Annotated in this window: 47 protein-coding genes and 1 tRNA gene; 22 read left to right on the top strand and 26 right to left on the bottom strand. The window is 65.2% G+C overall.

Annotated features, from left to right (window positions below; translation table 11 throughout):
• Positions 1 to 405: 405 nt before the first annotated feature.
• A complete protein-coding gene (locus tag EN853_RS29155) occupies positions 406 to 1,116 on the top strand; it encodes a DUF805 domain-containing protein (protein ID WP_127862458.1) in 711 nt (236 codons plus the stop codon).
• 27 nt (positions 1,117 to 1,143) lie between these two features.
• Here the strand turns inward: EN853_RS29155 and leuB are convergent, their stop codons facing one another.
• From leuB to leuD, 5 genes are all read right to left on the bottom strand, one after another.
• Positions 1,144 to 2,247 carry a 3-isopropylmalate dehydrogenase gene (gene leuB, locus EN853_RS29150; RefSeq protein WP_127862459.1) on the bottom strand — a complete coding sequence of 368 codons (1,104 nt, stop codon included), beginning with the start codon at positions 2,245 to 2,247 and terminating at the stop codon, positions 1,144 to 1,146.
• A 77-nt stretch (positions 2,248 to 2,324) separates the two neighbouring features.
• On the bottom strand, positions 2,325 to 2,675 hold the full coding sequence (locus EN853_RS29145; RefSeq protein WP_127862500.1) for a VOC family protein: 351 nt from the start codon (positions 2,673 to 2,675) through the stop codon (positions 2,325 to 2,327).
• A gap of 62 nt (positions 2,676 to 2,737) precedes the next feature.
• Positions 2,738 to 3,121, bottom strand: coding sequence for a RidA family protein (locus EN853_RS29140; protein WP_127862460.1), 384 nt, complete (start codon positions 3,119 to 3,121; stop codon positions 2,738 to 2,740).
• A gap of 334 nt (positions 3,122 to 3,455) precedes the next feature.
• The gene (locus EN853_RS29135) at positions 3,456 to 4,382 is read right to left on the bottom strand and encodes a hypothetical protein (protein ID WP_127862461.1); all 927 of its coding nucleotides are present in this window, start codon (positions 4,380 to 4,382) and stop codon (positions 3,456 to 3,458) included.
• Positions 4,383 to 4,455: 73 nt separating this feature from the next.
• Positions 4,456 to 5,061, bottom strand: a complete 606-nt coding sequence (leuD, locus tag EN853_RS29130) for a 3-isopropylmalate dehydratase small subunit (RefSeq protein WP_124998368.1) — start codon at positions 5,059 to 5,061, stop codon at positions 4,456 to 4,458.
• 158 nt (positions 5,062 to 5,219) lie between these two features.
• On the opposite strand from leuD, the gene EN853_RS29125 reads away from it, so the two are divergent.
• From EN853_RS29125 to EN853_RS29110, 4 genes are all read left to right on the top strand, one after another.
• Positions 5,220 to 5,645 carry a GNAT family N-acetyltransferase gene (locus EN853_RS29125; protein WP_127862462.1) on the top strand — a complete coding sequence of 142 codons (426 nt, stop codon included), beginning with the start codon at positions 5,220 to 5,222 and terminating at the stop codon, positions 5,643 to 5,645.
• An 82-nt stretch (positions 5,646 to 5,727) separates the two neighbouring features.
• Entirely contained in the window at positions 5,728 to 6,042 is a 315-nt protein-coding gene (locus tag EN853_RS29120) for a metalloregulator ArsR/SmtB family transcription factor (RefSeq protein ID WP_167524644.1), read from the top strand.
• Positions 6,039 to 6,488, top strand: coding sequence for an SRPBCC family protein (locus EN853_RS29115; RefSeq protein WP_127862464.1), 450 nt, complete (start codon positions 6,039 to 6,041; stop codon positions 6,486 to 6,488). The genes EN853_RS29120 and EN853_RS29115 overlap by 4 nt, the downstream gene beginning before the upstream one ends.
• A 40-nt stretch (positions 6,489 to 6,528) precedes the next feature.
• Positions 6,529 to 7,017 carry an SRPBCC domain-containing protein gene (locus EN853_RS29110; RefSeq protein WP_127862465.1) on the top strand — a complete coding sequence of 163 codons (489 nt, stop codon included), beginning with the start codon at positions 6,529 to 6,531 and terminating at the stop codon, positions 7,015 to 7,017.
• 45 nt (positions 7,018 to 7,062) lie between these two features.
• Here the strand turns inward: EN853_RS29110 and EN853_RS29105 are convergent, their stop codons facing one another.
• The 4 genes from EN853_RS29105 to EN853_RS29090 are packed head-to-tail and all read right to left on the bottom strand — an operon-like array spanning position 7,063 to position 12,049.
• Positions 7,063 to 8,229 (bottom strand): FAD-binding oxidoreductase, encoded by a 1,167-nt coding sequence (locus EN853_RS29105; RefSeq protein ID WP_127862466.1) that lies wholly within the window; start codon positions 8,227 to 8,229, stop codon positions 7,063 to 7,065.
• A gap of 23 nt (positions 8,230 to 8,252) precedes the next feature.
• Positions 8,253 to 9,824 carry an ATP-binding protein gene (locus EN853_RS29100; RefSeq protein ID WP_127862467.1) on the bottom strand — a complete coding sequence of 524 codons (1,572 nt, stop codon included), beginning with the start codon at positions 9,822 to 9,824 and terminating at the stop codon, positions 8,253 to 8,255.
• Positions 9,812 to 10,507 (bottom strand): response regulator transcription factor, encoded by a 696-nt coding sequence (locus tag EN853_RS29095; RefSeq protein WP_127862468.1) that lies wholly within the window; start codon positions 10,505 to 10,507, stop codon positions 9,812 to 9,814. Before EN853_RS29095 ends, EN853_RS29100 begins: the two co-directional genes overlap by 13 nt.
• A 3-nt stretch (positions 10,508 to 10,510) precedes the next feature.
• Positions 10,511 to 12,049, bottom strand: a complete 1,539-nt coding sequence (locus EN853_RS29090) for a DUF4173 domain-containing protein (RefSeq protein ID WP_127862469.1) — start codon at positions 12,047 to 12,049, stop codon at positions 10,511 to 10,513.
• A gap of 288 nt (positions 12,050 to 12,337) precedes the next feature.
• On the opposite strand from EN853_RS29090, the gene EN853_RS29085 reads away from it, so the two are divergent.
• Complete coding sequence (locus tag EN853_RS29085) at positions 12,338 to 13,213, top strand: CoA ester lyase (RefSeq protein WP_245517222.1); 876 nt, start codon at positions 12,338 to 12,340, stop codon at positions 13,211 to 13,213.
• 30 nt (positions 13,214 to 13,243) lie between these two features.
• Positions 13,244 to 13,450, top strand: a complete 207-nt coding sequence (locus tag EN853_RS29080) for a DUF1737 domain-containing protein (protein WP_127862471.1) — start codon at positions 13,244 to 13,246, stop codon at positions 13,448 to 13,450.
• A 90-nt stretch (positions 13,451 to 13,540) separates the two neighbouring features.
• On the opposite strand, the gene EN853_RS29075 is transcribed toward EN853_RS29080, so the two are convergent.
• Positions 13,541 to 13,978 carry a metallopeptidase family protein gene (locus EN853_RS29075; protein WP_127862472.1) on the bottom strand — a complete coding sequence of 146 codons (438 nt, stop codon included), beginning with the start codon at positions 13,976 to 13,978 and terminating at the stop codon, positions 13,541 to 13,543.
• A gap of 183 nt (positions 13,979 to 14,161) precedes the next feature.
• On the opposite strand from EN853_RS29075, the gene EN853_RS34825 reads away from it, so the two are divergent.
• The 3 genes from EN853_RS34825 to EN853_RS29065 are packed head-to-tail and all read left to right on the top strand — an operon-like array spanning position 14,162 to position 19,897.
• A complete protein-coding gene (locus EN853_RS34825) occupies positions 14,162 to 15,154 on the top strand; it encodes a hypothetical protein (protein ID WP_245517221.1) in 993 nt (330 codons plus the stop codon).
• Positions 15,087 to 16,574 (top strand): DNA polymerase Y family protein, encoded by a 1,488-nt coding sequence (locus EN853_RS29070; RefSeq protein WP_245517224.1) that lies wholly within the window; start codon positions 15,087 to 15,089, stop codon positions 16,572 to 16,574. The genes EN853_RS34825 and EN853_RS29070 overlap by 68 nt, the downstream gene beginning before the upstream one ends.
• Positions 16,571 to 19,897 (top strand): error-prone DNA polymerase, encoded by a 3,327-nt coding sequence (locus EN853_RS29065; RefSeq protein ID WP_127862474.1) that lies wholly within the window; start codon positions 16,571 to 16,573, stop codon positions 19,895 to 19,897. The genes EN853_RS29070 and EN853_RS29065 overlap by 4 nt, the downstream gene beginning before the upstream one ends.
• Positions 19,898 to 20,170: 273 nt before the next feature.
• On the opposite strand, the gene EN853_RS29055 is transcribed toward EN853_RS29065, so the two are convergent.
• From EN853_RS29055 to EN853_RS29040, 4 genes are all read right to left on the bottom strand, one after another.
• Positions 20,171 to 20,419 (bottom strand): Trm112 family protein, encoded by a 249-nt coding sequence (locus EN853_RS29055; protein WP_127862475.1) that lies wholly within the window; start codon positions 20,417 to 20,419, stop codon positions 20,171 to 20,173.
• A gap of 56 nt (positions 20,420 to 20,475) precedes the next feature.
• The gene (locus tag EN853_RS29050; protein WP_127862476.1) at positions 20,476 to 21,147 is read right to left on the bottom strand and encodes an LON peptidase substrate-binding domain-containing protein; all 672 of its coding nucleotides are present in this window, start codon (positions 21,145 to 21,147) and stop codon (positions 20,476 to 20,478) included.
• Between the two features lie 195 nt (positions 21,148 to 21,342).
• Complete coding sequence (gene trxA / locus EN853_RS29045; RefSeq protein ID WP_127862477.1) at positions 21,343 to 22,341, bottom strand: thioredoxin; 999 nt, start codon at positions 22,339 to 22,341, stop codon at positions 21,343 to 21,345.
• A 99-nt stretch (positions 22,342 to 22,440) separates the two neighbouring features.
• A complete protein-coding gene (locus EN853_RS29040; RefSeq protein WP_127862478.1) occupies positions 22,441 to 22,941 on the bottom strand; it encodes a prolyl-tRNA synthetase associated domain-containing protein in 501 nt (166 codons plus the stop codon).
• A 220-nt stretch (positions 22,942 to 23,161) separates the two neighbouring features.
• Here EN853_RS29040 and EN853_RS29035 point away from each other — a divergent pair.
• Positions 23,162 to 23,236, top strand: a tRNA-Gly gene (locus EN853_RS29035).
• Positions 23,237 to 23,402: 166 nt separating this feature from the next.
• Positions 23,403 to 24,041: a hypothetical protein gene (locus EN853_RS29030; protein ID WP_127862479.1), complete on the top strand. Its 639-nt coding sequence runs from the start codon at positions 23,403 to 23,405 to the stop codon at positions 24,039 to 24,041.
• Positions 24,042 to 24,082: 41 nt separating this feature from the next.
• On the opposite strand, the gene EN853_RS29025 is transcribed toward EN853_RS29030, so the two are convergent.
• Positions 24,083 to 24,523, bottom strand: coding sequence for an Lrp/AsnC family transcriptional regulator (locus EN853_RS29025; RefSeq protein ID WP_126091113.1), 441 nt, complete (start codon positions 24,521 to 24,523; stop codon positions 24,083 to 24,085).
• A 134-nt stretch (positions 24,524 to 24,657) separates the two neighbouring features.
• On the opposite strand from EN853_RS29025, the gene rocF reads away from it, so the two are divergent.
• The gene (gene rocF / locus EN853_RS29020) at positions 24,658 to 25,590 is read left to right on the top strand and encodes an arginase (RefSeq protein ID WP_127862480.1); all 933 of its coding nucleotides are present in this window, start codon (positions 24,658 to 24,660) and stop codon (positions 25,588 to 25,590) included.
• A gap of 2 nt (positions 25,591 to 25,592) precedes the next feature.
• Positions 25,593 to 26,654, top strand: a complete 1,062-nt coding sequence (locus EN853_RS29015) for an ornithine cyclodeaminase (protein WP_127862481.1) — start codon at positions 25,593 to 25,595, stop codon at positions 26,652 to 26,654.
• Positions 26,655 to 26,975: 321 nt separating this feature from the next.
• On the opposite strand, the gene EN853_RS29010 is transcribed toward EN853_RS29015, so the two are convergent.
• The 9 genes from EN853_RS29010 to EN853_RS28975 all read right to left on the bottom strand — a co-directional run bounded on the left by EN853_RS29010 (position 26,976) and on the right by EN853_RS28975 (position 35,934).
• The gene (locus EN853_RS29010; protein WP_127862482.1) at positions 26,976 to 27,977 is read right to left on the bottom strand and encodes a substrate-binding domain-containing protein; all 1,002 of its coding nucleotides are present in this window, start codon (positions 27,975 to 27,977) and stop codon (positions 26,976 to 26,978) included.
• Positions 27,978 to 28,056: 79 nt separating this feature from the next.
• A complete protein-coding gene (locus tag EN853_RS29005; protein WP_245517223.1) occupies positions 28,057 to 29,064 on the bottom strand; it encodes an ABC transporter permease in 1,008 nt (335 codons plus the stop codon).
• A 5-nt stretch (positions 29,065 to 29,069) separates the two neighbouring features.
• Entirely contained in the window at positions 29,070 to 30,572 is a 1,503-nt protein-coding gene (locus EN853_RS29000; RefSeq protein ID WP_127862484.1) for a sugar ABC transporter ATP-binding protein, read from the bottom strand.
• 139 nt (positions 30,573 to 30,711) lie between these two features.
• On the bottom strand, positions 30,712 to 31,683 hold the full coding sequence (locus EN853_RS28995) for a sugar ABC transporter substrate-binding protein (protein WP_127862485.1): 972 nt from the start codon (positions 31,681 to 31,683) through the stop codon (positions 30,712 to 30,714).
• 123 nt (positions 31,684 to 31,806) lie between these two features.
• Positions 31,807 to 31,977, bottom strand: a complete 171-nt coding sequence (locus tag EN853_RS34385; RefSeq protein ID WP_189343920.1) for a hypothetical protein — start codon at positions 31,975 to 31,977, stop codon at positions 31,807 to 31,809.
• Positions 31,978 to 32,069: 92 nt separating this feature from the next.
• Positions 32,070 to 33,089: an LLM class flavin-dependent oxidoreductase gene (locus EN853_RS28990; RefSeq protein ID WP_127862486.1), complete on the bottom strand. Its 1,020-nt coding sequence runs from the start codon at positions 33,087 to 33,089 to the stop codon at positions 32,070 to 32,072.
• A 161-nt stretch (positions 33,090 to 33,250) separates the two neighbouring features.
• The gene (locus EN853_RS28985; protein ID WP_127862487.1) at positions 33,251 to 34,744 is read right to left on the bottom strand and encodes an aldehyde dehydrogenase family protein; all 1,494 of its coding nucleotides are present in this window, start codon (positions 34,742 to 34,744) and stop codon (positions 33,251 to 33,253) included.
• A gap of 131 nt (positions 34,745 to 34,875) precedes the next feature.
• Positions 34,876 to 35,061, bottom strand: a complete 186-nt coding sequence (locus tag EN853_RS28980) for a hypothetical protein (RefSeq protein ID WP_127862488.1) — start codon at positions 35,059 to 35,061, stop codon at positions 34,876 to 34,878.
• A 240-nt stretch (positions 35,062 to 35,301) separates the two neighbouring features.
• The gene (locus EN853_RS28975; protein WP_127862489.1) at positions 35,302 to 35,934 is read right to left on the bottom strand and encodes an isoprenylcysteine carboxylmethyltransferase family protein; all 633 of its coding nucleotides are present in this window, start codon (positions 35,932 to 35,934) and stop codon (positions 35,302 to 35,304) included.
• A 203-nt stretch (positions 35,935 to 36,137) separates the two neighbouring features.
• Here EN853_RS28975 and EN853_RS28970 point away from each other — a divergent pair, with 203 nt between their 5' ends.
• Positions 36,138 to 36,815, top strand: coding sequence for a winged helix-turn-helix domain-containing protein (locus EN853_RS28970; protein ID WP_127862490.1), 678 nt, complete (start codon positions 36,138 to 36,140; stop codon positions 36,813 to 36,815).
• Positions 36,816 to 36,842: 27 nt separating this feature from the next.
• Positions 36,843 to 38,219, top strand: a complete 1,377-nt coding sequence (locus EN853_RS28965; protein ID WP_127862491.1) for a HAMP domain-containing sensor histidine kinase — start codon at positions 36,843 to 36,845, stop codon at positions 38,217 to 38,219.
• A gap of 18 nt (positions 38,220 to 38,237) precedes the next feature.
• On the opposite strand, the gene EN853_RS28960 is transcribed toward EN853_RS28965, so the two are convergent.
• A complete protein-coding gene (locus tag EN853_RS28960; RefSeq protein WP_127862492.1) occupies positions 38,238 to 39,104 on the bottom strand; it encodes a helix-turn-helix domain-containing protein in 867 nt (288 codons plus the stop codon).
• A 106-nt stretch (positions 39,105 to 39,210) separates the two neighbouring features.
• Here EN853_RS28960 and EN853_RS28955 point away from each other — a divergent pair, with 106 nt between their 5' ends.
• From EN853_RS28955 to EN853_RS28935, 5 genes are all read left to right on the top strand, one after another.
• The gene (locus EN853_RS28955; RefSeq protein ID WP_127862493.1) at positions 39,211 to 40,479 is read left to right on the top strand and encodes an ABC transporter substrate-binding protein; all 1,269 of its coding nucleotides are present in this window, start codon (positions 39,211 to 39,213) and stop codon (positions 40,477 to 40,479) included.
• Between the two features lie 145 nt (positions 40,480 to 40,624).
• Positions 40,625 to 41,485, top strand: a complete 861-nt coding sequence (locus EN853_RS28950) for a sugar ABC transporter permease (RefSeq protein ID WP_127862494.1) — start codon at positions 40,625 to 40,627, stop codon at positions 41,483 to 41,485.
• On the top strand, positions 41,482 to 42,318 hold the full coding sequence (locus EN853_RS28945; RefSeq protein WP_127862495.1) for a carbohydrate ABC transporter permease: 837 nt from the start codon (positions 41,482 to 41,484) through the stop codon (positions 42,316 to 42,318). The genes EN853_RS28950 and EN853_RS28945 overlap by 4 nt, the downstream gene beginning before the upstream one ends.
• 12 nt (positions 42,319 to 42,330) lie before the next feature.
• Positions 42,331 to 43,416 carry a sn-glycerol-3-phosphate ABC transporter ATP-binding protein UgpC gene (gene ugpC, locus EN853_RS28940; protein ID WP_127862496.1) on the top strand — a complete coding sequence of 362 codons (1,086 nt, stop codon included), beginning with the start codon at positions 42,331 to 42,333 and terminating at the stop codon, positions 43,414 to 43,416.
• Positions 43,417 to 43,472: 56 nt separating this feature from the next.
• Complete coding sequence (locus EN853_RS28935) at positions 43,473 to 45,500, top strand: aldo/keto reductase (protein WP_127862497.1); 2,028 nt, start codon at positions 43,473 to 43,475, stop codon at positions 45,498 to 45,500.
• 238 nt (positions 45,501 to 45,738) lie between these two features.
• On the opposite strand, the gene EN853_RS28925 is transcribed toward EN853_RS28935, so the two are convergent.
• Positions 45,739 to 46,167, bottom strand: a complete 429-nt coding sequence (locus tag EN853_RS28925; RefSeq protein ID WP_127862498.1) for an Lrp/AsnC family transcriptional regulator — start codon at positions 46,165 to 46,167, stop codon at positions 45,739 to 45,741.
• 122 nt (positions 46,168 to 46,289) lie between these two features.
• Here EN853_RS28925 and EN853_RS28920 point away from each other — a divergent pair, with 122 nt between their 5' ends.
• Entirely contained in the window at positions 46,290 to 47,393 is a 1,104-nt protein-coding gene (locus tag EN853_RS28920; protein ID WP_167524642.1) for a saccharopine dehydrogenase family protein, read from the top strand.
• The last annotated feature ends 156 nt before the right edge of the window (positions 47,394 to 47,549 follow it).

Below are 47,549 nucleotides of genomic sequence, written 5' to 3'. Positions count from 1 at the left end.
CTGCTCTGGGCGCCATTCGCGCCAACGATCGCTTCAAAGCCTTCTACACCGCGCTCGCGGCTCGATCCGGTTCGAAGAAACTCGCAATCGTGGCCGTCGCCAGAAAGCTTCTCGTCACACTCAATGCAATCATCCGCGACAAAACCGCCTTCGCATGAACACAGTTGCCATGCCGTAACCTCGTGCTAAGGGCAAAGGCGGTGCAGAACGCGAGCTTTTCTGCACCGCCGCAACGCTTGTGGGTAACGGCATGGATCCTATGGTCTGCGCTGCGTCGCCCCGCTCCTTGCTCCGCCATAGGATGACGAGAGCGTGGTGCCGCCAGGTCGCGCCTTATCGCATGCCTCTTGCGGTCCGCCGCGACTTTGAACAGTCTGGGTAGGCGCGGCAACGGCGGACAGGGCAATGCGTGGCGAAGTTCTTCACTATGACCAGGAGCAGGGCTTCGGCTTCATCACCGGCGACGACGGCAAGCGCTACACTTTCGCGCGCGAGGATCTGCGCCGCGAGATGGCGCTGGCGAGAGGCGACGCGGTCGAATTCCAGCCAAATGGCGACCGCGCAAGCGGCATCTTTTCGGTCCGCGCCCGCACGGCCGGCCCGGCGGAAAGCGCTGCCGCGGCCGCGGCCGCTGGCCCCCTGCCGGGCAGCGCGCCTGTGTCGACGGCGCATTTCGGCCGGAACGCCGAGAACGGAGGGGCCGAATCCACTGGTCTGTGGAGCTATTTCTGGCGCGGCCTAACGACGAACTACGTCAACTTCTCCGGCCGCGCCCGGCGCAAGGAGTTCTGGGGCTTTTGCCTGTTCTGGATGATCGGGCTGGTTGTCGCCATCGGCGTCGGGCTGTCCGTGGATCTGTCGCGTGGCGATGTCGAGGGCGGCGGCGACGTGCCGGTCGTCATGTTTGGCCTGATCGTCCTCTTCTTCCTGCTGACGTTCCTGCCGTGGGTCGCGCTCATCGTGCGCCGCCTGCACGATCTCGGCCTGACCGGCTGGCTCGCCATCCTCTGTTTCCTGCCCTATGTCGGCGGGCTCGCAGCGCTCGTCTTCGGGTTGATCCCGACCCAGGCCGGCGACAACAAGTGGGGACCGGTGCCGGCCGGCGTCAGGATCTAGGCGCGGGAGCCGTCCGCGCCGAAGCTGTCAGCCCAGGAACTTGGCGATGATGGCGTCGCCCATCGCAACCGTGCCCACCTCGGTCATGCCTTCCGACATGATGTCCTTGGTGCGCAGCCCGTCGTCGAGCACCGCGGCGATCGCCGCTTCGAGCTTGTCGGCCTCGGCCACCATGCCGAAGGAATAGCGCAGGCACATGGCGAAGGAGGCGATCATCGCGATCGGGTTGGCGATGCCCTTGCCGGCGATGTCGGGCGCCGAGCCGTGCACCGGCTCGTAGAGCGCCTTGCGCTTCTTGGTCTTGACGTCCGGCGCGCCGAGCGAGGCCGAAGGCAGCATGCCGATCGAGCCGGTCAGCATGGCGGCGATGTCGGACAACATGTCGCCGAACAGGTTGTCGGTGACGATGACATCGAACTGCTTCGGCCAGCGCACCAGCTGCATGCCGCCGGCATCGGCCAGCATATGGTCGAGCTTGACGTCGCTGTACTTGGCCTTGTGGGTCTGGGCGACCACCTCGTTCCACAGCACGCCCGACTTCATGACGTTGCGCTTTTCCATGGATGTCACATGGTTGCGACGGGTCCGCGCGAGCTCGAATGCGACGCCCGAGATGCGCTCGATCTCGAACGTGTCGTAGACCTGGGTGTCGATGCCGCGCTTCTGGCCGTTGCCGAGATCGATGATCTGCTTCGGCTCGCCGAAATAGACGCCGCCGGTGAGCTCGCGCACGATCAATATGTCGAGGCCTTCGACCACCTCCTGCTTGAGCGAGGAGGAGGCGGCCAGCGCCGGATAGCAGATCGCCGGGCGCAGGTTGGCGAACAGCTCCATATCCTTGCGCAGGCGCAGCAGGCCGGCCTCAGGGCGCACCTCGTAAGGCACCTTGTCCCATTTCGGCCCGCCGACGGCGCCGAACAGCACGGCGTCCGCCGCCATCGCCTTTGCCATGTCGTTGTCCGAGATCGCCGCCCCATGCGCGTCGTAGGCGCAGCCCCCGACCAGACCCTCGTCGGTGGCAAAGCCGCTGCCGAGCTTTTCGTTCATGGCGGCGATCAGCTTCTTCACCTCGGCCATGGCCTCGGGGCCGATGCCGTCGCCGGCGAGCAGGAAGAGATTTTTCGAAGCCATTGAGAACCGTCCCGGGAAAGTTTTTGAACCGCGGCCTTGCTAAACGCCGAGCGCTTGCCGCGCAAGCCTTTGAACCATCAACGGTGCGAGAGAATATTGACCAGCCGGCCGAACGGATCGCGCACATAGAAGCGCCGCACGCCCCAGGGCTCTTCGGCGGGGCCGTATTCGATGGCGAAGCCCGCCTTGCGCATGGCGGCAAGCGCCATATCGACGTCATCGACCTCGATCGAGAGATCCGGCACCGGCGTGCCCGAACCGCCTTCGGCCATGAAGCTCATCTGCACGGTCATCGTCTCGGCCGAGCCGCAAGTGAGGATCCAGCCTTGATCCATCAACACCTCAAGTCCGAGCACGTCCTGATAGAAATGTCTCGCCGCGGCGGTGTCCTGCGTGGCGATGTTGGCGACGATGCGCTTGACCTTCACCATGGGCTGATCCTCGCTTCGCGCAAGCCGTTGCCCCAAAACGCTTTTCGGGGCGACCTGCATCAGGCCGTGCGCTTCAGCGCCGTTACTTCGATCTCGATCTTCATTTCCGGCTTGTTCAGCTGGCACACGATCATCGTCGCCGCCGGCCGGATGTCGCCGAACACCTCGCCGAGGATCGGGAAGACCACGTCAACATGGGCCTGGTCGGTGATGTAGTAGTGGGCCCGTACCACATCGGCCATGTCGAAGCCGCCGTCGGCCAAGGCCTTGGCTATTGTTGCGAGGCAATTGCGCGTCTGCGCCTCGACCGTCTCCGGGATCGTCATGGTGGCATAGTCGTAGCCGGTTGTTCCGGAGACGAAACACCAGTCGCCCTGCACCACCGCGCGCGAATAGCCGGCGGTCTTTTCGAAGGGGGAGCCGGTGGAGATGAGTTTGCGCACTGGGGGACCTCCGCATTTGTTGGCCTCCGTTTAGCAGCGGCAGGCGGACCGGTCATGGGCCAAGCCGAGAGGACTGTTGTCAAGAAGGCCTGCGCGAACCTTGGAGATTGGCCGGAACCTCCCTCTCTTCGTCATTCCAGGGCGGAGCAAGGAGCGAAGCGACGCGCGCAGACCCTGGAATCCATGCCGTTACGCCGAAGCGCCACCCAGCGGTCGGAACTCTGCCCCAATGCGGCAACCGTCACGGCATGGATCCTCGGGTCTGCGCTCCGCTACGCGTCGCTCCGCCCGTGGATGACGAAGCCGCGAGGGGCCTTGCGCCGCGCCGAAACCCCTAGTTCCCCGAGCCTTGCGCCTCGTCCAGCGCTTTCTTGATGTCCGCCGGCCAGTCCTTGACCGGCGGCCAGGCGTCCGTCTCGGGATTGTCGCCGCGGCGGGCGAAGTAGAGCTTGTGCTTCAACGGATCGACCGCCATGAAGCCGTCATTGCCGCCGCAGTCGTGCGGCACGCAGCCGCTGGCATAGAAGGCGCCGGAGGCCGTTTTCTCCGTGCCGCCGCCGACCAGCAGGCTGGTCGCCATGTCGGGCATGTCCTTGCCGAGCAGTGCCTCGGCCGCCTTGTAGACCGCCTCGTTGTGGAAGGCGTCGATGATGTTGTCGTATTTCGACGGATCGATGTCCTTCCAGTCGGTGCCGGGTTCGGGCGTGTAGGTCAGATTGCCGGACGTCGTAAGTCCGGTGGTCGGCGACCACTGCAGCGCCGGCCGCGTCTCGCCCGGCAGCAGATAGGGCACGAAATAGATGGCGGCGTCGGAAACCGCAGCCGGCGGCGCGCCGCATTCGTCCTGCTCGACCGTGGTGGCCTGGATCTCGCCGTCCTTCGGCTTCCAGACGATCACCTTGGCCGGGCCGCACTGGTTGCCGCCGTCGCCGACATCGACCAGCGCCACGTTGACGTCGCCGATCTTGACCACCTTGTCGAAGAAAACGTCGTAGTTGCTGGCGAGCTCTTTGCCGTCATAGGCCAGCACCTTCTCGCCATCCTGCTCCGGCTGCGTGATGGTGAGCTGGCCACCCTCGAACGGGATCGGCGCTTGGCTGTCCTCGTCGGCGGAAGCGGCGTCGGGCGGCGCGCCCTGATCGGTCGTCCCTTGACCGGTGGCGGGCTGGTCGGCCGGCGCGCTGGTCTGCGCATTGGCTCCGCACATGCCGAGAAGGATTGCCATCGAAGCGCAGGCACCGGCCAGAAGCGAGCGTGTCATGACTGTCCCTCCATTCAGCCGCCACGAACCCGGCCGGCAATGGCCGGGGTCTATCGATTTGAAGCCGAGCCGTTCAGGCCCAGGGACGCAGCTCGGCGTTCTTCTTCTCGAAGGACGCGATGGCGCCGGCCTTCTCCATGGTCAGCCCGATGTCGTCGAGGCCGTTCAAGAGGCAGTGGCGCTTGAAGTCGTCGAGGTCGAACGTGACGACGCCGCCGTCCGGTCCGCGGATCTCCTTGGCCTCGAGGTCGATCGACAGCGTCGCGTTGGAGCCGCGCGAGGCGTCGTCCATCAGCTTGTCGAGGTCTTCCGGGCTGACCGTGATCGGCAGGATGCCGTTCTTGAAGCAGTTGTTGTAGAAAATGTCGGCGAACGAGGTCGAGATCACGCAGCGGATGCCGAAATCGAGCAGCGCCCAAGGCGCATGCTCGCGGCTCGAGCCGCAGCCGAAATTGTCGCCGGCGACCAGGATCTGCGCCTTGCGATAGGCCGGCTTGTTGAGGACGAAATCCGGGTTCTCGGAGCCGTCGTCCTTGTAGCGCATCTCAGCGAACAGGCCGGTGCCAAGCCCGGTGCGCTTGATCGTCTTCAGATAATCCTTCGGGATGATCATGTCGGTGTCGACATTGACGATCGGCATGGGCGCGGCGACGCCGGTGAGCTTGGTGAATTTGTCCATGGCCCGTCTTCTTTCGTTGCGGAAGAATTTGCTGGCGCACCGTTTACACAAAGCCGGCGGCAAATGAAAGGCAACTATTGGCAGTTGCCTTGGGCCATCGGACACAAGATCGGGATCGCCTGCTTTCAAAATGCCAGCTAATCGGGCACCTTGGCGGCATGGCGCCTACTTCGAAGATCCTCTACGCAAGCGAGCCCACGCTCGATGTTGCCGAATTCCGCCGCGTGCTGGTGGAGTCCGGGCTCGGCGAAACGCGGCCGGTCGATGACGAGGCCCGTCTGAAGACGATGCTCGCCAACGCCAACCTCGTGCTGACGGCGCGCCTCGATATCGAGAGCAAGCCGCTGATCGGCGTGGCCCGCGCCATCACCGACTTCTCCTGGGTCTGCTATATCTCCGAGCTCGCCGTATCGGCTTCGGCGCAAGGGCTGGGCGTCGGCAGGGGCCTGATGGACGAAGCCCGCCGCCAACTCGGCCCCTCGGTCGCCATCAGCCTGATCTCGATGCCCGACGCCGTCGGCTTCTACGAGCGCATCGGCATGCAGCGCATGACCGACGCCTTCTGGTTCTCCCGCAAGCGCTGACGCCATTCACCGGCAAGTGATTGCCTGGTTCTGCCATACCGCTTGACATGCAACCATTTGGTTGCATATTAGAGTCATGAGCATGGATGCCGTCTTTCGCGCTTTGGCCGACCCGACCCGCCGGCTATTGCTGGACAGCCTCTATGCCAGGAACGGGCAGACGCTGAATGCGCTGTGCGAACGGATGGACATGACGCGCCAGGCGGTGACCAAGCACCTGGCGATCCTGGAAGAAGCAAACCTCGTCACCACCGTGCGCCGCGGCCGGGAGAAGGAGCATTACCTCAACCCCGTTCCGATCAACGAGATCGCCGAGCGCTGGATCGGCAAATTCGAGCGCCATCGGCTGGATGCATTGAGCGACCTGAAGAAACGACTTGAAAGGGAAGAGCCGTGAGCAACAACAGCTTCGTCTATGTCACCTACATCCGCACCACGCCGGAAAAGCTTTGGCAAGCGCTGACCGACCCGGAGTTCAACCGGCAGTTCTTCCTCTGCTCCTATCAGGAGAGCGACTGGAAGGTCGGCTCGAGCTGGAAACTGATGTTTCCCGACGGCCGCGTTGCCGACTCGGGCGAAATCCTCGAAATCGACCCGCCCAGGCGCCTGGTCATCAAATGGCGCAACGAATGGATGCCCGAGGTGAAGGAGGACGGCTACACGCGCTGCACCTTCGCAATAGAGCAGGACGGCGAGCTGATGAAGCTTGCCGTCACCCACGAGGCCGACGGCCCGCACAAGCTGATCGCAAACGTCGCCAAGGGCTGGCCGCTGGTGCTGTCGAGCCTGAAGAGCCTGCTTGAGACCGGCAAGGGTTACGAGCGCCCACCGTCAAAAGGTTGAAGCTTCGTTTCGGTATCGAAACGGTATCGAGGAGGTTAGGATGCTGCCGCATGTTTGGCCGCGGGCAATGGCGAATGGCGAAACCGCGATGGCCGCGGCTGAAATCCTTGCCACTCCCGAGCAGATCTTCACCGCGCTCGTCACGGATGAGGTCGAGCGCTGGTGGGGCTCGGCCGAGACCTACCGGATGACCGGCTGGACCGCCGATCTTCGCGTCGGCCGAAACTGGAGCGTCACCGTGCGGACGGCCGACGGCAGGCGCCTGCCCGCCAGCGGCGTGTTTCTGGAGATCGAGACGCCGCGCCGGATCGTGCAGACGAGGCGCTACGACTGGGACCATCCGGCGCTCGGCCGCCACGAGACGACCGTCGCCTATCTGCTGGAGCCGACCGCTCGCGGCACGCGGCTCACCATCTGCCACGGCGGTTTCGCCGGCATCGCCGATGCCGCGGCCGAGCACGCCGAGGGTTGGGCGCGGGTGCTTGGGTGGTTGCAGGGGTATTTCGGCGAACGAAGACAGGTGGCGTAGCGGGCACCTGCGCCTCCTCCCCTTGTGGGAGAAGGGGGCGCTCCCTCAAATCACATTCAGCTCCCGGAACGCCCTTCCCTCCGCAACCCGCTGGTACCCGAACGCCCTGCAATCCACCGTGCGATAGCCGCCATGCACGATGAGTTCCGAGAGCGCCTTGCCGACCGCCGGCGCCTGCTGCAGGCCGTGACCGGAGAAGCCGTTGGCGAAGAGGAAGTTCTCGACCTCCGGGTGCGGCCCGATCACCGCGTTCTGGTCGAGCGTGTTGTAGTCATAGTGCCCGACCCAGGCGCGCGTCGGCTTGATCGCCTCGAAGGCCGGGATGCGGGTGGCGAGCACCGGCCAGATGACCTCCTCGAACAGCGGCCACTCGACCTCGAAATCCTTGGGTTCGGGGGCGTGATCGCCTTCCTCCGGTTCGGCGCCGCCGGTGATGTAGACCGAGCCTTCCGGCCGCACGTAGATGCCGGAGGGATCGACCAGCAGCGGCATGTCGGCGTATCTCTCGCGCGCCTCGAAGACGAAGACGTTGCGCTTGCGCGGCTCGACCGGCAGCGCAAGCCCGGCGAAAGCCGCGACCTTGCCGGCGTTGGGGCCGGCGGCGTTGACGATGATGCCGGCTTCAAGCGTGTCGCCATTGTCGAGGTTCACGCTCGCGACGCGGTTGCCCTGGCGCGCGATGCCGGTGACCGAGGCGGTGATGAAATCGATATTCTTCTCGCGCAGCGCCTTGCGGAACAACATCAGCATCGCATGCGCGTCGAACCAGCCCTCGCCGGTCCGGCCGTAGGCGCCGGCGGAAATGCCTTCGGCCGACAGCCAGGGGAAGCGGCGCGTCAGCTGCTCGGGGTCCTCGAGCACGATGTCGGCGCCTTCGGCGATCTGCGCCTCGTGATTGGCCTTCAGAATCGGCAGCCCGGCCTCGCCGGCGAGGATCAGATAGCCGCCTTCGCGAAAGCCGATGTCGGCATCGGCGCCGAAAGTCTCCTTCAGCCGCCGGAACAGTTTCAGTGTGAACTGCGACAGGCGGATGTTCTCCGGAATCGAGAACTGCTGGCGGATCGAGGCGCAGGACAGCGTCGTCGCCGCATGGGCGAATTGCGGATCGCGCTCGATCAGCGCGATGGAGCCGGCAAAGCCCTCTTCGCGCAGATAGTAGGCGACCGAGGACCCGACGATGGCCCCGCCGATGATGACGATGTCGTAGCGCACTTCGTTCTCCGCTCCACCGGTTCTCAGGCGACCGGCAGATTGACCTCGAAGCGCGTGCCGCGTCCGGAGTCAACCAGCGTTATCGTGCCATCATGCGCTTTCAGGAGGGCCAGCACGATGCCGAGGCCCATGCCGGTGCCGCCGGCCTCGCGCCGTGTGGTGAAGAACGGCTCGAACACTCTTGCGCGGTTGCTGAGCGAAATGCCGTCACCGTCGTCGCCGACATGGACGGCCGCTCTTTCGCCCGTGCTTCTGGCGCCGATCGTCACCTGCCTGGCGCCGTGCCTGGCTGAATTGTCGATGAGGTTGGCGAGGACGATCGCCAGATTCTCGCCCGAGATGCCGAGGCAGGTATCGCCGCCGCCCTCGGTGCGCACCTCCAGCCGGGTGTCGACCGGCAGCAAGGCGAGCGCGGCATTGACCGTCGTGCTTTCGCCGCTCGGCGCCAGGTTTTCGGCGCGCGCCAGCTCGAGTAGCCGGCGCACCAGGAGGTTGAGCCGTCCCGCATCGGTGACGATGTTGTTGGAAAAGCGTCGCCGCTCGGCCTCGTCCATCGTCCCGCCGGAATCCCTGAGCAGCTCCGCCGCCCCCTGGATCGCCGTCAGCGGCGATTTCAGCTCGTGCGAGACATGGGTGGCGAAGGTCTGGATGCTGTCGGAGCGCGCCTGCAGTTTGGTGGCCATGTCGAGGAAGGCGGCCGACAGTTCCGCCATCTCGCGCGTGCCGTGATGGTCGAGCGGCCTGATCGCCTCGCGGTCGCCGGCGGCGATGCGTTTGGTCCGCTCGATCAGCGCATAGATCGGCCGGCTGACGGTGCGGATGAACACCAGCGCGATCAGCAGCGTGCCGCCGACGATGGCGATCGCCGCCAGCGTGACCTTGCCGCGCTCGCCATAGAGATGCTTGACGATGTTGTTCGGCGTTCGCGAGAGGTAGACCACGCCCGCGACGCGGCCCGCGACTTCGGCCGGCATGGCGACGAAGACGCGCACCTTGGTGCCGCGGCTCACCGAATAGAGCGGCGGCGCCGGCTGGTCGGGGATGCGCAGCCTGAGTTCGCTGGCATAGACGCCGGTAAGCGCTTTCCGAATCTCCTCGACCTCACCGAGCGACTGGCCGACCTCGCCGCCGCCGGCAATGACCACTCCATGCGGATCAAGCAGGCGGAAGCCGGCGAGCGTCGTCTTCTGCGTCTCGTCGAGGATGCCGTCGAGCCGCGCGCCGATGGCGGCAAAAGCCGGATCGGCGGTGGCGGGAAGGGCCACCGGTCGCGATGGCATGACGTCGTCGGAGGCAAGATCGAGCTGCGGCTCGATCGGCTGATAGGGATAATTGTTGTCCCTTGCGGGATCGGCCGAGATTGGCGCCCCCAACCGTTCCGGAGCAATACCGGCCGCGCGCACCGCATCGGCATAGACGGCGGCGACGACCGCGCCCTGCGCGATGAGCTCGCCCTCGGTCTGGCGGATCAGCTGGTTCTCATAGAGCCGGAAGAAGAACAGGCCGACCAGCGGCAGCGCCATCACCACGATCAGGATGGCCAACACGACGGTGGCGAGCCTGGGCCGCCATCTTTCCTTGCTCAACCACCGCATCGGCCGAGCCGGAAACCGACGCCGTGCACGGTTTCGATCGCATCCACGCAGCCGGCGGCCGCGAGCTTGGCGCGGATGTTGCGGATGTGGCTGTCGACCGTGCGCTCGGAGACATGGATGTTCGATTGGTAGGCATTGGCCATCACCGCGTCGCGGCCGAGCACATGGTGCGGGCGGGCAAGGAAGCCTTTTAGGATTGCGAACTCGATCGCCGTCAAGGTGAGCGGCTTGCCTTCGAAACTCGCCGCATGGCTTGCCGGAACGAGCATCAGCCTGCCATGCGCAAACTGCCGGTCGTCCGCCTCCTCCGCCGGCACGGGCCGCGCGCGCCGCAGGATGACATTGACGCGGGCGACCAGCTCGCGCGGGCTGAACGGTTTCGTCACATAGTCGTCGCCGCCCATCTCCAGCCCGAGGATGCGGTCGATTTCTTCATCCCGCGCCGACAGGAACAGCACCGGCACGTCGGAGCGCTGGCGGAGCCGCCGGCAGACCTCCAGCCCGTCCATTTCGGGCATTCCGATGTCGAGCACGATGAGGTCGGGTGCGCGGCGCTCGACCGCCTGCAGCGCGGCGGCGCCGTCGGCCACGGCAGCCGTCTTCATGCCGGCCTTTTCCAGGGCGAAGCAGATGATCTCGCGGATATGCGGGTCGTCGTCGGCGACGAGGATGTTGTGCGGCATCGATCAGCGGCCCGGCATGGAGGGTTCGGCAGGCTGAGGAACCACGAGCGGCCCACTCTTGTCGAGATAGCGGGCGAGCCGCCAGTCACGAAAGCTCCAGGCTCGCCAGCTTTTCTGCTCAGCGCGCCAGTGAATTTCGTCCTGGCGACGCAGGTCCGGAAGGTCGTGCCGGAGCGGATGGTCGGAAGCGGTCGTGCCGCCCAGATAGGCGAGGAAGCGGTCGAGCGCCGGGAAGGCGCCGGGACCGAGATCGCGCACATACCAGCCGTCGAGGGGAACGCCCTGTCCGGTCATTTCACGGGAATGGTCGACATTGTAGTTGGCGATCAGCGCGGCAAAGTTGACGAAACAGCAGGCATAAAGCGTCGCCGATAACGTCAGAAGATTGGCGGAAAGCAGCCATTCGCCGGATTTTGTGAGCGCAATGCGGGCGATGATGAACGCCAGGCCCGCCGCCACCAGCCCCATCCAGACAAAGGCGGCAACGCGCAGATAGGTCAGCGCGTAGACGCCGACATAGAGGTCGAGCCGCAGCATCGAGGAGATCACCAGCAGGATGTTCTGCGCCACCCAGAGATAGACGAGGGGACGGATCAGCGGATCCCTGGAGGTTTCGCTGCCGGGCCTGAGCGCCGCCAGCACGAAGCCGGCGGCGAGCAGCGCGGTCACGACCAGCGGATAGGCGCCGCGATGCGCGTAGGCGGCGTAGGTCAGCCCGTCAGGGAGTGCCGCGCCGCCCCAGAGGTAGGTGGCGTCGAGCGCGGTCTGCACGGCGAACAGCGCGTTGAAGACGATCAGCGCGCGCAGGATGGCCGCCTTGCCGAAGATGATGTCCTCGGTCGAGGTTCTCGCCGGCCTGGCCGCAAGCGCGGCGGGTGCGACCCGTTTGATACGCGACGGGATGCGCGGCAGGCGCGGTCTCAGAAACGCCCAGACGCCGGCCAGCACGATCAGCCAGAAGACAAGCCGCCCGACCTCGATGCGCTCGAGCAGGGCGTAGAGGTCGATCAGCGACAGCCAGTGTTCGATGATCGGATTGGCGGCGCCGAACAGGGCGAGGAAGACGGCGCCGAGGGTCAGCGGCATGGCCCAGACGGCGATTGCCGTAAGCTGGAATTGCCGCTGTCCGAGCTCTCGCTTCACCTTGCGCCAGCGGAAGAAGTCGCGGACGAAGCGGAAGGGCGCCGCAATCAAGAAGAGGCCGAGCTGGCCGGCGACGCGGGCGATGCCCGCGCGGAGCCGACGCGCCAGCGAAAGCGCGAACACCGCCAGCGCCGCGATCGCGATCAGCACCGACAGCGGGCTGACATTTTCGATGAGCGGCAGCAGTCCGGCGAACAGCGCTGCCGGCCCAGGCCAAACCTTGCCGTTGCTCAAGGCGGCGGGATGCATGGCGACGACCGCGCCGGCAAGCACCATGCCGAATATGAATACCGAGATGCCGGCAGGCTGGCCGTAGAAGAGGAAGTCGGCCAGCACCACCAGCAGGATGCCGGCACCGATGCGGCGGCAGTAGCTTGGGGCAATCGGCATCGTCGTCATGGCCGGGCTTTCCTGGCCTTGAGAACGGCACGCCGCGACCTCGGCACGAAAGGCAGCAGGATCGCCGTGGGACGCATCCTGTGCGGCTCGACGAGCCACCAGCCGTCGTAGCGCAACCGGTAGGGCAGGGACCAGCGGGGTTTGTGATGTGTTCGCATGCCGGCCTGTTTCACTGGCGGACGCGAAAAGCTCGGGGCGGATTGGAGGAGGTTTCCCGCAATGATTTGCAGTTTTCGTGCAGCACCGTTGTGGCTTGCCTCGCCTCGCCTCAGCCGGCATAGATCGGCCATGACCGTTGACACCTACCGGCCGCGTCGCTCCGTGCTCTACATGCCCGCCTCCAACGAGCGGGCGCTTGCCAAGATCGCCTCGCTTGCCTGCGACGCCGTCATCATCGACCTCGAGGATGGCGTGGCGCCCGCCGACAAGATTGTCGCGCGAGGCAGGGTGGTGGATGTCCTGGCCGCGCGTCCGCAGCGGCGCTGCGAGATGGTGGTGCGCGTCAATCCGCTTGGCAGTGAATGGGGCATCGACGATCTTCTGGCCGTAGCCAAGGCCGGGCCGGACGGCATCCTTTTGCCCAAGGTCGCGACGCCGCGCGACATCCTCGAGGCCGGCGACCTGCTCGACGACAATTTTATGCCGGACGCGGTGAAGCTGTGGGCGATGATCGAAACGCCGAAGGCGCTGCTCAACATCGGCGCCATCGCCGAGCTTGGCCGCGACCCGGCTTCGCGCCTTGCTTGTTTCGTTACCGGAACGAACGATCTGGTGAAGGCAACGGGGATCTCGACCGACCGCCATTACCTCATGCCCTGGCTGATGCAGCTCGTGCTTGCCGCACGCGCCGGCGGCCTCGACGTGATCGACGGCGTCGCCAATGATTTTCGCGACCTCGACGGTTTTGCCCGCGAATGCGCCGAGGCGGCCGCCATGGGTTTTGACGGCAAGTCGCTGATCCACCCCAACCAGATCGAGCCGGCGAACCGCGCCTTTTCGCCGGCGCCGGAGGCGCTGGCCAGGGCGCGCGCAATCAGGGACGCATTCGCGAAGCCCGAAAATGCCGGCAAGGGTGTCATCGCGCTGGACGGCCGCATGGTCGAGCGGCTGCATCTGGCGGAAGCCGAGAAACTGCTGGCGAAGGCCGCAATCATCGGCGCATGATGCGCCGACATTCAAGACAGGGTCGAATAAATGAAACTCTACCGCTTTCTATCCGGTCCGGACGACGCAACCTTCTGTCACAAGGTGACGGCCGCCCTGAACAAGGGCTGGCACCTGTTCGGCTCGCCGACCTATGCCTTTGACAAGAAGACCAAGTCGATGCGCTGCGGCCAGGCCGTGGTGAAGGATGTCGAGGGTCAGGAATACACGGCCGACACCAAGCTCAGCGATTGGTAGATACAGCCGATCTCCGCCCAAGTGGGAGATGCCCGGCAGGGCAGAGGGCGCGCGAAGGAACGAGGCGTCCGCCACCGAGCAGTGTGAAGCTCATCCCGCCGCAGCCTGCTCCGCCGCCTCCTCGATCCGCTCCATGTCGTCGTCCGAGAGGCCGAAATGGTGGCCGATCTCATGGATCAGCACATGGGTGACGATGTCGCCCAGCGTCTCCTCGTTCTCGGCCCAGTAGTCGAGGATGGCGCGGCGATAGAGCGTGATGCGGTTCGGTCCCTCGCCGGTCTGCGGGTTCCAGCGCTCGGCGATGCCGCGCCCCTCGAACAGGCCGAGCAGGTCGAAGGGCGTCTCCAGCGACAGGTCGTCCATGATCTCGTCGGTCGGGAAGTCGGCGATCTGGATGATGATCTCGCCGGTGAGCGTGCGGAACTCCTCCGGCAGATGGGCATAGGCCTCCAGCGCCAGAAGCTCCATTTCCTCCATCGAGGGCGAGAGCTGGTCGTGCCAGGTGCGGGTCTTGTAGATGCGGGCCATGGGATTTCCTTTGATCCCGGCATATAGGCTTTCGCGCCGGTCGAGGCAAATGAGCCGACTGGTCGTCCGCTTCCCGGGTTAAGGGCGAAGGAATAAATTCCTTGTGACTCGGCTTGACTCTTCCAGGGCCCTCTGGAATCTATAGGAACATAACAGGAACAATTGCTGCCGGAAGTGAACGTCATGGCGATGACCGCCGTGGCGCGGGAAACTGTTTTTGCCCTGCGCCGCCAGATCGCGAAGATCGAGGGAACGCTGCCCGAGCGCCTGGAAGCGCCGGCGCGGAACACGTCCGTCGATGCCGCCGGATCGGACATCACCGTCCTCCGGCGCGGCCTTGCCGTGGCCTCGCCGGATGCCTTCCTGCACACCGGCATCGAAGGGCTCGACGCCGCGCTCGGCGGCGGCCTGCCCAAAGCGGCGCTCAGCGAAATCCACGGGCTGGAGACCCGCGATGCCGGCGCCGTCGCCGGCTTCGCGCTGTCGCTCACCAGCCTGATCCTCAAGGAAAAGCAGGGTCTGCCGGTCCTCTGGATCGGCACGGCGGAAATCTTCCACGAGGCCGGCTTTCCCTATGCGAGCGGGCTCCATGCCCTGTTCGGCATCGAGCCGGAGCAATTGCTGTTTTCCGAAGCGCCGAAGCTGCTCGACGCGCTATGGATCGCCGAGGAGGCCGCCCGCATGACGGCCTTCGCCGCCGTCATCCTCGAGATCCGCGGCAGCCCGCGGCTTCTCGACCTGACCGCCACGCGGCGGCTGCACGCCCGCGCCCAAAGCGCCGGCCGCCCGGTGCTTTTGCTGCGCCAGGCCGGCGAGGCCGAGCCCACCGCCGCGCCGGTGCGCCTCATCGTCTCGGCCGCGCCGGCGGCAGCGCGCCGGACGATCGCCGGCCCGCTCGACGGCTCGATCGGCAGCCCCGCCTTCACCGTCGATATCGGCAAGAGCCGCACGGCCCTGCCCGGACAATTCACACTGGAGTGGAACCCCGATGAGCACGCTTTTGCAGAAAGAACAGAGAATTCTGTCGCTGTGGTTCCCGTACCTCTGCGCGGAGCGGATCCTGCGCCAGCGTCTGGGGCGGTCCTGGCGTTCCCGGCCCTCGCAGCACCTGCCACTGGTCATCAGCCATCGCGACAGCAACGCCCAGCGCATCGCAGCCCTCGACGAGCGGGCTGAGGCTCTCAAATTGAAGCGCGGCATGGGCATTGCCGATGCGCGCGCCATGCACCCTTCAATCGATGTGGTGGAAGCCGACGCGGAGGCCGACCGCCGCCTGCTCGAGGGCCTTGCCGACTGGTGCGACCGCTATACGCCGCTGGTGGCGATCGACGGCGAGGACGGGCTGTTCCTCGACGTCACCGGCTGCACGCATCTGTTCGGCGGCGAGCGCGCCATGCAGGACGAGATCCTCACCCGCTTCTTCCAGCAGGGATTCGATGTCCGCGCCGGCCTCGCCTCCACACCGGGGGCGGCCTGGGCTGCGGCGCGCTTCCACGGCGACCGCATCGTGGGCGGCGGCGAGGAGGAGGCGCTTCTTTCGCCCTTGCCGCTTTCGGCGCTGCGCATCGCGCCGGAAACCCGCGCCAGTCTGGAAAGCGTCGGCCTGCGCACGGCGGGCGCGGTGATGGCCGCCCCCCGCGCGCCGCTCGCCCGCCGCTTCGGCGCCACCTTGCTTCTGCGCCTCGACCAGGCGCTCGGCCGCCTCGACGAGGCCGTGTCGCCGCGCCTTCCCGTTGCGCCGCTCTCGGTCGAGCGCCATCTTGCCGAACCGGTCGTGCTCACCGACGACATCGAACGGCTGGTGAGCCGGCTTGCCGTGGCCTTGAAGGCCGACCTCGAACGCCGCGGCGAGGGCGCCAGGGCGCTCGCCCTGCTTCTCTTCCGCGTCGACGGCGCCGTCAGCCGCATCGCGGTCGGCACCTCGCGCCCGATGCGCGAGCCGCAGTTGATCAAAAAACTGTTCCACGAGCGGCTGACCGCGCTGGAACAAAACATCGACGCCGGCTTCGGCTTCGACCTCGTGCGGTTGTCGGTGCTTTCGGTCGCCGCCTTCGACATGCTGCAGGGCGACCTCACCGGCGAAGCCGCCGATGACGACGCAGACATCGCCTTGTTCGCCGACCGCGTCCGCGCCCGCCTCGGCGAGGCCGCCGTGCTGAAGCCGGTCGTCGTCGAAAGCCATCTGCCGGAGCGGGCCGTCGCGATCGTTCCCTTCGCGGAAGCGCCGCAACGGCGCATCCCGGCGAAACGCTCCGACCGGACGGCGCCGCCGATGACCATCTATCCGCCGGAGCGGCCGGTGCGGCTGTTCCGTTCGCCCGAGCCGATCGAGGTGCCGGCGACCGAGATCCCCGAAGGTCCGCCGATGAATTTCCGCTGGCGGCGCGCGCTTTACCGCGTCGCCCGCGCCGAAGGGCCGGAACGCATCGCCGCCGAATGGTGGCGGCAGCTGCCCGGCGAGGAGGAAGCGCCGACCCGCGATTATTACCGCATCGAAGACAGCGAGGGCCGCCGCTACTGGCTCTACCGCCAGGGCCTCTACAGCAGCGCCTCGCAAGCCGCGCCGCGCTGGTTCATGCACGGGGTGTTCGCATGAACGCGCTGACCGCCATCCCCTATGCCGAGCTCGGCATCCAGTCGAACTTCTCCTTCCTGCGCGGCGCCTCCAAGCCGGAGGAGCTGGTGGTCACGGCGAAATTCTACGGCTTTGCCTCGATCGGGCTGGCCGACCGCAACACCGTCGCCGGCGTCGTGCGGGCCTGGCAGCAGGCCAAGGTGGAAAAGCTTGCCTATCATCCCGGCTGCCGCCTGGTCTTCCGCGACGGCACGCCGGACATTCTTGCTTACCCGCAAGACCGCAAGGGCTGGGGGCATCTTTGCCGCATGCTGACGCAGGCCAATTTGCGCGACGAGAACGAGAAGGGCGCGACGCTGCTGGAGTTCAGCGACCTTCTTGAATGGGGGGATCGCCTTTCGCTGGCCATCCTGCCCGATCTGTCGGCAGGCGCGGAAGGCAATCTAAGTCTCATTAGCCGGCTTAAGGATCGCTTCGGCGCCGCGCTCCGGCTGGCCGTGGCGCCGGATTACGGCGGCAACGACCGCTTCCGTATCGAGCAGGCGGCGGCGATGGCCGAACATGCGCGGGTTCCGCTGATGGCGACCAACGATGTGCTCTATCATGCCGCCGAGCGCCGGCCGCTGCAGGATGTGCTCACCGCGATCCGCCTCAACACGCCGGTTTGCGAGGTCGGGCTGGAGCTGACGGCGAATGCCGAGCGCCATCTGAAGCCGCCGCTGGAAATGGCGCGCCTTTTCCGCCGCCATCCGCAGGCGCTGGCGGAGACGCTGCGCTTCGCCGACGAGCTCACCTTCGCGCTCAGCGACCTCGAATACAATTATCCGGACGAACCGACCGAATCCGGTCTCGGGCCGCAGGCCGAGCTCGAGCGCCTGGCGCGGGAAGGGGCGGCGAGGCGCTATCCGGCCGGCGTCCCCGCCGATGTGCTGCGGCGCATCGACAGCGAGCTCGCCTTGATCGAGCGGCTGAACTACGCGCGCTATTTCCTGACCGTCTACGACATCGTCAAATTCGCCCGCAGCCAGGACATTCTTTGCCAGGGCCGGGGCTCTGCCGCCAATTCGATCATCTGCTTCTGCATCGGCATCACCGAAGTCGGACCCGAGCGGATCGACACGCTGTTCGAGCGCTTCATCTCCGAGGAGCGCAACGAGCCCCCCGACATCGACGTCGACTTCGAGCATGAAAGGCGCGACGAGGTCATCGCCTATATTTACGAGAAATACAGCGCCAAGCGCACCGCTTTAGCCGCCGCCGTCATCAGCTATCGCGGCCGCTCGGCGCTGCGCGAAGTGGCCAAGGCCATGGGCCTTTCCGAGGACGTCAGGAGCGCCCTGTCTAGCACCATCTGGGGCTGGTCGGCCTCCGAGCTCGGCGAAAGGGAGGCCAATGCCGGCGGCCTCGACCGCACCGACCCGCTGTCGCGGCAAGTGCTGGAGCGCGCCAACGAGATCATGGGCTTTCCCCGCCACCTCTCCCAGCATGTCGGCGGCTTCGTCATCACCCGCGACCGGCTCGACGAAGTCGTGCCCATCGTCAAGACGGCGATGGAGGAGCGCAAGATGGTCGAGTGGGACAAGGACGACCTCGACGCGGTGAAGATCCTCAAGGTGGACGTGCTGGCGCTCGGCATGCTGACCTGCCTGAAGCGCGCCTTCGGTCTGCTCGAAGCCCATTATCGGGCGAGAGACGATTATGGCCGGCCGCTGAGCCTGGCGACGATCCGTGAAGCCGATACGCGCGTCTATGACATGATCTGCCGGGCCGACACGCTCGGCGTCTTCCAGATCGAGTCTCGCGCCCAGATGTCGATGCTGCCGCGCCTTAGGCCGCGCAGCTTCTACGATCTCGTCATCGAGGTTGCGATCGTCCGCCCCGGTCCGATCCAGGGCGACATGGTGCATCCCTATCTGCGTCGTCGGCAAGGCAAGGAAGACGTCAATTACCCCAGCCCTGACTTGGAGAAGATCCTCGGCAAGACGCTTGGCGTGCCGCTGTTCCAGGAACAGGCCATGAAGATCGCCATCGTCGCCGGCGGCTTCAGGCCGGGCGAGGCGGACGAGCTTCGCCGCGCGATGGCCACCTTCAAGCGCACCGGCACGATCGGCAACTACCGCCAGCGCATGATCGACGGCATGGTCAACAATGGCTATGAGAAGGACTTCGCCGAGCGCTGCTTCAAGCAGATCGAAGGCTTCGGCGAATACGGCTTTCCCGAAAGCCATGCCGCCTCCTTCGCGCTGCTGGTCTATGCCTCTTGCTGGTTCAAGACCTTCTATCCCGACGTCTTCTGCGCCGCGATCCTGAACGCGCAGCCGATGGGCTTCTACCAGCCGGCCCAGCTCGTCCGCGACGCGCGCGACCATGGCGTCGAGGTGCGCGAGGTCGACATCAACCACTCCGCCTGGGATTGCACGCTGGAGAGGTCGGCCTTCGATCCGTCCCGCATCCTCGAACGCCATGCCTCGATGCGCGGCGTCATCGAAACGGCTCATGCCGTGCGGCTTGGTTTCCGCCAGGTCAAGGGATTGTCGGAGGAGCGCATGGATGCCGCCGTCGCCCAGCGCGGTGCCGGCTATCGATCGGTCAGGGATGTCTGGCTGCGGTCCGGCCTCGATGTCGGCGAGATCGAAAGGCTGGCCGAGGCCGACGCCTTCCGCTCGCTCGGCCTCGACCGCCGCGCCGCGCTCTGGGAAGTGCGCGCCCTCGACGGCAGGAGTGCCGCCGAGAAGCTGCCGCTGTTCGACCAGCCTACGCTCCACCTGCGGGAGCTGGAGCCTGAAACGAAACTGCCGAAAATGCCGCTCGGCGAGCATGTCGTCCACGACTACCGCTCGCTTGGCCTGTCGCTGAAGGAGCACCCCGTCGCCTTCCTGCGCGAGCGGCTCACCCGCGCCGGCATCACGCCCAATGCCGGCCTGCCGTCGGTGCGCGACGGCAGACGCGTCTCCGTCGCCGGCCTGGTGCTGGTGCGCCAGCGCCCCGGCAAAGGCAATGCGATCTTCATCACGCTGGAGGACGAAAAGGCGATCGCCAACGTCATCATCTGGCCGCGCGTCTTCGACCGCTTCCGCCCGGTCGTCATGGGCGCGCGCTTCATCCGCGTCACCGGCAAGCTGCAGCACGAATCGGACGTCATCCACATCGTCGCCGACAGGATCGAGGATCTGACATCCTGGCTGAGCGTGCTCCTGCGTGAGGCCGCGCCGCCTGCCATCGAGCATCAACCGGATGCGAACCGGTCTGCCCCGGCGAACCGCGGTCTGCCGGTCCGTCAGGACGTTGCGACGCTGTCGAGCACTGCGCAACAGGTCATGCCGAGAGGGCGGAATTTTCAGTAGGGCGATACGAGGAAGCAGGAGCCCAACTGCGGTGTCGCCGCGATGCAGAACTTTGATGTCGGCGGGACAGCGCCCCCCTCTGTCCTGCCGGACATCTCCCCCACAACGGGGGGAGATCAGCCGTCACGCCGGCTTTCGCCAATCTCCAACATTGCAGAATGAGGCGGGGCGCCGAAGCTGCCAATCTCCCCCCTTGTGGGGGAGATGGCCGGCAGGCCAGAGGGGGGCGCGAAGGATCGCCAACCTACGTCGCTGCACCTATGAGGACACCGATTACGACGGCCCGCTCAGCCGCGGTGGCGGTGGCGGCAGCGCATCTTCGGCCGAGATCGTGCGCGCTTCCGAGGGCAGCATGATCGGGATGCCGTCGCGCACCGGATAGGCGAGCTTGGCCACGCGCGAGACCAGCTCGCTGCGCTCCGCGTCCCACGTCAGCGGCCCTTTGGTCAGCGGGCAGGCGAGAAGTTCCAACAGCTTTGGGTCGACCGTGGCTTTCCGCGCGTCACGTCCGTCTGCTGCCATCGCACTTTCCTTTGTCCAAAACGCCACAGGCCGGCCTCACTTGAATATCGACACTCTTACTGGAGACTCGACCCAAAATCCTCGTCCTCGCGGGCCAGCGTTATCTCGGTGATGGCGATCAGCGTCTCGGCGCGCGTCTTCAGGTCGGCCGCTTCGAGCAGCGCCTGCTTCTCGGCCGGCCCATAGGGCGCCATCATCGACAGCGCGTTGACCAACATGGCATTCTCGGCGCGGCTGACGCTTTCCCAGTCGGCCTCGAGGTCATTGGCTTGCAGATAGGCGCGGAACGCCTTGAGCAGCGCCGGGCGGTCGACCTCGGCGGCGGCCGGGTCCTCCTCGAGATCGGCCAGGAACGGCGCGATCCGGCACTGCCGGAACGGCGTCTTGACCGCCAGCTCCTGCGTGACGCGGAACCGGCACACGCCCTGCAGCGAGATCAGGTAGCGCCCGTCGCCGGTCTCGGCCAGCGAGATTATGCGCCCGGCGCAGCCGACGCTGCAGAGCTCCGGCTCGCCGTCCTCGCGCAGCGCGCCGTCGAGGCCGGGCTGGATCATGCCGATCAGCCGCGGTCCGGCCATCGCTTCGTCGACCATCTGCAGGTAACGCGGCTCGAAGATGTTGAGCGGCATGCGCCCGCCCGGCAGAAGCAAGGCGCCGGTCAGCGGAAACACCGGGATTGCCTGCGGCAGATCCCTCGCGAGCCGATAGCGGGCGTTTCCGACCTGCACTTCAACCCTCCGCCTGCACTTCGACCTCCGAACCCGTCGCCGGCCAGCGTGTCAAACCTGTGAGCTCCCCCGGCGCAGCCGCGACTTGTCCAACTTTCTTCATCGGCGGGACAAGCCACTGCCCCTATCTGGCGCAGTTGCCGCCTTGCGCAAGCCCCCGGCAAAAGGGGGTCGGCGACAAAGCCGGCAAAGCGCTCAGGAGAACAACAGCGACGACAGCTTGCGCCGCGCCGCAAGCGTCGCTTCGTCGGTCATCCCCCATGCCTCGAAGAACTTCAGGAGCTGCGCCCGCGCGCCGTCGTCGTTCCACGTCCGGTCGGCCTTGACGATCGCCAGCAGGTTGTCGGCGGCCTGCGTCTTCTCGCCGCGCGCATTCTGCACCATCGCCAGGTCGAACCGCGCCTGATGATCGTTCGGATTGGCGGCGAGCCGACGCTCGAACTCGGCCGGATTGCCGAGCGCGGCCGCTTCCGCCGCGAGCGTCATCTTGGCGCGCAGGGCACCAAGCGCGGGTGCGTCCTTCTTCTCCTCGGGCGCCTTCGCCAGCACCGCCTCGGCGCCCTCGGCATCGCCGGCCTCGAACAGTATCTCGCCCAGGCCCGCGATCGCCTCGACGGTTTCGGGCGCCTGCTCGAGGATCGCGTCGTAGATGTCGGCCGCGGTCTGGACATCGCCCGCCTCGCGCGCCTCGGAGGCCGCGGCAAGCGCATCCGTGATCTGCGGCACGCCGCCGCCGCCCTTGCCGCCGACCTTCTGGATGAACTGCGCGATCTGGCTTTCGGGAATCGCGCCCATGAAGCCGTCGACCGGCTGGCCGTCCTTGAAGGCGATGACCGCGGGAATGGACTGGATGCCGAGCTGGCCGGCGATCGAGGGATGGTCGTCGATGTTCATCTTGACCAGCTTGACCTTGCCGCCGGCGGCCTTGACCGCCTTTTCAAGCTGCGGCGTCAGCTGCTTGCAGGGGCCGCACCAGGGCGCCCAGAAGTCGACCAGCACCGGCTGGCGGCGCGATTCCTGGATGACGTCGGCCGCGAATGTCGCGGTCGTGGTGTCCTTGATCAGCTCGGCGGCGGCCGGCGGTTCGCCGAGCGACACCTTGGCGCGGTCGCCGGCCCCGCCATACTGGACGGATTGGGCGTACTGGCCGGCATTGCCGCCAAATGAGCCGCTGAACGGGTTGTTGTCACTCATGTCGTCGCCCTTTCGGTCGCGCCGCCGCCGGCATGAAGGTGCGGCGCGTCATTGTCGGAGTTCGGTTTCGCCATCCATGTGGCGATCAAGCCCCGACTTTCAAGATAATGAGACTTTCAAGATAACAGGATCGTGGCCGGTTGCCTCGACGAATCTGACGAGATCGGCGGCGGCAATGGTCGTCGTCGCCTCATTGGTCAGCGGATGGCCGTTGATGACCTCGTGGCTCATCAATTCCTGGTCGAGAAACACCTTCACCCGGCCACCCGTGTCGTTGATCAGGCCGAACACGGTGACGGCGCCCGGAATGACGCCGAGCAGCTCCATCAGCATTTCCGGCTTGCCGAAGGAAACGCGGCCGGCGGCGCCGATCAAATGATGGATCTGCTTGAGGTCGACCTCGGCCTCCTCGCCGACGGTGACCAGAAAGAAGTTGTCCTTCTTGTCCTTGAGGAACAGGTTCTTGGTATGGCCGCCCGGGATCTCGCCGCGCAGCGCCTGCGAATCGGCGACCGTGAACAAGGGCGGATGCCGCACCGTGGAGACGGAGATGCCGAGATCGGCAAGAAAGGCGTAAAGCTCGGCTTCGGTCTTCGGCATCGGTTCCTCGCATTGTCCGGCAGGTCATGCCGTTTACGGCCAACGCTGCCCTCGGGGCAAGATCGTCAGCAAGATCGTCGGAGTGGACCAGCGGAATCCGCCCGATCGGAACGAACCTTCGGTGCATGAAGAGCCAGCTCCAAAAAGACCGTCATTTCCCTGTTGCAATCGCCGCGCTCTTCGGCCATATAGGCGCGGCTTGCGGCCCGAGGCCGCGCGAGCGGGTGTAGCTCAGAGGTAGAGCACAACCTTGCCAAGGTTGGGGTCGGGCGTTCGAATCGCCTCACCCGCTCCAGTTTCCTCAAGGAAAGCAAGCAAACGAAAAGCCGCGGTTTTCCGCGGCTTTTTCGCATTTTGGGGCGGTTGAAATCGCAAAGCACGGAAGTGGCTCGAGAAGTCCGGGTCACGCGCGGTTACCGTTTCCCTGCAACAACGCAGCGTGAAATTGCGGCGTCGAGCGGATGTCCGACGGCACAGCGCCGAGGCAGAGCTGGTCACGCGCCGATTTTGGTCATCCACGGCGCCAGGGCAAAGCTGTCAACACTTTTTATCTAATGCTATCAAGAATGATGACCGTTGCCTCCGATCAAACAACACCACCGCTGCAACCAATTGACTGGGGTGCGATTTTCTCCCAGGTCAATTGCTGGCGCGGTGCCTGTATGCACCATTTCTCGATGGTCGAAACGGCCGTGACCGAGACACTGCTTGCGTTAAGTGCCACGGCACAGGGCGAGATCGCAGTGCGCCTGCGTCACCTCATCGGACAAAGGTTCGAAGACTTGGCAGCAGCTATCAGCCCCGGCGGCCCATTTGAGGAGGTGGGCCGGCACGCCCTTACTGAACTTTCACAGTATCGCGAAAAGCATGAGACGTTTCGTACCTTGCTATGTCACGGGATGGTCAAGGTGACGGTTGAGCAGAACGGCCAATGGATTTTACTCATTCGATCGTTGTCGATCCGCTCGCGTCAGCCTGACCGCACCATACTGGCATTGGAACAGTCCGAGGCCGAAGCCAGACTGGCGACCTTGAAACGTGACGGGCAGAAGCTCACTTCGTGCCTTGGCCAACTTCGTAAGGTGGCGGCCGCGGCCTAAGTTTCATCCGACCCTGCAAATTGGGGCCTCCCCGTAAGGACCTACCCCAGCCGCGCCCTGGTCGTCCGCGGCGTCGCCAGCAAAAGGCTTGTCTCGCTCCCTGTTATCCCAGGGATCAGCCGTATCCGCCGCAGCACGGCGTCGAAATCGGTGAGCGAGGCGGTGCCCAGCTCGACCACCAGGTCCCAGCGGCCGTTCGTGGTGTGAATGGTCGAGACTTCGGGAAAGCCGCCGAGCGCCCTGATGACGCGGTCGGCGGCATGGCCCTCGATCTCGATCATCATGACGCCGCGTATCCTCTGGTCGACCGCGTCGGCGCGCAGCACCACCGTGTAGCCGATGATCTCGCCGGACTTCTCCAGCCGCTCCATGCGCGCCCTGACCGTCGCGCGCGAGACGCCGAGATCGACCGCGAGATCGGAGACGCTGCGCCGCGCATCGTGTCTCAGAAGCGTCACCAGCCTTTCGTCGAGCGCGTCCATGCTTTTCCATTTCGGTCAGATCATATGCTCAATATGATAGATTGTTCTTTTCGAAATGCCAATTTTCCCTGTTCAAACCGCCAGGCCACGATGGTTCACTGTGTTCCGAACAATCGCAAGGGCTAAAAAGAATCATGCGCTGCAGGATCGTTGGCGCGCCGGTACAGGATGGCGCGGGCAGGATGGGATGCGAGATGGGGCCGAGCGCGCTGCGCACGGCCGGGCTTGTCTCCGTGCTGTCGGAGCTTGGCCATGAGGTCGAGGACTGGGGCGCCGTGGAGAAGGCCGCGGCGCGCCCTGTCGCTCACGGCAATCTCGCGCTGAAGGCCCTGCCCGAGATCTCCGCATGGACGACGGCAATCGCAGAGACCGCCTACACCGCTTCGAAGGACGCCATTCCGATCTTCCTCGGCGGCGACCACTCGATCTCCGCCGGCACGGTCTCCGGCGTGGCGCGCCGCGCCGCCGAGCGGGGCCGGCCGCTTTTCGTGCTGTGGCTCGACGCGCATCCGGATTTCCACACCCTCGACACCACCACCAGCGGCAACCTGCACGGCGTGCCGCTCGCCTATGCCAGCGGGCAGGCGGGTTTCAAGGGTTATTTCCCGGACCTGCCCGCGGCCGTCGACCCCGCCCGCGTCTGCACCATGGGCCTGCGCAGCGTCGATCCGGCCGAGCGCCGCGCGCTGCAGGAGGCGGGCGTGACCGTGCACGACATGCGCGCCATCGACGAGCACGGCATCGCGCCGCTGCTGCGCGCCTTCCTCGCCCGCGTCGAACAGGAGAACGGGCTCCTGCATGTCAGCCTCGATGTCGATTTCCTCGACCCGTCGATCGCGCCCGCCGTCGGCACCACCGTGCCCGGCGGTGCCACCTTCCGCGAGGCGCATCTGGTGATGGAGATGCTGTCCGACAGTGGCCTGGCGTCCAGCCTCGACCTGGTCGAGCTCAATCCGTTCCTGGACGAGCGCGGCCGCACCGCGACGCTGATGGTCGACCTCACCGCCAGCCTGATGGGCCGCCGCATCATGGACCGCCCGACCCGCAGCCATTCCGGAAGCATCTGACCATGACCACCCAGCCTTCGCGCCTTGCCATCGTCCCCTTCGTCAGCGTCGACCGCATGATGAAGCTTGTGCTCGCCATCGGCGTCGAGCGCTTCCTCACCGAGCTCGCCGCCTATATCGAGGAGGACTTCCGCCGCTGGGAGCTGTTCGACAAGACGCCGCGCATCGCCTCGCACAGCCATGACGGCGTCATCGAATTGATGCCGACCAGCGACGGCAAGATGTACGGCTTCAAATATGTCAACGGCCACCCGAAGAACATGCGCGAGGGCCGCCAGACGGTCACCGCCTTCGGCGTGCTCGCCGATGTCGGCTCCGGCTATCCGATGCTGTTGACCGAGATGACGATCCTGACGGCGCTGCGCACCGCCGCCACCTCCGCCGTCGCGGCGAAATACCTCGCGCCGAAGGGATCGCGCGCCATGGCCATCATCGGCAACGGCGCCCAGTCCGAGTTCCAGGCCATCGCCTTCAAGGCGCTGCTCGGCATCGACCGGCTGCGGCTCTACGACATCGATCGTTCGGCCTCGGAAAAATGCGCCCGCAACCTCGCCGGCAAGGGTTTTGATATCACCATTTGCCAGACCGGGCAGGAAGCGGTGGAAGGCGTCGACATCATCACCACCGTGACCGCCGACAAGCAGTACGCCACCATCCTCACCGACAACATGGTCGGCTCCGGCGTGCACATCAACGCGGTCGGCGGCGATTGCCCGGGCAAGACCGAGCTGCACCGCGACATCCTGCTGCGCTCCGACATCTTCGTCGAGTTCCCGCCGCAGACGCGCATCGAGGGCGAGATCCAGCAGCTCGACGCCGACCATCCGGTGACCGAGCTGTGGCAGGTGATGACCGGCCAGGCCGAGGGCCGCAAGGCGCCGGAGCAGATCACGCTGTTCGATTCCGTCGGCTTCGCAACGGAAGATTTTTCCGCGCTGCGCTATGTCCGCGACCAGCTCCAGGCCACCGGCCTCTATGAGGAGCTCGACCTGCTCGCCGACCCCGACGAGCCGCGCGACCTGTTCGGCATGCTGCTCAGGGCCGCCATGCAGCCGGCGGCCTGAGGCCTGTCAGCAAGACGATTTCACAGGGCGGGACAATCGCATCGGGCGCTCCCCCTCTCCGTCTCCCCCGCCTCTGGCGGGGGCGAGGAACCTAGAGCAATTCCAGGAAAAGTGTGTAACGGTTTTCCATCCGGAATTGCGTAAAAACAAATACTTAGAAGCGGTTCGGCGATTCTATGAATCGCTGAAACGCACTAAGCTTTCAAGGCCGCGCAGTCAGCGGTTGGCGTTTCCTCGCCCCCCATGAATAGGGAGAGCTGGATCGGCGCGCAGCGCCGAGACGGAGCGGGGGCCAGCGCCGGCGTCGGCAATTGCCAAACACTATCCGCGCGCCGGCGCGCAGCTTTCCCTCTCGACCAGCACCGGCGCCAGCACCTCGCGGCGCGACGGCGCCTCCGGCTCGCGGACGCGCTCCAGAAGCAGGCTCACCGCCCGCGTGCCGATCTTCTCCACCGGCTGCGCGATCGTCGTCAGCGGCGGCCATGTCGTGACCGCGTAGGGAATGTCGTCGAAGCCGACCAGCGACATGTCGTCGGGTACCCGCAATCCGCGCGAGCGCAGCGCGGTGATGGCCCCCATGGCCATCAGATCGTTGCACGCAAACACCGCCGTGATGTCCGGCGCCTGCGCCATCAGTCGCTCCATCGCCAGGCGGCCGCCGGCAAAATGATAGTCGGAATCGACCACCGATGAAGCCGGCAGGTCGAGGCCCGCCTCCTCCAACGCCCTGGCAAAGCCGCGCAGGCGGGCCGGACTGGAGCTCGAATCGCGCGGGCCGCCGATGACGCCGATCTTCTTGTGGCCGAGCCCGACGAGGTGACGGCCGGCGAGATAGCCGCCGTGATCGTGGTCGACCAGCACGGAGTCGACATTGACGGAATGGATCTCGCGGTCGAGCAGCACCGCCGGCACGGCGGCGGAAAGATGCGCGAACACCCGTGCGTGATCGGATGAGCCGGCAAAGATCAGCCCGTCGATCTGCTTGGCCAGCAGCACCGACAGATAGCGCTCCTCCTTTTCGGCGCTGCCGTCCGAGTTGCACAGGATCACCGTGTAGCCGGCGACGAAGCCCGCATCCTCGATCTGGCGCGCGACGCTGGCGAAGAACGGGTTGGAGTTGTCGGGGAGCAGCAGGCCGATGGTCTTGGTCTCGCCGCGCCGCAGACTCCGCGCCAGCGAATTCGGGCTGTAGCGCAAGGCGGTGATCGCCGCGCGCACGCGCTCGGCCGTCTCCGGCTCGACATGGCGCGTGCGGTTCATCACATGCGAGACGGTAGCGACAGACACCCCCGCGTAGCGTGCGACATCGGCAATCGTTGTCATGGCCCCTTGGTCCCGGTGACTCCCTGCACTTCCTGCGCGATTCCGGACGGAAAACCGCTATGCACTTTCCTGGATTGCTCTAGCGGATCCTCCGCAACAGCCTCTCCCGATACGCGTCTAGAATGACCGCGAGCACGATGACAAGGCCAATCACGATGGGTTTGAAATTGTCGCCGACGCCGAGCAGCTGCAGCCCGGTCGAGAGCACCTGCAGGATGCAGGCGCCAACCAGCGTGCCGATGATCGAGCCCTTGCCGCCGCTGAGGCTGGTGCCGCCGATGATGACGGCGGCGATCGCGTTGAGCTCGTAGCCGACGCCAGCGATCGGGCTGCCGATGTTGAGGCGCAACAGATAGACCATGGCCGCGATGCCGGCCGTGAGGCCGCTGATGGTGAAGGCGGCGACCTTGTAGAAATCCGGATTGTGGCCCGAGAGGCGCACCGCCTCGTCATTGGTGCCGACGGCGAAGATCATGCGGCCGAACACCGTGAAGCGCAGCACGAACCAGCCGGCGGCGATCACCAGCACGGCGACCAGGAAGATCGACGGCAGGAAACCGCCGATGATCAGGTTGCCGAAATCGACGAAGCTCTGCGGCAGGCCGGTGATGGTCGAGTTGTCGCTGACCACGCGGGCGGCGCCGGCCGCCATGTTGAGCATGCCGAGCGTGACGATGAAGGAGGGGATCTTCCAGCGCGTCGAGATCCAGCCGTTGAGGAAGCCGCAGGCAGCACCCGTCGCCATGCAGGCGAGCAGGGCAAGCGTGATCGCGGCGGCCGGCGACAGGCTCTCGTCGATCATGATGGTGGCGCCGACCACGGTGCAGAGCGCCAGCACCGAGCCGACCGAAAGGTCGATGCCGCCGGTGAGGATGACGAAGGTCATGCCGGCCGCGAGCACGGTGTTGATGGCGATCTGCACGAAGATCTTCAGCGCATTGTCGGGGGTGGCGAAATAGGGCGCCGTGGCCGAGAAGAACAGCGTGATCAGGACCAGGGCGAGCAGCACGCCGGCATCGCGGATCAGGAAGCGCAGGAATTTTGCCTTGGCCGGTGAAACGGGCGCCGACACCAGCGGTTCGGACATCTCGGTCATGGTCGCACATACTCCTGATAGGCGAGCGACAGGATACGCTCCTGGTCGAATTCGGCTCGCGGCACCTCGCCGACGATCTTGTTTTTGGAAAAGACGATGATGCGGTGGCACATGCCCATCAGCTCGGGCAGGTCGGACGACACCATGATGATGCCCTTCTCAGCCGCTGCCAGCATCCACAGGAGCTGGTAGATCTCGCGCCGCGCGCCGATGTCGACGCCGCGCGTCGGCTCGTCGAGGATCAGCGTCGAGGTACCGCGGAACAGCCATTTGGCCAGCACCACCTTCTGCTGGTTGCCGCCGGAGAGGTTGCGCACCGCCTGCTCGATCGAGCTTGCCTTGACACGGAGCTGGCCGACCAGGTCGTTGGCGGCCGCGGCCTCCGCCCTGCGGTTGACCAGGCCGTGGCGCGAGACTTTGCCGAGATCCGTGATGGTAATGTTCTTGTCGACCGGCATATCGAGCAGCAGGCCCTGCCCCTTGCGGTCTTCGGTGAGCAGGCTGAGCCCATGCCGCACGGCGTCCTTGGGCGCCGTGATCGCCACCGGCCGGCCGTCGATCTCGACGACGCCGTCGAGCTTCGGATCGGCGCCGAACAGGGCCCGCATGGCTTCCGTGCGGCCGCTGCCGACCAGGCCGGCGACGCCCAGGATCTCGCCATGCCGAACCGAGAAGGAGATTTCCGGCGTCGCGGCGCTCCGCTTCAGATTGGCGACGCTGAGCGCGACCTTGCCCGGCACGATCGAAGCATCGAAGCTGAACTCATCGGCGATGTCGCGGCCGATCATCATGCGCACCAGGTCCGGCACGGCAAGGCCGTGGAGATCGCGGGTCGCTTCAAGCCTGCCGTTGCGCAGGACGGTCACCCGGTCGCCGATCTCGAACACCTCGTGCAGGCGATGCGAGATGTAGATGATGGTGACGCCTTTCGCCTTGAGCCGCTTGATGATGGCAAAGAGCCGCGTGATCTCGGGCGGCGTCAGCGTCGCCGTCGGCTCGTCCAGCACCAGAAGCTTGCTGTCGTAGCTCAGCGCCTTGGCGATCTCGACCAGCTGCATCTGGGCGACGCCGAGCGCCTCGACCCGGGTCCTTGGGTCGATGTCGAGGCCGACCTCCTTGAGCAATGCGACGGCACGCCGGTTGAGCGCCTTGCGGTCGACGACACCGAAGGCGCGGCGCGGCAGGTTTTCCAGCATCAAATTCTCGGCGATGCTGAGATAGGGTAAAAGGTTGAGTTCCTGATGTACGATGCGGATACCGCTCTGCTGCGCATCATGCGGCGTCTTCGGTTGGTAGGACTGGCCGTTGAAGACAATGGTACCCGCGTCCGGCTGATAGATGCCGGCCAAAAGCTTGATCAGCGTCGACTTGCCGGCGCCGTTCTCGCCCAGGACGATGTGGGTTTCGCCGCGCGCGATCGACAGCGAGACGTCGCTCAGCGCGACGACGCCCGGAAAGATTTTTCCGACGCCCTTAAGGGAAAGAATCGCATCGTCCATGGCAGCAAGAATCCTGAACTGCGCTGCGCTGCCGCCTGGCGGCACTGGCGCGCCGTCATCGCCGCCGGCAGCTGCCGGCGGCGATGATGAGGCAAGCGGAGGGATGACGCCAGAGGGAGTGCCGGCGCCTAGGCTCGCCTCAAGCGGTGATCAGCTTGACGTCGGTCTTGACCCAGCCGGAGAACTTCTCGCCGGCGAGTTCGCGCAAGCCGTAGTCGATGCCCATGGCCGCCATCTGCGCGCCATACTGCTCGACGGTGGCGAGCATCTTGCCTTCCTTCAGCAGCGGGCCGACGGCCGGGATGTTGTCGAAGCCGACCACCTTGATCTTGCCGGACTTGCCGGCCGCGTCGATCGCCTTGACGACGCCGAGCGCCATCGAATCATTGGCCGCCATCACGCCCTGGATATCCGGGTGCTGGGTCAGGAAGTTGGTCATCAGCGTGTTGGCTTCCTCGGTCTCCCAATGCGCCGTCTTGGAGTCGAGCAGCTTCAGCTTGTACTCCTTCACCGAATCGTCAAAGCCGAGCTTGCGCTGCTTGGCGTTGTCGGCCTCGGGATTGCCCTCGAGGATGACGACCTTGCCGCCCTTGCCCAGCGCCTTGCCGAGCGCGTCGCCGGCAAGCTTGGCGCCGGCGCGGTTGTCCGGGCCGAAGAAGGCGAGGTCGATGCCTGCCTTCTTCTTGGCTTTCTCGTCGAGCGCGACGTCGATGTTGATGACCTTGATGCCGGCCTTCAGCGCCTTGGCGATCGGCGTCACCATCGCCTTCGAATCGGCGGGCGCGACGACGATGATGTTGTACTTCTGGGTGATGAAGTTCTCGATCGCGTCGACCTGGGCGGCGAAGTCGCGCTCGTCCTTCATGCCGACGGCGGCGAAGTCGAACTTGTCCTTGTTCTTGGCCGCATAGGCCTCGGCGCCGGCCTGCATCTGCTTGAAGAACTCGTTGGCCAGTGACTTCATCACCAGGCCGACCTTCGGCTTGTCGGCGGCAAGTGCCGGTCCGAGCGGCAGCGCGAGCACGCCGGCGGCGAGTGCGCTGGTCTTCAGAAACTGGCGGCGCGAGAACGAGCCCAGCTCCAGCCCATGGGTATTTGAAACCTTGCTCATGCTTTCCTCCACTTTTAATGAGCCGTAATCGGTTACGTAACCGATTACGCGCCAAAATAGGATTCAGACGTGCCAGGTGTCAATCATCTCTGAAAATCAGGCGTCAAAAACCGGCGACACGGTTCAGTAGTCGCGATCGACTTCGAGCCAGTACGGCGCAAGGCACCCGGCCTGCGACGCGAAGCGAAGCCGTCGCCTGGCGTCGAACGCCATCTCCGAAACTGGACGGGACGAGTCGTTCGCGATCGCGTCGGGCACGATTGTGTACCCTTCCGCGATCAGTGTCAGCCTCATTTCCTCGAAATGACGCTCGAAACCCCTTTCAATTCGGCTTCGCGAGTACAGACGCCCATGTGGTTGTCGACAAGTTTGCGCCGACCGGGCGGTCACCGCCAACCCAGCGCCGGTGCAACGTGCTTCAGGATCGCCTCGATGACATGGGCGTTATAGGCGACGCCGAGCTGGTTGGGCACGGTCAAAAGCAGCGTGTCGGCCTCGGCGATCGCCTCGTCCTGCCTGAGCTGTTCCACCAGCTTGTCCGGTTCGGCGGCATAGGTGCGGCCGAACACGGCGCGCTTCTCCGGCTCGATATAGCCGAAATGGTCCTCGCCCTCGCTGCCGCCGAAATAGGCGCGGTCCATGTCGTTGACAAGCGCGAAGATGCTGCGGCTGACCGACACGCGCGGTTCCCGGGCGTGGCCGGCTTCCTTCCAGGCGGCGCGGAAGGCTCTTATTTGCTCGGCCTGCTGGATATGCAGCGGCTGGCCGCTCTCATCGAATTTCAGTGTCGAGCTCTGCAGGTTCATGCCGAGCTTGGCCGCCCATTGGGCCGTGGCGTTGGTGGCCGCGCCCCACCAGATACGGTCGCGCAGGCCCTCCGAGAACGGCTCCAGGCGCAAAAGGCCGGGCGGATTGGGAAACATCGGCCGCGGATTGGGCTGGGCGAAGCCCTGGCCGCGCAGCACTTCGAGGAAGACTTCGGCGTGGCGCCGGGCCATGTCGGCATCGGTCTTGCCCTCTTCCGGCACGTAGCCGAAATAACGCCAGCCATCGATCACCTGCTCCGGCGAGCCGCGGCTGATGCCAAGCTGCAGCCGGCCGCCGGCGATGAGGTCGGCGGCGCCGGCATCCTCCGCCATGTAGAGCGGGTTCTCGCAGCGCATGTCGATGACGGCGGTGCCGAGCTCGATGCGCTTGGTTTTCGCGCCTGCCGCGGCAAGCAGCGGGAAGGGCGAGCCGAGCTGGCGGGCGAAATGGTGAACGCGGAAATAGGCGCCGTCGGCGCCGAGCTCCTCGGCCGCGACCGCCAGGTCGATCGACTGCAGCAGCGCGTCGGCACCCGAGCGCGTGCCCGATTGCGGTGATGGCGACCAATGCCCGAAGGACAGAAACCCGATCTTCTTCATGCGCTCCATTCCGGTTCATAGCGGCTCGCTGAGCCGCTCGAACTCTTGCGTTGCTCCAGCAATACCAGGAAAGCGCAGGAAGGCTTTCCGCTTCGCAATTGCGTAAGGCAGATAGTTGAAGCCGTGTGGCGATTCAACGGAACGCGAACGGACACAGACCGTCAATCGATGCGGATCCAGACGCCCTTGGTGTTGAGATACTCCTCGAGATGCTCGGCGCCGCCTTCGCGGCCGTAGCCGCTCATCTTGTAGCCGCCGAACGGCACGGCTGGGTCGATCGCGTGATAGGTGTTGACCCAGACCGAGCCGGCGCGCAGCCGGTTGGCGAGCTGATGCGCCTTGCCGACGTCACGCGTGAACACGCCGGCGCCAAGGCCGTAGGGCGTGTCGTTGCCGCGCTTCACCGCTTCGTCCAGCGTGTCGAAGGGCAGCGCCGAGATGATCGGCCCGAAGATTTCCTCGCGTGCGATGCGCATGCCGTCGGTGACGCCGGAAAAGACGCCGGGCGTCATGAAGTTGCCCGCGGCCAAAGCGCCTTCGGTGATGCGCTGACCGCCCGTCACCAGCCGCGCCCCCTCGCGCGCGCCGTCCGCGATGAAGCCGCTGACGCGCTCGAGCTGTCTTGGCGAGATCAGCGGCCCGATCTCAGTCTCGGGATCGGCGCCGTCGCCGATCCTGAGCTTAGCCGCGAAGGCGGCAACGCGCTCGATGAATTCGTCGTAAATCGGCCGCTCGACGAACAGCCGCGAGCCGGCGATGCAGACCTGGCCCGAATTGGCGAAGACCGACATGGCCGCGACCGGTACGGCGCGCTCGATGTCGGCGTCGGCCAGAACGATCACCGGCGACTTGCCGCCGAGCTCCAGCGAAACGCGCTTCATGTTGGCGGCCGAGGCGCGCAGGATCGCCTGTCCCGTCGCGGTCGAGCCGGTGAAGACCAGCTTGTCGACATCCATATGCGCGGCCAAAGGCGCGCCGGCTTCCGCGCCCGTGCCGGTCACGACGTTGACAACGCCCGGCGGCACACCCGCTTCCTGCATCAGGTCGGCGATCAGAAGCGGCGTCAGCGGCGCTTCCTCCGAGGGTTTCAGCACGATGGTGCAGCCGGTGGCCACGGCCGGGCCGATCTTCCAGATCGAGGCGGCGGTGGGCGCATTCCACGGGATGATCGCGCCGACCACGCCGACCGGTTCCTTGCGCGTGTAGGAAACGATCTCGCCGGGCAGCGAGTTGCCGATGGTCTGGCCGTGAATCGACGTCGCCATGCCGGCATAGAAGCGCAGCATGCCGAGCACGCGGTTCTTGTTGGCCAGCGTGCGGGTGATCGGCATGCCCATGTCGGTGGTGTCCGACAGCGCCAGCTCTTCCCAATGCCGTTCCATCACATCGGCGATCCTGAGCAGCAGCAGCTGGCGCTCATAGGGCTTGAACCGGCTCCACGGGCCCTCGAAGGCCCGCCGCGCCGCCGCGACCGCCAGGTCGATGTCGTTGGCCCCCGACTGCGGCACGGTGCCGATCACCGCCCCGGTGGCGGGATTGCGCGTCTCGAACGTCCGGCCGCTGACTGCATCGCGCCATTGCCCGTCGATCAGCATCTGCCGGTGCCGGCCGTCGATGGGGGTGCGCAGGGAGAGGTTTCTCGCCGGTATCGTCATCTCGAGCCTCTGATGAAACCGCTGCGGTTATCGCACCGGCCTGCAGGTGGGCGCAAGTTCGGCCTCATCGCGGCGCGCGGCAAGGGCCGGACGCAAGCGGACTTCGAATGCGAGAGGGGTCTCCCAGCCAGTCAGGCCTGGATGCCGCGGCTTTCTTTGCGGATCATGCTTTTCACGAAACGCTCGGCGTGTTCAGCCCACTGGACTTCCGTGACGTTGTTCTCTCGAACCGACCGCCGGAAGGCTTCCCGCAAAGCGTCGAGCTCAAACACCGGCATCTGCCCGGTTGTTCTGCGTTTCGATATGCGAACGTCCATCGCCCCAGCCGACAGCCAAAAGTTATACTGACGTATATGCTCCGCCCGGCGGGGACCATCAAGGCGCTGCCACTGACTTCTTTTGGGTGCAAATCGACCGGGCTGCCGGGCAATTCCAGCAAAAAGCGTAACCCGGATTTCCGTGCACAATCGTGTGAAAACAAATAGTTAGCGCAGCCCGGCAATCCGGCCAAAACGCTGGGCTGCTCCAGGCTGGGGCAGCGAAATGCCCGATCGCGATCAGTAGACGGTTAACAAGGTCGGCAGCACGCCGGCCCCGCGAAGATATTCGACCGTTTCGATAAGCGGAAACAAGGCCAGGAAATAAAGCCCGTCCCTGAATGTGCTTTTCAGCGCGCTGGTGGAAAAGACCCACTGATCCTGGTCGCGATAAAGCATCGGGTTCGGCCAGAAACGCGGCGTTCGTTCGGCATAGGCCGTATAGGCGGCGCCGAACTTGCCGGACAGGAACTCGGCCTCCCGGCCGGCGGTGAACCGGAAGACGAGGAAGCTTGCAAGACCCAGCATCGCGGCCGCCAGCGCCGATCCGAACATCAGCCCGATGCCGACGACGCCGATGGTCGAGAAGAAATAGAGCGGGTTCCGGGTCATCGAGAACGGGCCCGAGACGACCAGCTCGTCATTCTTTCTGCCGCCGACATAGAGGATGCTCCACAGCCGGCCGAGGAAGCAGATGAGCACGAGGCTGAAGCCGGTCATTTCCACCAGCTCGTGCCCGTTCGAGCCTTCGCTGAGGAACGGTCTGGAAAACAAGAGCAGGACGATTGCCGCCACGGCGGCAACCTGGACGACGATCAGTCGCTTGTGCTGGTCGAACGCCTTTGGCGCTGACTTGAGCGATGTGTAAGCCATTCGGGTTCAGTCGCTCCGGCCCGGGCAGAGAGGATACTCCCACTAGCCTTTCTCCTGCCTTAATGCGAGGTCTCATCGGCATTTTCGGCCATCCTTACGAATTTGTAAGGACCCGGACAGACCTGCGTAAGGCCGGCTTGTGGGAATGGGCACATGCCGATGCTACCATGCCGCTCGAGCTGCACCCCGCACGATAGGCCAAAATGCGACTTCTGCTGGTTGAGGATGATCCAAGGACCGCCGACTATGTCGTCAGGGGGTTGACGGAGGCCGGGCATGCCTGCGACCTCCTGCGCAACGGCCACGACGCGCTCGTCGCGGCGACCCGCGACGCCTATGACGTCATCGTGGCCGACCGCATGGTTCCCGGCCTCGACGGCCTTTCCATGATCAAGGCGGTGCGCGCGGCGGGCGTCAAGACGCCGGCCATATTCCTGACCTCGACCGGCGGCGTCGACGACCGGGTCGAAGGATTGGAGGCCGGCGGCGACGACTATCTGGTCAAGCCTTTCGCCTTTTCCGAGCTGCTTGCCCGCATCAACGCGCTCGGCCGCCGGCCGGCGGCGCAGGAGCAGAAAACCGCGCTGCGTGTCGCCGACCTCGAAATGGACCTGATCCTGCGCCGCGTGACCAGGCAGGGCCAGGTGATCGACCTGCAGCCCAGGGAGTTCAGTCTGCTCGAGGTGCTGATGCGCAGCGAGGGGCGCGTCATCACCCGCACCATGCTTCTGGAGCGCGTCTGGGATTTTCATTTCGATCCCAAGACCAGCGTTGTCGAGACCCATATCAGCAGGCTCAGGGCCAAGGTCGACAGGCCGTTCGACTTGCCGCTCATCCATACCGTGCGCAACACCGGCTACACCCTGCATGCGCCGGCATAGTTCGGTTCCTGGAACCGCCCGCACGCCATGAGCGAGACGCGCCCCAGCCTGCTGCGCAGCACGCCGTTTCGGCTGGCGCTGACCTTTGCCTTCCTGTTCGTGCTCGCCTTCATCCTGTCGGGCGCGGTCGTCTATCAATTGATGAGCGCCGACCTGGCGAGACGGCTCGATCAGTCCATCAAGGAGACCTATTCGGTCGTCGCCCTGACCTATGCGAAGAACGAACAGGAAGATCTCATCGCCTCGGTCAACAACAATGCCGACCTGAACCCGGACAAGGATCAGCTCTTCTCGCTGACGGATTCGCAGGGAAACCGTCTCGCCGGCAACTTCACGGCGTCCGACCTGCCCGACGGGTTCTCGATGTTTGCCGCCAGACTGCCGGGCGTGCCGGCTGGCACCATGTACCGCGCCTATACCGGCGAGGTCGGCGACAACAGTCTCACGGTCGCCTTCTCGCTCGCCGAGACCGACGAGCTGGAGACCATCGCGCTGATGAGCTTCGGCTGGGGCACGCTGTTCATCACCGGCCTCGCGATCGCCGGCGGGGCCTTGCTTGCCTCGCGCGTCCAGCGCCGCCTCGACGGCATCGCCGCCACCATGGTCGACGTCTCGCATGGGCGGCTCCACGCGCGCATCCCGCTGACCGGCAATGGCGACGACATCGACGCCGTCTCCGTCCAGGTGAACGCCGCGCTCGACCGCCTGTCGGCGCTGGTCGACGGCATGCGGGAGGTCAGCGCCAACATCGCGCATGACCTGAAGACGCCGCTCAACCGGCTGCAGATGATCCTGGAGCAGGCCGCCGACAAGACCGCCTCGGGCGAGGATGTCACCAGCGAGCTGGCCGACGCGCGCGCCGAAAGCCTGCAGATCAACCAGACCTTCGACGCTTTGCTGCGCATCGCCCAGATCGAAGCCGGCGCGCGCAAGGCGCGCTTCGTCGACCTCAATGTCGGCAGCGTTGTGGGAACGATTGGCGAGGTCTATGCCGATGTCGCCGAGGATGACGGGAAGTCGCTGTCCACAATGCTCGTTCCGGATACGGAATGGTATATCCACGGCGACCGCGACCTGCTGATGCAGATGCTCGCCAATCTGGTCGAGAACGCGCTTAGGCATTGCCCGCCAGGCACGGCGATCGAACTGTCGGTGGCTAGGCAAGGCGACCGCATCCTCGTCAATGTAAGCGACAACGGTCCCGGCATCCCGGCGACGGAGCGCGAGAAAGTCTTCCAGCGGCTTTACCGGCTGGATTCCAGCCGCACGACGCCTGGCAGCGGTCTGGGCTTGAGCCTCGTCAAGGCGGTGGCCGACCTGCATGGCGCGACGATCGCGCTCAAGGCCAACAACCCCGGGCTTGCCGTGATCGTCAGCTTTCCGGCGGTGAGAGCGCCCACCTGATGGATTCGCTGTCGGCGATCAGCGCACGACCGCCCTGCGGAAATCGGAAGGCGACATGCCGGCGAGCTTGCGGAAGGATTTGTTGAAGGCGCTGAGCGAGCCGAAGCCCGAATCCATCGCGACCTTCAGCACATTGGCGCCCTCATGCATCAAAAGCGCCTGCGCATAGCTCAGCCGCAAGAGATTGACATATTCGTTGAGCGTCATCCCGGTCGACTTCTTGAACAGGCTCATGGCGTATTTCGGATGGATGTCGGCGGCTGAGGCGATGTTCACGCAGTCGATGTCGTAGAGGAAATTCTCGGCGATGAAATCGCACATGCGCCCGACATTGCGCGAGGACTGCTGGTCGAAGGGGCTGCCCGCGCCATGCCCGGCAGTGGTTTCCGGCGCCAGCCGGTAGGGCTCGAAGCGCACCCGCTCGAGCCGCAAGAGCAGCTCGTTGACGGCGTGTTCGGCCTTGGCCGGATCGCCCGAGCGCGCATAATCGTTCCAGCGCTTGAAATTGTCGTTGTCGGACTGGTCGGTGGCATTCGTCACCAGCGTCGCGCCAGTCATCAGCCGGTGCCGGACGTCGGCCGGCAGATGCAGCCTGAAGAAATGCACCAGCGGCAGGTGTGCGCCGGCATAGATCGCGTCGTCGGTGAGATCGTCCATCTGGTGCGGCAGCCCGCCCCAGAACAGGCACATCTCGCCAGCCGAAAGCGAGATCTCATGCTCGGCCATGCGGTAGTGCACGCTGCCGCGCACGATGAAATTCACCTCGACCTGGGCATGCCAGTGCGGCTTCAGCATTACCAGGGGGTGGTTGTGGAACATCTGCAACGCCAGCGGCAGGCCTTCGACGCTGCTCGCGCCTGGCTGGTAGAACGGACGCCCGGGCATCTTACTTTCCGCCAACTTCTTATTCCCTTTGTCGGGGACAAGCCTTCCGCGCCGCCTAATCTATCCATGCTCACGGTGAGAGAGCAAACGAAATGGGAGGATTTCAATGCGCACCACACTGACCTGCGCCACGCTTTTGCTTGCCCTGGGCTCCGGCCCGGCCCTCGCGCAATCCGGCGAACTCACGATCTGGAGCTGGAACATCGCCGCTTCGTCGCTGAAGTCGACGGTCGAAGGCTTCAACAAGAAATACCCCGACATCAAGGTCACGGTTCAGGACCTCGGCAACCAGCCGACCTATGACAAGTCGATCGCCGGCTGCGCCGCCGGCGGCGTCGGCCTGCCCGACATCGTCTCGATCGAGAACGGCGAGGCCGAGAACTACTGGAGCCAGTTCCCCGACTGCTTCGTCGACCTGCACACGCTGGGCTACACGGCGGAAGACCAGAAGAAGTTCCCCGACTTCAAGCGCACCGAGCTCGAGGTCGGCGACAGGGCCTATGCCATGCCCTGGGATTCCGGTCCGGTCGCCGTCTTCTACCGCCGCGACTTCTACGAGAAGGCCGGCGTCGATCCGGCCTCGATCAAGACCTGGGACGATTTCATCGCCGCCGGCAAGAAGATCCAGGCCGCCAATCCGGGCGTGACCATGACCAACGCCGATTTCAACGGCGACACCGAATTCTTCCGCATGATCTCGAACGAACAGGGCTGCGCCTATTTCGCCGAGGACGGGCAGTCGATCACCGTCAACCAGCCGAAATGCGTCGACGCCATGACCAAGGTCAAGGAGATGAAGGACGCCGGTATCGTCTCTTCGGCCGATTGGGGCACCAAGATCACCAACAACACCGCCGGCACCGTCGCCACCCAGGTCTATGGCGGCTGGTACGAAGGCACGATCCGCACCGAATCGCCGAAGGAAAACGGCAAGTGGGGCGTCTACCTGATGCCGAGCCTGACCGCCGATGGCCCGCGCGCCGCCAATCTCGGCGGCTCTTCACTGGCCATCACCTCGGCCTCGAAGAACAAGGAGGCGGCCTACGCCTACCTGAAATACACGCTGGAGACGAATGAAGGCCAGATCACCATGCTGAAGGATTTCGGCCTGGTGCCTTCGCTGATCTCGGCGCTCGACGATCCCTATGTCGCGCAGGGCCAGGCCTATTGGGGCGACCAGGCCGTTTGGAAGGACATTCTCGCCACCTTGCCCAAGGTCGTGCCGAGCCGCGGCACGCAATTCCAGAGCGACGCCGAGATCATCGTCCGCGCCGTGCAGACCAAATATCTGGCCGGCGGCTATCCGGACGCCAAGGCCGCGCTCGACGACGCCGCCAGCCAGATCGCCTCGGCGACGGGTCTGCCGGTCAAGTAGAGCGTCGCTTTTCCTTCTCCCACAAGGGGAGAAGGCAAGACAGGGCAGCGCCTGCATCGACAATTGGCGCTGCTCCAGCAATTCGACGCATGATCAGCACCGCGCCCGCCAAGAAGGCGCCACCGGGAACCAGAAAGGAGGAAGGATGCGCTACCGCAACGCCACCGCGTATCGCTTCCTCACGCCCTATCTGCTGATCTTTGCCATCTTCTGGATCTGGCCGATCATCAGCTCCTTCCTGATCTCCTTCCAGGCGACCCGCACCGTGCCGTGGCGCTTCGCGCCGACCTTCAACTGGGGTCGCCTGATCGGCGACCCCGCCTTCTTCAATGCCTTGAAGAACACGCTGCTCATCCTCGTCATCCAGGTGCCGGTGATGATCTCGCTGGCGATCGTCATGGCGGTGCTTTTGAATTCGCCGCTGCTCAAGGCGCGCGGCCTCTACCGCTTCGCCTTCTTCGCCCCGGTCGTGGTCGGCGAGGTGGCCTATTCGGCGGTGTTCCGGCTGATGTTCAGCCTCGATTTCGGCATCATCAACAAGCTCTTGAACAGCGTCGGACTGCCGAAGATCGACTGGTTCTCCAACGTCACGCCGGCCATGGCGCTGATCATGATCGCGGTGACCTGGCGCTGGGCCGGCTACAACGCCATCATCATCCTCGCCGGCCTCCAGTCCATCCCGGAGGATGTCTACGAGGCGGCGACGCTCGACCGCGTCAGCAAGGTCAGGCAGTTCTTCCACATCACCTTGCCGCTGTTGAAACCGGTCATCGTCTTCTGCGCCGTGCTGTCGATCATCGGCACCATGCAGCTCTTCACCGAGCCGTTCCTGATCACCGAGCGCGGCGGCCCGGGCGGCGGCACCGAGACGCTGGGCCTCTTGCTCTACCGCCAGGGCTTCCGCTCGCTCAATTTCGGCTATGCCTCGGCCATCGCCTACACCATGGCGGGCCTCGCCATCGCCATCACTTTGGTGCAGCTCTGGCTGACGAGAGAGCCGAAATGACCTCGCGCTCTCAAAGACGGCTCGGCCGCAGCATCCTGCTGCATCTTGTCCTGACGCCGCTGGCGCTGGTCTGGCTGTTTCCGCTGTGGATGATGGTGGTGTTCTCCACCATGCCCGACAACGGCATCTTCAGTCCCGGCATCGAGCTTCTGCCGCATGACGGCTTCCTCGACAATGTCAACAATTTGCAGCGCGACACCAACTTCGTCGGCGCCATCGGCATCTCCGTCTCGGTGGCGGTGACCTACACCTTCCTTTCGGTGCTGCTGACCTCGATGGCCGGCTGGGCGCTGGCGCGCTACGAATTCCTCGGGAAGGGCATCGTGGTGGCGATCATCCTCGGCACCATTACGCTTCCCTATGCGGTGGTGCTGATCCCGCAGTTCATCATGGTGGCGCGCGACTTCCAGCTCGCCAACACCTGGATCGCGCTGATCGTGCCGCCGCTGTTCAATTCGCTCGGGGTGCTCTTCATGCGCCAGGCCTTTTCGATGATGCCGGCCGAATTGTTCGACGCGGCGCGGGTCGAAGGTGTGAAGGAATGGCGCATCTTCCTTTTCGTGGCGCTGCCGCTGGCGCGGCCGATGCTGGCCGCCTTGGCCATCATCCTCTTCCTCGCCTCGTGGAACAATTATCTCTGGCCGCTTTTGATCAACAGCCAGCCCGGCGCGATGACGGCGCCGGTGGCGCTGGGAACGCTGATCGGCCTCACCAAGGTTTCCTGGGGCGGCATCATGGCCGGCGCCGTGATGCTGACGGTGCCGATGCTCATCGTCTTCGTGCTCTTGCAGCGTCATTTCATCGCCGGCATTGCCGCCGGCGCGGTCAAATAGGACAGGAGCGAGATGGCAGCGGTCACACTTAGCAATGTCGCCAAGCGCTTCGGCAACTTCGAGGTCGTCCACGGCGCCGACATCGACATCGCCGACGGCGAGTTCGTCGTCTTCGTCGGTCCATCCGGATGCGGCAAGTCAACACTCTTGCGGATGATCGCCGGGCTGGAGGACATCAGCGGCGGCGAGATCGCCATCGGTGGCAAGGTGGTGAACGACGTCGAGGCGGCCGACCGCGGCATCGCCATGGTGTTCCAGTCCTACGCGCTCTATCCGCACATGACGGTGGAGCAGAACCTCTCCTTCGGGCTGCGGATGAACGGCAACCCGAAGGCCGACACCGAACGGCGCGTGAAGCGCGCCGCCGAGATCCTCTGCATCGACGAATTAATGCAGCGGCGGCCGAAACAACTGTCCGGCGGCCAGCGCCAGCGCGTCGCCATCGGCCGCGCCATCGTGCGCGAGCCGCAGGTGTTCCTGTTCGACGAGCCGCTAAGCAACCTCGACGCGGAGCTGAGGGTCCAGATGCGCGTCGAAATCTCGCGCCTGCACAAGGAGCTCGGCGTCACCATGATCTATGTGACGCACGACCAGACCGAGGCGATGACGCTGGCCGACCGCATCGTGGTGCTTAAAGGTGGCAATGTCGAACAGATCGGCGCGCCGCTCGACCTTTATGACGACCCGGCCAACCGCTTCGTCGCCGGCTTCATCGGCTCGCCGAAGATGAATTTCATCGCGGCGAAGGTCGTCGAGACGTCCAACAGCGCCGCGATCGTCGAGCTCGTCAATCATGGCGGCGCCAGGCTGCGCAAGCCGCTTGGCGCGGCTTTCCCCGCGATAGGCGCCGACGTCGTGCTCGGCGTCAGGCCGGAGCATTTCTTCGAAGCCGGCGAGGGCGATTGCGACATCCCGGTCAAGGCCGACGTCGCCGAGCATCTGGGCTCGGTCAGCTACGTCTATGCCGATGCCGGGCCCGAGGAGCTGATCATCGAGCGGGAAGCCGCGCGCCAGCGCGCCAGCAGCGATCATTTCACCGTTTCGATCAAGGCGGAACGCTCGCTGCTCTTCGACAAGACAGGCGCGAGGATTCGCTGATCCGGTTTTTCTTTTCCGGCATGCCAGGCATGGCGGCGACCCATGGAGAATTCGACATGACATCTGGAAAAATTCGCTGGGCCATCCTCGGACCCGGCAGCATCGCAAAATCCTTTGCCGGCGGCGTGGCGCAGTCGCGCAACGGCGAACTGGTCGCTCTCGGCGCCCGCAACCCGGGCAAACCGGGCTTGGCGCAAGCCTTCCCGGGCGCGCGCATCCTCGACGGCTATGACGCGCTGCTTGCCGACAAGGAGATCGACGCCGTCTACATCTCGATCCCGCATCCCGGCCATGCCGAATGGGCGATCAAGGCAGCCGAGGCCGGCAAGCATGTGCTGTGCGAGAAGCCGCTGGGCCTGACCGCCTTCGAGGCCGATGCCATGATGCATGCGGCGCGCAAGGCCAGCACATTTCTCGGCGAAGCCTTCATGTACCGGCTGCACCCGCAGACCCGGCAGCTGGTCGAGCTGATCAAGTCGGGCGTCATCGGCGAGGTGCGCATGATCAAGTCGAGCTTCGGCTTCGCCATGCCGGGCTTCATGCCCGAGCACCGGCTTTACGCCAACGAGCTCGCCGGCGGCGGCATACTCGATGTCGGGGGCTATCCGGTGTCGATGGCGCGGCTGATCGCCGGCGCCGCGGCGGGGCAGGCTTTCCTAGAGCCGGACAAAGTGGTGGGCGCGGCCCATCTCGGCCAGTCCGGCGTCGATGAATGGGCATCGGCGTTGCTGCATTTTCCCAATGGCATCGTCGCCGAGGTCTCCTGCAGCATTTCGCTCAACCAGGACAATGTGCTGCGCATCCTCGGCACCAAGGGCCAGATCGAGGTGCCTGATTTCTGGTTCGCTGGCGGCAATCGCGATGTCGGGCCGGGCCGGATCGACGTGATCCGGTCCGGCGCCCCGCGCGAGGTGATCAGCCTCAACGAGATGCGCCATCTCTACTCCTTCGAGGTCGATGCCGCCGGCGAGGCGATCCTGGCCGGCCGGCAGGAATTCGCCTGGCCCGGCATGGGCTGGGCCGACAGCCTCAACAACCTGCGTGTTTTGGACAGATGGCGGGCCGCCGTCGGGCTGGAGTACGAGATCGAGAAGCCGGCTAAGCGCGTCAGCACCATCTCCGGCCGGCCGCTGCGAACCAGCGGCACTGCCATCGGCAAGCGCGCCATTCCGGGCCTGCCGCGCCAGGCCTCGCGGCTGGCGCTGGGCTTCGAGGATTTCCGGACATTCTCCTCGGGCTCGATCCTGCTCGACGCCTTCTTCGAGGCCGGCGGCAATTTGTTCGACACCGGCTTTGTCTACGGCGCCGGCTACACCGAAGCGCTGCTTGGCCAATGGCTGAGGAATCGCGGCGTGCGCGAGCAGTCCGTCATCATCGCCAAGGGCGCGCATTCGCCGCTCTGCTATCCCGACGTGATCGGCAAGCAGCTCGCCCAGTCGCTCGACCGGCTGCAGACCGATCATGTCGACATCTATTTCATGCATCGCGACAATCCGGATGTGCCGGTCGGCGAGTTCGTCGACGCCATGGACCGCGAGGCCAAGGCCGGCCGCATCCGCGGCCTGTTCGGCGGCTCCAACTGGACGATGGAACGCATGGATGAGGCTATTCGCTATGCCGAGAAGAACGGAAAGCAGAAGCCCGGCGCGCTTTCCAACAATTTCTCGCTGGCCGAGATGCTGGAGCCGATCTGGGCCGGCTGCATCACCTCCTCGACCGATGCCTGGAAAGCCTGGCTGACGGCGCGGCAGATGCCGAACTTCGCCTGGTCAAGCCAGGGCCGCGGCTTCTTCACCGATCGCGCCGGGCGTGACCGGACCGACAATGAGGAGCTGGTGCGGGTCTGGTATTCGGAGAAGAATTTCGGCCGCCGCGACCGCGCCATCGAACTCGCCAACCGGCTGGGCAAGAGCCCGATCCACGTCGCGCTCGCCTATGTCCTGGCCCAGCCCTTCCCGTCGGTGCCGCTGATCGGCCCGCGCACGCTGGACGAGCTCGAGGACAGCCTCAAGGCGCTGGATATCGCGCTGACGGCGGCGGATGTCGCCTGGCTGGACAACGGGCCCGAGCGGCGCAAGGCTTAGGGGTCAGTTCGGGGTGCAAAAAATAAACTCCTCATTCCTTCGCGCCCCCCTCTGCCCTGCCGGGCATCTCCCCCACAAGGGGGGAGATTGGCAGCTTTTGCGCCGGCGCGTTCCTGCAACGTTGTGAGATTGGCGAAAGCCCGCGTGACGTCTGATCTCCCCCCTTGTGGGGGAGATGTCCGGCAGGACAGAGGGGCGCGCTGTCCCGCCAGCATCTCCAAATGGCCTTGGCCCACCCTCACCGATCGATCCGTGTCGACAGGATAATCGACGACGAGGTCCGCTCCACGCCGTCCATCGCGCCGATCCGGTCGAGCAGCGCGTCGAGATCGCGGATGGACGGCGCGTCAACGATGACGATCATGTCGAAATTGCCGCTCACCGAATGCAGCGTCCTGACCGGAGGCAGCGCTTCGAGAGCGCGCACCACTTTGTCGGCGAGCTTGGGCGTGACCGTGAGCAGCACATGCGCCTTGACCAGCCCGCGCTCGTAGTCGGGCGAGAGCCTGACACCATAGCCGGTAATGATGCCGCGCTGCTCCAGCCGCTCGATCCGGCTTTGCACCGTGGTGCGCGACACGCCGAGCTTTCTCGCCAGCTCCGCGGTCGAGGCGCGCGCGTTGGCGCGCAGCAGGGTAAGCAGGGCCTGTTCAGCTTCAGTGATCATTGCGACGAAACCCTTCGGCATATTGCCTAAGCATAAGCTTCATTTTGCCAGATTCCACGCTTCCTTTCGACAGGCAAGCTGCGATGATTCCCACCGACTCGAAATTGGCAGGGGTAATGACCATGAAGACCATTGTTGTCGTCGGCGCCGGCAAGATCGGCTCCACCATCGCCGAGATGCTCGCCGCCACGGGCGACTATCACGTCACGCTCGTCGATCGCTCCGCCGCGCAGCTTGCCGCGGCCGAATTGCCGGCCGGCGTCGAGACGCAGGAGCTCGACATCGCAGCACCCGGCGCGCTGGAGAAGGCCCTGGCCGGCAAATTCGCGGTGCTGAGCGCGGCGCCCTTCCACCTCACCACGCGCATCGCCGAGGCAGCCGCCGCGACCGGCGTGCACTATCTCGATCTCACCGAGGACGTCGTCTCGACCCGCCGTGTGAAAGAGCTGGCGCGTGAGGCAAGGAGCGCCTTCATCCCGCAATGCGGGCTGGCGCCGGGCTTCATCTCGATCGTCGGCAACGATCTCGCCAGCCGCTTCGACACGCTGGAAAGCGTGCGCATGCGCGTCGGCGCGCTGCCGCAATATCCGTCCAACGCGCTGAACTACAACCTCACCTGGAGCACCGACGGCGTCATCAACGAATATTGCGAGCCCTGCGAGGCGATCGTTGAGGGCGAGCTGATCGAGGTGCCGCCGCTGGAAGAGCGCGAGGAATTCTCGCTCGACGGCGTCACCTATGAAGCCTTCAACACCTCCGGCGGTCTGGGCACGCTGGCCGAGACGCTGACGGGCAAGGTGCGCACGCTGAACTACCGCACCATTCGCTATCCCGGCCACGCCTCGATCATGAAGGCGCTGCTCAACGATCTGGGGCTGCGTCACCGCCGCGACGTGCTGAAGGACATTTTTGAAAGCGCGCTGCCGGCAACGCTGCAGGACGTGGTCATTGTCTTCGTCACCGTCTCGGGCCGCAGGAACGGCCGCCTGCTGCAGGAGACCTACGCCAACAAGATCTATTCCAAGCGCGTCGGCAACCTGCTGCGCAGCGCCATCCAGATCACCACCGCCTCGGGCATCTGCGCCGTGCTCGACATGCTGGCCGACGGCACGCTGCCGGCGAAGGGTTTCGTCCGCCAGGAAGACATCGCGCTCGACGCCTTCCTCGCCAACCGCTTCGGCCGCGCCTACGCGCAGCACGAGATGGTGAGCCGGCTGGCGGGTTGAGGAGCCGCGCTTCCTCTCCCCCGTCGACCCAGGGCTATCGCATATGGGTCAGCGCCTGGATGAGGTAGTCGTCATTCCAGGCACATTTCTTAATGCGGTGGCTGATGGGGACTTTGTCAGCATCGGCGGCCTGAAGGATGTTTTTGGCGATGCGGT

Source organism: Mesorhizobium sp. M1C.F.Ca.ET.210.01.1.1, from assembly GCF_004791585.1.
Classification (GTDB): domain Bacteria; phylum Pseudomonadota; class Alphaproteobacteria; order Rhizobiales; family Rhizobiaceae; genus Mesorhizobium.
This window is presented reverse-complemented; position numbering and strand designations above follow the sequence as displayed.

Bases quoted from the DNA above. Each gene is read 5' to 3' on its own strand.
- EN853_RS29155 (WP_127862458.1), top strand. From the start codon at position 406: ATGCGTGGCGAAGTTCTTCACTATGACCAGGAGCAGGGCTTCGGCTTC.
- leuB (WP_127862459.1), bottom strand. From the start codon at position 2,247: ATGGCTTCGAAAAATCTCTTCCTGCTCGCCGGCGACGGCATCGGCCCC.
- EN853_RS29135 (WP_127862461.1), bottom strand. From the start codon at position 4,382: ATGACACGCTCGCTTCTGGCCGGTGCCTGCGCTTCGATGGCAATCCTT.
- leuD (WP_124998368.1), bottom strand. From the start codon at position 5,061: ATGGACAAATTCACCAAGCTCACCGGCGTCGCCGCGCCCATGCCGATC.
- EN853_RS29125 (WP_127862462.1), top strand. From the start codon at position 5,220: ATGGCGCCTACTTCGAAGATCCTCTACGCAAGCGAGCCCACGCTCGAT.
- EN853_RS29120 (WP_167524644.1), top strand. From the start codon at position 5,728: ATGGATGCCGTCTTTCGCGCTTTGGCCGACCCGACCCGCCGGCTATTG.
- EN853_RS29110 (WP_127862465.1), top strand. From the start codon at position 6,529: ATGCTGCCGCATGTTTGGCCGCGGGCAATGGCGAATGGCGAAACCGCG.
- EN853_RS29100 (WP_127862467.1), bottom strand. From the start codon at position 9,824: ATGCGGTGGTTGAGCAAGGAAAGATGGCGGCCCAGGCTCGCCACCGTC.
- EN853_RS29095 (WP_127862468.1), bottom strand. From the start codon at position 10,507: ATGCCGCACAACATCCTCGTCGCCGACGACGACCCGCATATCCGCGAG.
- EN853_RS29090 (WP_127862469.1), bottom strand. From the start codon at position 12,049: ATGACGACGATGCCGATTGCCCCAAGCTACTGCCGCCGCATCGGTGCC.
- EN853_RS29085 (WP_245517222.1), top strand. From the start codon at position 12,338: ATGACCGTTGACACCTACCGGCCGCGTCGCTCCGTGCTCTACATGCCC.
- EN853_RS29080 (WP_127862471.1), top strand. From the start codon at position 13,244: ATGAAACTCTACCGCTTTCTATCCGGTCCGGACGACGCAACCTTCTGT.
- EN853_RS29075 (WP_127862472.1), bottom strand. From the start codon at position 13,978: ATGGCCCGCATCTACAAGACCCGCACCTGGCACGACCAGCTCTCGCCC.
- EN853_RS34825 (WP_245517221.1), top strand. From the start codon at position 14,162: ATGGCGATGACCGCCGTGGCGCGGGAAACTGTTTTTGCCCTGCGCCGC.
- EN853_RS29065 (WP_127862474.1), top strand. From the start codon at position 16,571: ATGAACGCGCTGACCGCCATCCCCTATGCCGAGCTCGGCATCCAGTCG.
- EN853_RS29055 (WP_127862475.1), bottom strand. From the start codon at position 20,419: ATGGCAGCAGACGGACGTGACGCGCGGAAAGCCACGGTCGACCCAAAG.
- trxA (WP_127862477.1), bottom strand. From the start codon at position 22,341: ATGAGTGACAACAACCCGTTCAGCGGCTCATTTGGCGGCAATGCCGGC.
- EN853_RS29040 (WP_127862478.1), bottom strand. From the start codon at position 22,941: ATGCCGAAGACCGAAGCCGAGCTTTACGCCTTTCTTGCCGATCTCGGC.
- EN853_RS29030 (WP_127862479.1), top strand. From the start codon at position 23,403: ATGTCCGACGGCACAGCGCCGAGGCAGAGCTGGTCACGCGCCGATTTT.
- EN853_RS29025 (WP_126091113.1), bottom strand. From the start codon at position 24,523: ATGGACGCGCTCGACGAAAGGCTGGTGACGCTTCTGAGACACGATGCG.
- rocF (WP_127862480.1), top strand. From the start codon at position 24,658: ATGCGCTGCAGGATCGTTGGCGCGCCGGTACAGGATGGCGCGGGCAGG.
- EN853_RS29015 (WP_127862481.1), top strand. From the start codon at position 25,593: ATGACCACCCAGCCTTCGCGCCTTGCCATCGTCCCCTTCGTCAGCGTC.
- EN853_RS29010 (WP_127862482.1), bottom strand. From the start codon at position 27,977: ATGACAACGATTGCCGATGTCGCACGCTACGCGGGGGTGTCTGTCGCT.
- EN853_RS29005 (WP_245517223.1), bottom strand. From the start codon at position 29,064: ATGTCCGAACCGCTGGTGTCGGCGCCCGTTTCACCGGCCAAGGCAAAA.
- EN853_RS29000 (WP_127862484.1), bottom strand. From the start codon at position 30,572: ATGGACGATGCGATTCTTTCCCTTAAGGGCGTCGGAAAAATCTTTCCG.
- EN853_RS28995 (WP_127862485.1), bottom strand. From the start codon at position 31,683: ATGAGCAAGGTTTCAAATACCCATGGGCTGGAGCTGGGCTCGTTCTCG.
- EN853_RS34385 (WP_189343920.1), bottom strand. From the start codon at position 31,977: ATGAGGCTGACACTGATCGCGGAAGGGTACACAATCGTGCCCGACGCG.
- EN853_RS28990 (WP_127862486.1), bottom strand. From the start codon at position 33,089: ATGAAGAAGATCGGGTTTCTGTCCTTCGGGCATTGGTCGCCATCACCG.
- EN853_RS28985 (WP_127862487.1), bottom strand. From the start codon at position 34,744: ATGACGATACCGGCGAGAAACCTCTCCCTGCGCACCCCCATCGACGGC.
- EN853_RS28980 (WP_127862488.1), bottom strand. From the start codon at position 35,061: ATGGACGTTCGCATATCGAAACGCAGAACAACCGGGCAGATGCCGGTG.
- EN853_RS28975 (WP_127862489.1), bottom strand. From the start codon at position 35,934: ATGGCTTACACATCGCTCAAGTCAGCGCCAAAGGCGTTCGACCAGCAC.
- EN853_RS28970 (WP_127862490.1), top strand. From the start codon at position 36,138: ATGCGACTTCTGCTGGTTGAGGATGATCCAAGGACCGCCGACTATGTC.
- EN853_RS28965 (WP_127862491.1), top strand. From the start codon at position 36,843: ATGAGCGAGACGCGCCCCAGCCTGCTGCGCAGCACGCCGTTTCGGCTG.
- EN853_RS28960 (WP_127862492.1), bottom strand. From the start codon at position 39,104: ATGCCCGGGCGTCCGTTCTACCAGCCAGGCGCGAGCAGCGTCGAAGGC.
- EN853_RS28955 (WP_127862493.1), top strand. From the start codon at position 39,211: ATGCGCACCACACTGACCTGCGCCACGCTTTTGCTTGCCCTGGGCTCC.
- EN853_RS28950 (WP_127862494.1), top strand. From the start codon at position 40,625: ATGCGCTACCGCAACGCCACCGCGTATCGCTTCCTCACGCCCTATCTG.
- EN853_RS28945 (WP_127862495.1), top strand. From the start codon at position 41,482: ATGACCTCGCGCTCTCAAAGACGGCTCGGCCGCAGCATCCTGCTGCAT.
- ugpC (WP_127862496.1), top strand. From the start codon at position 42,331: ATGGCAGCGGTCACACTTAGCAATGTCGCCAAGCGCTTCGGCAACTTC.
- EN853_RS28935 (WP_127862497.1), top strand. From the start codon at position 43,473: ATGACATCTGGAAAAATTCGCTGGGCCATCCTCGGACCCGGCAGCATC.
- EN853_RS28925 (WP_127862498.1), bottom strand. From the start codon at position 46,167: ATGATCACTGAAGCTGAACAGGCCCTGCTTACCCTGCTGCGCGCCAAC.
- EN853_RS28920 (WP_167524642.1), top strand. From the start codon at position 46,290: ATGAAGACCATTGTTGTCGTCGGCGCCGGCAAGATCGGCTCCACCATC.